General features: G+C 44.3%; 40 protein-coding genes and 1 tRNA gene (1 of these 41 running past the window's edge). 17 read left to right on the top strand and 24 right to left on the bottom strand.

From position 1 onward, the window contains the following. Both I3255_RS10110 and I3255_RS10105 read right to left on the bottom strand, forming a co-directional pair. On the bottom strand, positions 1-14 hold the 5' portion of the coding sequence (locus tag I3255_RS10110) for an ABC transporter ATP-binding protein (RefSeq protein ID WP_238038723.1). 949 nt of this gene lie to the left of the window's left edge; the window shows 14 of its 963 coding nt (coding positions 1-14); its start codon is at positions 12-14; its stop codon lies beyond the left edge, outside the window. Between the two features lie 299 nt (positions 15-313). Then, positions 314-970, bottom strand: coding sequence for a c-type cytochrome (locus tag I3255_RS10105; protein ID WP_238038722.1), 657 nt, complete (start codon positions 968-970; stop codon positions 314-316). Between the two features lie 352 nt (positions 971-1,322). Between I3255_RS10105 and I3255_RS10100 the strand changes: the two genes are divergently transcribed. Next, a tRNA-Arg gene (locus tag I3255_RS10100) sits at positions 1,323-1,399 on the top strand. A gap of 136 nt (positions 1,400-1,535) precedes the next feature. Here I3255_RS10100 and I3255_RS10095 read toward each other — a convergent pair. Further along, positions 1,536-1,898 carry a hypothetical protein gene (locus I3255_RS10095; RefSeq protein WP_238038721.1) on the bottom strand — a complete coding sequence of 121 codons (363 nt, stop codon included), beginning with the start codon at positions 1,896-1,898 and terminating at the stop codon, positions 1,536-1,538. A gap of 35 nt (positions 1,899-1,933) precedes the next feature. Between I3255_RS10095 and I3255_RS10090 the strand changes: the two genes are divergently transcribed. Beyond that, complete coding sequence (locus I3255_RS10090) at positions 1,934-2,734, top strand: NAD-dependent deacylase (RefSeq protein WP_238038720.1); 801 nt, start codon at positions 1,934-1,936, stop codon at positions 2,732-2,734. Between the two features lie 102 nt (positions 2,735-2,836). Here I3255_RS10090 and I3255_RS10085 read toward each other — a convergent pair whose 3' ends face one another. The 4 genes from I3255_RS10085 to I3255_RS10070 all read right to left on the bottom strand — a co-directional run bounded on the left by I3255_RS10085 (position 2,837) and on the right by I3255_RS10070 (position 6,633). Beyond that, positions 2,837-3,835 (bottom strand): adenosine deaminase, encoded by a 999-nt coding sequence (locus I3255_RS10085; RefSeq protein ID WP_238038719.1) that lies wholly within the window; start codon positions 3,833-3,835, stop codon positions 2,837-2,839. A gap of 200 nt (positions 3,836-4,035) precedes the next feature. Next, a complete protein-coding gene (locus tag I3255_RS10080; RefSeq protein WP_238038718.1) occupies positions 4,036-4,560 on the bottom strand; it encodes a TPM domain-containing protein in 525 nt (174 codons plus the stop codon). A gap of 138 nt (positions 4,561-4,698) precedes the next feature. Continuing rightward, positions 4,699-5,889, bottom strand: a complete 1,191-nt coding sequence (locus tag I3255_RS10075; RefSeq protein ID WP_238038717.1) for a TPM domain-containing protein — start codon at positions 5,887-5,889, stop codon at positions 4,699-4,701. 117 nt (positions 5,890-6,006) lie between these two features. Continuing rightward, positions 6,007-6,633, bottom strand: a complete 627-nt coding sequence (locus I3255_RS10070) for a LemA family protein (protein WP_186475055.1) — start codon at positions 6,631-6,633, stop codon at positions 6,007-6,009. A 1,019-nt stretch (positions 6,634-7,652) separates the two neighbouring features. Here I3255_RS10070 and I3255_RS10065 point away from each other — a divergent pair. Continuing rightward, positions 7,653-9,191, top strand: a complete 1,539-nt coding sequence (locus tag I3255_RS10065) for an alanine/glycine:cation symporter family protein (RefSeq protein WP_238038716.1) — start codon at positions 7,653-7,655, stop codon at positions 9,189-9,191. A gap of 228 nt (positions 9,192-9,419) precedes the next feature. Here the strand turns inward: I3255_RS10065 and I3255_RS10060 are convergent, their stop codons facing one another. Continuing rightward, a complete protein-coding gene (locus tag I3255_RS10060; RefSeq protein ID WP_238038715.1) occupies positions 9,420-10,040 on the bottom strand; it encodes a fasciclin domain-containing protein in 621 nt (206 codons plus the stop codon). 416 nt (positions 10,041-10,456) lie between these two features. Then, on the bottom strand, positions 10,457-11,011 hold the full coding sequence (locus tag I3255_RS10055) for a fasciclin domain-containing protein (RefSeq protein WP_201599130.1): 555 nt from the start codon (positions 11,009-11,011) through the stop codon (positions 10,457-10,459). A gap of 570 nt (positions 11,012-11,581) precedes the next feature. Here I3255_RS10055 and metH point away from each other — a divergent pair. Then, the gene (metH, locus tag I3255_RS10050) at positions 11,582-15,385 is read left to right on the top strand and encodes a methionine synthase (protein WP_238038714.1); all 3,804 of its coding nucleotides are present in this window, start codon (positions 11,582-11,584) and stop codon (positions 15,383-15,385) included. 99 nt (positions 15,386-15,484) lie between these two features. Here metH and avs4 read toward each other — a convergent pair whose 3' ends face one another. The 11 genes from avs4 to I3255_RS10000 form a co-directional block, all read right to left on the bottom strand. Continuing rightward, positions 15,485-20,173, bottom strand: a complete 4,689-nt coding sequence (gene avs4 / locus I3255_RS10045) for an AVAST type 4 anti-phage nuclease Avs4 (RefSeq protein WP_238038713.1) — start codon at positions 20,171-20,173, stop codon at positions 15,485-15,487. 152 nt (positions 20,174-20,325) lie between these two features. Further along, entirely contained in the window at positions 20,326-20,466 is a 141-nt protein-coding gene (locus tag I3255_RS10040; RefSeq protein WP_238038712.1) for a DUF2256 domain-containing protein, read from the bottom strand. A 45-nt stretch (positions 20,467-20,511) separates the two neighbouring features. Further along, on the bottom strand, positions 20,512-20,673 hold the full coding sequence (locus I3255_RS10035) for a DUF2256 domain-containing protein (protein ID WP_075106903.1): 162 nt from the start codon (positions 20,671-20,673) through the stop codon (positions 20,512-20,514). An 80-nt stretch (positions 20,674-20,753) separates the two neighbouring features. Next, positions 20,754-26,957 carry a DNA repair ATPase gene (locus I3255_RS10030; protein WP_238038711.1) on the bottom strand — a complete coding sequence of 2,068 codons (6,204 nt, stop codon included), beginning with the start codon at positions 26,955-26,957 and terminating at the stop codon, positions 20,754-20,756. A gap of 230 nt (positions 26,958-27,187) precedes the next feature. After that, positions 27,188-29,197, bottom strand: coding sequence for a hypothetical protein (locus I3255_RS10025; protein ID WP_238038710.1), 2,010 nt, complete (start codon positions 29,195-29,197; stop codon positions 27,188-27,190). Between the two features lie 116 nt (positions 29,198-29,313). Beyond that, the gene (locus tag I3255_RS10020) at positions 29,314-29,970 is read right to left on the bottom strand and encodes an OB-fold-containig protein (RefSeq protein WP_238038709.1); all 657 of its coding nucleotides are present in this window, start codon (positions 29,968-29,970) and stop codon (positions 29,314-29,316) included. A gap of 182 nt (positions 29,971-30,152) precedes the next feature. Next, the gene (locus I3255_RS10015; protein WP_238038708.1) at positions 30,153-31,172 is read right to left on the bottom strand and encodes a Xaa-Pro aminopeptidase; all 1,020 of its coding nucleotides are present in this window, start codon (positions 31,170-31,172) and stop codon (positions 30,153-30,155) included. A 156-nt stretch (positions 31,173-31,328) separates the two neighbouring features. Next, positions 31,329-31,817, bottom strand: coding sequence for an META domain-containing protein (locus I3255_RS10010; protein WP_238038707.1), 489 nt, complete (start codon positions 31,815-31,817; stop codon positions 31,329-31,331). Between the two features lie 458 nt (positions 31,818-32,275). Then, a complete protein-coding gene (locus I3255_RS14885) occupies positions 32,276-32,407 on the bottom strand; it encodes a hypothetical protein (RefSeq protein WP_257785223.1) in 132 nt (43 codons plus the stop codon). Between the two features lie 173 nt (positions 32,408-32,580). Beyond that, positions 32,581-33,684 (bottom strand): lipase secretion chaperone, encoded by a 1,104-nt coding sequence (locus I3255_RS10005; protein ID WP_238038706.1) that lies wholly within the window; start codon positions 33,682-33,684, stop codon positions 32,581-32,583. Between the two features lie 27 nt (positions 33,685-33,711). After that, positions 33,712-34,788 carry a triacylglycerol lipase gene (locus I3255_RS10000; RefSeq protein ID WP_238038705.1) on the bottom strand — a complete coding sequence of 359 codons (1,077 nt, stop codon included), beginning with the start codon at positions 34,786-34,788 and terminating at the stop codon, positions 33,712-33,714. A 296-nt stretch (positions 34,789-35,084) separates the two neighbouring features. On the opposite strand from I3255_RS10000, the gene map reads away from it, so the two are divergent. After that, the gene (map, locus tag I3255_RS09995) at positions 35,085-35,879 is read left to right on the top strand and encodes a type I methionyl aminopeptidase (protein ID WP_201599095.1); all 795 of its coding nucleotides are present in this window, start codon (positions 35,085-35,087) and stop codon (positions 35,877-35,879) included. A 242-nt stretch (positions 35,880-36,121) separates the two neighbouring features. Then, complete coding sequence (gene glnD / locus I3255_RS09990; protein ID WP_238038704.1) at positions 36,122-38,878, top strand: [protein-PII] uridylyltransferase; 2,757 nt, start codon at positions 36,122-36,124, stop codon at positions 38,876-38,878. A gap of 22 nt (positions 38,879-38,900) precedes the next feature. Here the strand turns inward: glnD and I3255_RS09985 are convergent, their stop codons facing one another. Further along, a complete protein-coding gene (locus I3255_RS09985; RefSeq protein ID WP_238038703.1) occupies positions 38,901-39,572 on the bottom strand; it encodes a hypothetical protein in 672 nt (223 codons plus the stop codon). Between the two features lie 253 nt (positions 39,573-39,825). Here I3255_RS09985 and dapC point away from each other — a divergent pair, with 253 nt between their 5' ends. The 8 genes from dapC (at position 39,826) to I3255_RS09945 (ending at position 48,908) form a co-directional block, all read left to right on the top strand. After that, positions 39,826-41,058 carry a succinyldiaminopimelate transaminase gene (gene dapC / locus I3255_RS09980; RefSeq protein WP_238038702.1) on the top strand — a complete coding sequence of 411 codons (1,233 nt, stop codon included), beginning with the start codon at positions 39,826-39,828 and terminating at the stop codon, positions 41,056-41,058. A 196-nt stretch (positions 41,059-41,254) separates the two neighbouring features. Beyond that, positions 41,255-43,201, top strand: coding sequence for a DUF294 nucleotidyltransferase-like domain-containing protein (locus I3255_RS09975; protein ID WP_238038701.1), 1,947 nt, complete (start codon positions 41,255-41,257; stop codon positions 43,199-43,201). Between the two features lie 17 nt (positions 43,202-43,218). Then, positions 43,219-43,824: a 3'-5' exonuclease gene (locus tag I3255_RS09970; RefSeq protein ID WP_238038700.1), complete on the top strand. Its 606-nt coding sequence runs from the start codon at positions 43,219-43,221 to the stop codon at positions 43,822-43,824. Between the two features lie 180 nt (positions 43,825-44,004). Beyond that, positions 44,005-46,014 carry a D-alanyl-D-alanine carboxypeptidase gene (locus I3255_RS09965; protein WP_238038699.1) on the top strand — a complete coding sequence of 670 codons (2,010 nt, stop codon included), beginning with the start codon at positions 44,005-44,007 and terminating at the stop codon, positions 46,012-46,014. Between the two features lie 153 nt (positions 46,015-46,167). Beyond that, a complete protein-coding gene (locus I3255_RS09960; protein ID WP_238038698.1) occupies positions 46,168-46,653 on the top strand; it encodes an ABZJ_00895 family protein in 486 nt (161 codons plus the stop codon). A gap of 149 nt (positions 46,654-46,802) precedes the next feature. After that, the gene (locus I3255_RS09955) at positions 46,803-47,351 is read left to right on the top strand and encodes a YetF domain-containing protein (RefSeq protein ID WP_238038697.1); all 549 of its coding nucleotides are present in this window, start codon (positions 46,803-46,805) and stop codon (positions 47,349-47,351) included. A gap of 89 nt (positions 47,352-47,440) precedes the next feature. Then, the gene (gene rlmH, locus I3255_RS09950) at positions 47,441-47,929 is read left to right on the top strand and encodes a 23S rRNA (pseudouridine(1915)-N(3))-methyltransferase RlmH (protein WP_238038696.1); all 489 of its coding nucleotides are present in this window, start codon (positions 47,441-47,443) and stop codon (positions 47,927-47,929) included. Between the two features lie 208 nt (positions 47,930-48,137). Beyond that, on the top strand, positions 48,138-48,908 hold the full coding sequence (locus I3255_RS09945; RefSeq protein WP_238038786.1) for a class III extradiol ring-cleavage dioxygenase: 771 nt from the start codon (positions 48,138-48,140) through the stop codon (positions 48,906-48,908). Between the two features lie 49 nt (positions 48,909-48,957). On the opposite strand, the gene I3255_RS09940 is transcribed toward I3255_RS09945, so the two are convergent. After that, positions 48,958-50,451, bottom strand: coding sequence for an amidase (locus I3255_RS09940; RefSeq protein ID WP_238038695.1), 1,494 nt, complete (start codon positions 50,449-50,451; stop codon positions 48,958-48,960). Positions 50,452-50,685: 234 nt separating this feature from the next. Beyond that, entirely contained in the window at positions 50,686-54,006 is a 3,321-nt protein-coding gene (locus I3255_RS14910) for a DNA translocase FtsK (RefSeq protein ID WP_238038694.1), read from the bottom strand. 546 nt (positions 54,007-54,552) lie between these two features. Between I3255_RS14910 and trxB the strand changes: the two genes are divergently transcribed. From trxB to I3255_RS09920, 3 genes are read left to right on the top strand one after another with little or no spacing between them, the layout of a single operon-like run. Then, the gene (gene trxB / locus I3255_RS09930; RefSeq protein ID WP_087040698.1) at positions 54,553-55,575 is read left to right on the top strand and encodes a thioredoxin-disulfide reductase; all 1,023 of its coding nucleotides are present in this window, start codon (positions 54,553-54,555) and stop codon (positions 55,573-55,575) included. Next, positions 55,576-56,388, top strand: a complete 813-nt coding sequence (gene aat / locus I3255_RS09925) for a leucyl/phenylalanyl-tRNA--protein transferase (protein WP_238038693.1) — start codon at positions 55,576-55,578, stop codon at positions 56,386-56,388. 33 nt (positions 56,389-56,421) lie between these two features. After that, positions 56,422-56,856 (top strand): MerR family transcriptional regulator, encoded by a 435-nt coding sequence (locus I3255_RS09920; RefSeq protein ID WP_058023725.1) that lies wholly within the window; start codon positions 56,422-56,424, stop codon positions 56,854-56,856. Between the two features lie 80 nt (positions 56,857-56,936). On the opposite strand, the gene rimI is transcribed toward I3255_RS09920, so the two are convergent. Next, positions 56,937-57,425 (bottom strand): ribosomal protein S18-alanine N-acetyltransferase, encoded by a 489-nt coding sequence (gene rimI, locus I3255_RS09915; protein ID WP_238038692.1) that lies wholly within the window; start codon positions 57,423-57,425, stop codon positions 56,937-56,939. Between the last annotated feature and the right edge of the window lie 246 nt (positions 57,426-57,671).

Raw genomic sequence — 57,671 nt, 5'->3', positions numbered from 1 at the left:
GGTACATCAGACATGAAGACCTCTTATTTTTTATCAATTTGTATAAAACACGATTTTAGAATAATAGGCCGTGTTGAACATTCAACTATCATTATCATACTGACCGAGGCCATATAAAAATGTTCAACACGCTCTACTATCTAGAAGATACGGTGTGATCTCATAAAATGAGGCTACTAATCGCAAATTTCAACTGCTTTATATTTGAAGTACCGTATTAATAATACTCATCATAAAAAAGCGCCTATCTCATTACTGAAATAGGCGCTTTATCGATAACTGTTGTAAAAGCCAGCAAAGCCGTTAGCAAAAATTAGCTTGCTTCTGCAACCATATAGTCTACAGCGTTTTGGACTTCTTCATCAGGGATGTCCGCGCCGCCTTTAGCAGGCATCGCATTGAAACCGTTGATAGCATGGGTATATAGCGTATCTTTACCTTTCGCGATACGTGGTCCCCAAGCGCCAGCATCACCAAAGATAGGTGAACCTAACAAACCAGCGGCGTGACAAGTATGGCATACCGCATTGTATACTGCTTTACCATCACGAGGACCGTCACCAGCAGATGGGCCAGATGAGCGTGCTGTTACGTCACATACTTCATCGTCTTCAAAACATACCGTTGCAACAGGTTGAATACGGGCAATCAGATTAGGATACAAAGCAATCAGCTTTTGTACTTGCGGCGTATCTTGCGGAATCGGCTCTTCGTCAGCGGCAGGCGCTGCAGTGGCGGTCTCTTCGCCTTCTGCTGGAGCGGCACCATCAGCAGGTGCAGCGCCATCTGTTGTGTCTGCAGCAGCTTGGGGCTCACCACCTAGCGTTTGCGGTGCCTCTTCTACGACTTCTTGGCCTTCTGCAACATCAGTCACAGTTACAGGCGTATCGACAATATCTTCAGCTTGGCTCACCGCGATACTAGCGATTCCTAGAATGGCAGCTGCCGATAACATAACTACTTTTCTCATTCGTCACGTTCTCTTATTACGTATACAAGGACTAGCACAGCTCGGACATTCTGTCTGTCCTCCTTTGACGACCTCTAAGTCCTCAATAGCAGACAGCCATCCCGCGTGCCAGCGCACTTGCAATCGGTGATTATAAATATGAATTCTCCCCAACATTATAAGGGAAAAGGCAGGTAAATTGCCATGCTTGTTTAATGACTTGGCTGTTTTTTCTTAAAAAACCTCAATCACGACTGTCATTTATTGGCTTTATGCATTTTATTTGTTAGACTAAGCGGTCTTTATTTCTAGGCATCATATGCTGGTTATCATGCGCATCTAAGCGTGACAGTCAGACATATCGTTATCATATGCGCTCGTAGCTCAGTTGGATAGAGTATCGGTCTCCGAAGCCGAGGGTCGTGGGTTCGATTCCCGCCGAGCGCACCAATTACGATGTTTACAACCTCGCTCCATCAATTCCTTAGTACTATTCTAAACTGCTCATACTCATCAAACCTACATGTCAAAATGTTGGCAGTCTTTCTGTGTGCGCATACCTCTAGTGCTCTCATCTATATAAAACTCACTCCGCGTCTTGTAAATTTGCAATCAATTGAGCACGGCTAGGCACACGGTGATAATTAATCACTGGTACCTCACCCAGACGACGCTGACCTTCAGTAATCTTTTTATCAATGGTAATCATCGCGACTTTTTTGCCTTGTTGGCTGATGAGCAAATGCTTTGCCTTACGAGTGACTCGATAACCAGGAAAGTACTGCTTTAGTAATGCGGATGTTTTTTGCAGGGCATCATTCGGTATTGTATTTTTTGACTTGGCACTACCGTGCTTTTCGCCTGCTTTTGCCCCGCGCGATTTCGCCACCAACCATAAGGCCACGATGATGGCGAACAATATGACAAGCCACCAAATTCCGTCTATCATAAGAAAAAATATCCATTACTAACAAGGGTTGGCTCATGTTAGCAGAATTATCACCAGCGGTAATAGCAGAAGTAAAACTTGCGGCAACATTGTTGGCATCGAAACAGCAAGTTTGTATTTTGACAGGGGCAGGTATTTCAGCCGAAAGTGGTATTCCGACGTTTCGAGATAAGCAAACGGGCTTGTGGGAGAATTATCGCGCGGAAGACTTGGCAACCCCTGAAGCATTCACTCGTGATCCAAAGCTAGTATGGTCATGGTATCAATGGCGCAGGCAGATGGTCGCAGATAAAGCACCAAATCCAGCCCATTATGCATTGGCTCAGTGGCAGTATCATGCGCAAACTTCCGATCAGCAAGTCACACTTATCACTCAGAATGTCGATGACCTACATGAGCAAGCTGGTAGTTCGGTAACTCATTTGCACGGTCATCTGTGGCGTAATCGCTGTGGTCAGTGTGATATACCTTATCCAGAACAATCAAGAGCCGCCTATAGCAAGCAAGATACTATACGTTTTGATGATAAGCTGATTACTTGTCCGCACTGTGACGGTTACATCAGACCAGATATTGTGTGGTTTGGTGAAGCACTACCTGTACAAGCATGGCAGACTGCCGAAGAGGCTGCGGCTAACTGTAATGTATTTATCAGTATCGGTACATCAAGCTTGGTCTATCCTGCGGCCAGACTCTCACAGTTAGCCAAGCAGAACGGTGCGCAAGTTATCGAGATAAATCCTGACCCAACACCGAATACTATCGTCGATATCACGCTAATAGAAAAAGCTGGAGTGATTTTGCCGTTACTTATAGAAGAGATTACTGCTTTATAATTGCGACTGCTTATAAATGTCATTATCTGATAAACAATAAAAAGGCTTAACGATTGCTATCAACCGTTAAGCCTTTACTACTAAAAATAAGCTCGCTAAAGCTTATTGCAATGCCGCGTCCACTCTCGCCAAGTAATCTTCTTTTAACTCGTCGCTGATAAATGCCGATTTAAAAGAGTTTTTTACTAACGTAATAACATCTTCTTCTGTTATCGGCAGATTCTCATGCAGATTAATAAAGTTTTGATTCACGTAGCCTTTGAAATAGGCAGGATCATCTGAGTTAACGCTGATATTTAGACCGTAATCCAAAAGCTCTTTGATATTATGCCCTTTGTAATTATCAAAAACTCGCAGTTCGATATTTGAGTTAGGGCACACAGTCAATGGCATCTGCTCATCTTTGAGTCTCTGCATCAGCTCTGGGCTTTTTATCGATTGCACACCATGATCGATTCGATTGATATTCAATAAGTCCAATGCTTCGTAAATATACGAAAAATCAGCCTCTTCACCCGCATGGGCGACCAGTTTAAACCCTTCTTCTTTGGCTTTTTTGAATACGTCTTTGAATTTCGATGGTGGGTTGCCAAGCTCCGATGAATCAAGACCGATACCGATGATGTCCTCTTTATAGTCCAGCGCTTGCTCTAGTGTCTCAAATGCTTCTTCTTGCGACAAATGGCGCAAGAAACACATGATGATACATGAGGTGATGCCGTACTTTTCTTTGCCATCCGCAAGTGCTTCTTTGATACCTGTGATGACCGCTTCAAAAGGCACACCTCGTTCGGTATGTGTCTGCGGGTCGAAGAATATTTCAGTGTGAATGACATTGTCTTCAACACACTTAAGAATATATTCCCACGTCAAATCATAAAAATCATCTTTGGTCAGTAAGACATTCGCGCCGGCATAGTAAATATCTAAAAAACTTTGCAGATTATTAAAGTTGTAGGCGGCGCGCACGTCTTCTACGCTGTCATATGGAATCTCTACATTGTTCTTTTTTGCTAGTCTAAACATCAGCTCAGGCTCTAATGACCCTTCGATGTGTAGATGAAGTTCTGCTTTTGGTAGTTTCTGTATTAAATCAATCATAGTATTCCAATAATGGTGTTATCGAGACGATCTATAGTAAATGTTGCACATTAGGATAATCAAACTGTATATAAGGCATTATCTGTCCCAGAAGAGTTATTTTAACACTAAAAGCATATTGCCTAAAACAAAACCCTTTGACCGTATAGATAGGCTACTTATAAAAGTAGCCTTCTTAATACAACCGTATAAGGCGCGAACTACTTTAAAAATACCACTGTATCAGACAGCTCATTACCTTCTGGATCGTGCTCTAAATGATAATACTGACGTAATACCTGCCCCACTTCATCCAATAAATCAGCCAAGCTCTCTTCTGTCTTTTGGGTAGCAATACCAGATACTGCCTTTTCACACATTGCATTCCATACCGTTGGACTCACATGAGCGCTGATACCTCGGTCTGCGACAATCTCTAGTTGACGCTCGCATATATTGACATAGATCAAAACGCCCGTGTTTTCTTCAGTATCCCAGACGCGATATTCGCTAAACAAATCAATCGCACGCTCACGGCAGTTCATGCGATAGGCCTCTTGGATAGGCAGATGATTTTCTACAATCAAGAACACCTCACCACGATGCCCTCGCTCAGCTCGTGTCACAGCATCTGTTAAACGCGCCTTGGCTTCTGCTGTCAGCCACTTGCTGTGCAGCAAAGGTACAAACAAGACCTGACGCCACCATCGAGCAATGCTAGAAGTTGAAGCGTGGTTTTCTGCCATTATATTTTTCCTCAATTACGTCATTTTTGATGGTTATTTGGGTCTATTTACTGGGACTCTATTTTTGGCTTTTATTAATTTGAGTCTTTACTAATCTGAGCTTCTAATAACTAAGCTGAGCTTTTAATAAATAGACACTTACCATGAGCCACCTGCACCGCCGCCGCCGAAACCACCGCCGCCACCGCCAAAGCCGCCTCCTCCGAAACCACCACCGCCAAAGCCGCCTCCACTGCCGCCGCCCATACCGGGTAAGAAAATCATGCCGCCGCCTCTGCGTCCACCCTTACCGCCGCCGCCTTTGCCACCACCGCCGCCACGTGAGATCAAAAACAGCCATATAAATATCGCCATAATTAATGTCATAAAGAAGCCGCCGCCCAGCGCCAATGAACCCGCAAAAAAGCCGCCTGCCGTGATAATAGAACCAAATACTCGGCCCAATATATTCGTAATAAAGCTACCAAAAATCATCGCCATGATAAATAAGAAAATAGGTGATGGCAGCTCGTCTGAGCTTTGCTGGGCAGTACGTTCTGCAGCTTGTGCATCAGCACGGGCTAAGACTTCAGGATCAGCCGTTAGACGTGCCTTGAGTGCATCTACGCCAGCCAGTATCCCAGCGCCATAGTTGTTTTGCTTAAACAATGGTGTGATATCTTCACGGATGATACGGTTGACTGCCGCATCTGGCAACACGCCCTCTAGACCATAGCCGGTTAGGATATACATGTCACGGTCATTGACCGCGACCACGATTAATAAACCATCATCAATGTCTTTATCGCCCAATTGCCATTTTTCAGCCACTTGTAAGGCATAATCAAATATCGGCAGGCCATTGGTGGTCGGTACGATAACAACCGCCGCCTGTGCTAAACCTTGCTGATAGATATTTCTCAGCTGCGCCTCTAAGCGCTGCTTTTCTTGCGGATTTAAGATATTAGCCTGATCAACGACCGGCTCGTTGAGTATCAATTTATCAGCATCAACGCTTTGGGCGCTTGAGGTTACTGGTGGCTGAGCTGGCGCTTGCGCACTAGCGGTTGCCTCATCATTTGCCGCGCTTTGATTAATAGCGTCATTACCAAGCACCGCACCATTGATGGCGTCATTATTCAGTACTGCATCGTTGATCGCTTCATTGGATTCCCCAGCTTTGGCAATGGCTACTAAGTCTTCGACACTACGGTTTTGTAGATTCGAGGTGCTATCTGTCGCCGCAGCATTATTGCCAGCATCGGTATTGGGCGCAGCATGCAGCACTGATGCACCGCTGACGCTCAGTGTAAACAGTAATGCTGATAAGATTGCTTTTGAATGATTCATCTAATCTCTACCACCTCAAATGACATTTTTATAAATTAATAGACATTAACTAATAGTCATCAGCTAAATAAATAGAGCGGCATACACCGCTCTATTTTTGTATATTTCTAATACTTCCTACTCTGCTTTTGCAGAATCGCCAAAATCAACACTTGGCGCTGTCGAAATGGCATCTTCATTAGCAACGGTAAAGTTTGGCTTGGTATCCATACCAAATACTTTTGCGGTGATATTGGTTGGGAACTGGCGCACAGTGGTATTGTAGCCCTGCACTTCTTGGATATAGCGATTACGCGCGACTGCGATACGGTTTTCGGTGCCTTCTAGCTGAGCCTGTAAGTCTTGGAACAGCGCATCTGATTTTAGTTCAGGGTAACGCTCAGACACTGCCATCAGACGTGACAATGCGCCTGTCATTTGTTCTTGCGCAGCAGCATAACGCTCCATTGCTTCTGGGTCATTGAGCACTTCAGGTGTCACAGTGATGCCGCCCGCACGTGAACGTGCTTCCGCCACTTGGGTGAACACTTCTTGCTCTTGTTCAGCATACTGCTGTACGACTTTGACCAAGTTTGGCACCAAATCGCTGCGGCGCTGATATTGGTTGACCACTTCTGACCATGAAGCCGTTACTTGCTCGTCTTGCGCCTGAAGATTGTTATAACCACAGCCACTCAGACCGACAGTAGACGTCGTTAATAGTGCTGCTAGCAACATCGGCTTCATAATAGATTTACGCGTCATCGTTGTTTCTCCTAATAATGATAAATAACAAATATCTGGTAACACGTTTTTTAATAATTTTTTTGCGCTTATGCCTTCATAATCATCTAACGGTCATATGCGTTCTATATTTTGTATAAAGGCACGCGCTTGTAGCTTTCATATCTACAGACACAACATGAAAAACTACTCATGCATATTGCTCAATCTTATAAGCTACAAGATATACTGCTCATAATGGCGCTATCATGGCGCTTTTACAATTGACCGTTACCAAAACACAACCGCAACTTTCGACTGCTATTTTGTTTTAAAAGCATTCATTTGAGCCAAATATTAATATATAAAACAAAAGTCTACTAAATAACTTACAGTGAATAGATCTAGGTCATTATTGCAGTCAGTTATGAGTGAAATGATGGCATCAAAACAAAACTTATCCGTCCATACACAAAGAAATTTCTAGTAATTGGTACAAAAATATGGCAAATTGCAGTTACGTAGCCGTACGGTTTGAATACATTTGGTAGTGGACTTATAGTTTGATACGTATTAGAGAGTTGGCAGTTATGATGAAAAACAGTTACTCACTCTTAGATACTCCACTAATACATTCAATCCGCCATACCAGCAGTGTAGCCAATCGGGACGGCTCATAGCAAATTGAATACCCTCGTCATGAGGAGTATTCAATTATATAACCGCCTGTTTTATCCGCGGGTTAACTTATAACTCATCTCATTCGTAACGTGATGATAGGACACCGCAGTAGTTGAGGCTGTAGAACAATCAAACACACAGCTGATATTAATGCTATCAATGATAATCGCTATAAAAATAGTCTGTGTCACTGATGAAGCCAAGCGGATAAATACAGACAACTACAGTCCATTCTTGGTGGCTAAGCACGTATGAGACTTAACTAATATAAATATGAGTCGATGCAGATAATTTAACTGCTTAACTTAAATAAGTAAGTTAACCAGTTAATTTACTCCTAGCATACAGAGCCACCTTGAGACAGTACTAGGAATATACATATGGAAGGTTTAGTTAACTTAGTAAACGGAATTATCTGGAGCCCAGCACTGATCTATCTGTGCTTGGGCGCTGGTCTGTTCTATTCCATCTTGACGCGCTTCGTACAGGTGCGTTTGTTCGGTGAAATGATCAAATTGCTATTCAGTGGTAAGTCTAGTACTGATGGTATTTCATCCTTTCAGGCACTAGCCGTTTCCCTCGCAGGACGTGTAGGCATGGGTAACATCGCTGGGGTAGCTGCTGCTATCGGCTTCGGTGGTCCAGGTGCTGTATTTTGGATGTGGATCGTGGCCTTCCTAGGCGCATCTACTGCCTATGTCGAGTCTACCCTTGCACAGATTTACAAAGAAAAAGATGTGGTAACTGGCGAATATCGCGGTGGCCCTGCGTATTACTTTGAGCGTGCCCTTGGTCAAAAGTGGTACGGCATCCTCTTCGCCATTGCTTCTATTTTATCATGTGGTATGTTCTTACCTGGCGTACAGGCCAACGGTGTTATCAGTGCATTCGCACAGTTAATGGGTGAAGGTACGATCATGAACGTGGCAGGCCTAGAAGTCGGATCTATGCGTTTGGTCGGCTTAGCCATCATCTTAGTCGTACTAGGTGTCATCATCTTTGGTGGTATTAAGCGTATTGCAACCTTTACTGAGTTTGCCGTTCCGTTTATGGCAATTGGTTATATTGCCTTAGCCTTAATCATTATGTTCAGTAACTTCAGCTTGATCCCAGATGTATTTGGCATGATCGTTGGCGATGCATTCACTGCACAAGCAGGCTTTGGTGCAGCAATCGGTTGGGGTGTAAAACGCGGTATTTACTCTAACGAAGCGGGTCAGGGTACAGGTCCTCACGCTGCTGCGGCTGCTGAAGTTGAGCATCCATCACAGCAGGGTCTAGTTCAGGCATTCTCAGTATATGTTGATACGCTACTGGTTTGTTCTGCGACTGCCTTTATGATTTTATCTACTGGCATGTACAACATCCAAGGTACCTTACCAGATGGTCAGTTCATCGTACAAAACGTCGCTGCTACTACTGAAATCAACGCCCCTGCCTTTACGCAGATGGCAATGGAATCGGTATACGGTACGTTTGGTAATGCCTTTATCGCAATCGCTGTATTCTTCTTTGCCTTTACAACCATCCTAGCTTATTACTACATCGCTGAAGTAAACGTGGCTTACTTGACACGCTTCCTTGGTCGCGGTGCCAATAAAACAGGTCTATTCTTAGTAAAAGTATTGATCATGGCGATGGTTGCTTACGGTGGCCTTAACTCAGCTGGTTATATCTGGGCAATTGGTGACATTGGTGTTGGCCTTATGGCTTGGCTTAACATTGTTGGTATCCTTGTTATCTTTATCGTGGCTCGTCCAACCCTTACCATGCTTAAAGACTACGAAGCACAACGTAAAGCTGGTGTGGCACGCTACAGTTTTGACCCTGCAAAATTCGGTATCAAAAACGCACCTTATTGGGAAGAGCGTCATCTAGCAGAACAAAAAAGAACGAATGTAGATCCACTACGTAAGTAACATAGATAATATGCACTAACGTAGCTACTGCTCAATTTTATCCAGTATTATTAAAAGCCCGAGGCAATGGTCTCGGGCTTTTTTATTGCAAATAAATAACGCAGATTTTAAGATACCGCTGCTACGCCACCATCTTATAGACACAAAAAAGCCCAGCTTTATCGCTGGGCCTCTTTAATATCATTATTAGCTTATGACAGCTTTATAACAACTGAATTAAAGAAAAACTTACTCAGGCATCAATACTGCATCGATAGTGTGAACCACACCATTGGTTGCCATGATATCAGTACCTGTGATGTTAGCTGTGTTACCAGTCGCATCAGTAATTACGTTGGCATCGCTGATAGAAATAGTCTTGCCGTTAGCCGTTTCGATATCAGTACCATAAGGGATATCAGCAGCTTTCACTTCCATTGGTACTACGTGATAAGGCAATACTTTTTTCAGCAAGTCCGTGTTAGCCAATAACTCTTCTTTCGTTACGCCTAGCTTTTCTAGTACTGGAGCAAATGCATCATCAGTTGGTGCAAATACAGTGTACTTCGTATCTTCCATCAACATTGTGTCAAGACCAGCAGCTTTTAATGCGGCTGTCAAAATGGTTAGGTTTTCGTTGCCAGCTGCTATTTCGGCGATGGTTTGTGTCGCTTCCATGTTCATGTCGTCTGCCATTGGCGCTGCTTCAGTCTCGACCATTGGATCAGTCTCGGCCATTGGCTCTGCTACGACTTCTTCAGTAGTAGCCTCAGGCTCAACCGGGTCTGCGACAGTTTCGGTGTCGTTACATGCTGCTAATGACATGGCTGCTGTGACGACTGCGATAGATAATAGATTCTTCTTTAACATGGGTATTTCCTTTTAAATGATTGGTTGCGTCATGTGTTTAACAGACAGTTACTTTTAATAAATTTAACAGTGACTGATAAATCGTGGATATGACTAAATAACCAGCCATAGTTTTAAGTCCGCTATATCAATAACTATAATTCTAAAGGTTTAATTTTTAATTGATACTTACTTAAGTAGTAGCACTGTATCAATCACGTATACAGCATTATCAACTTGTATACTCGTTATTGCGTTCTTCAAAACACAATTTCGTCTATCTGATGTCTGTAATCATCAAAATTGCTGTAATTTTTATTTCATGCTACATGATTGATTATTAAATACTAAAACAGCCATTATCAAATGATAAACTCATCAAATAATAGCTGTTTACTTAAGCTTCATCACAAATGTAGATGTTATTTCGCTAAAGCTTATTTAGGTAGTAGCACTCTATCGATAACATGGACAACACCATTAGTAGCGGCGATGTCTGTTTTTACGATGTTTGCAGTACGGCCGTTTTCGTCCATTAATTTACCTTGGTTGGTTACCATTAGCGTGTCTTTGCTAGCGGTCATGACGTTACCAGGCTTCACGTCTTTGGCATACATGGCCATGTCACCGCTGATGACATGATAACCTAGTACTTTTCTTAGCATCGCTTTATCAGCAAACAACTGGGCTTTGGTCATGCCTGTTTCTTGTAGCGCTTGCATGAATGCAGCGTTGGTTGGTGCAAATACCGTATAGTGTGCATTCGGATCAGACAGCATACCTGCTAGACCTGCTGCTTGTACCGCTTCTACTAAGACTGAAAAATCAGAATTACTTTGAGCAACTTGTACCACATTCATTTTTGCCATAGTTTGGCTGTGCATTGGCGGTTTCATATCTGCGCTTTTTGCTGGCATCATATTATTACACGCGCTTAGGCCAGCGATAGAGATAGCTAGCGTACCGATAGTTGCAATTTTAGTCAGTTTCATAACATTATCCTTAATGATTGAGTATGTATTTGCTTATTGTCTTACAGGTTAGATTGTCTTCTGATATCAGTTGCTCGTGCTGTCCAATTCTTATCTTTTTGATAAGCAACATCTAGATAGACCAACAGAACAATAATAACTTTTTGCCCATAAGTGACTTATAAGCAAAACTTACAAAGACCTAATTCTTCTGAAATCAAATTAACATGTATGAAACCTTTATCAACCTGCCTTTACGCAACTTTTTGTAGTACAGGTGTAAACTGTGTCGGACTTTTAAGCATAAGCGTTGGCTTTCATTTGCAGAAGCAAAGCTTTGTGTAATCCGTAAGCGAAATGATATTCATTTGTGCACATATTCTTCGTGAAATACAATGTAACGCTATGCTCAGAAGCTCAGTGAATAGGTATCTGCTTGTCTATGGTAAAAGTAGAATGGGCAGTATCCATGTGTGCTATATTTTTCATGCTAGAATAATTCAAATTTGACGATTTCCTTTATAAGACTTTGTACTCTATTGGTTTGTTATTCCTTCCTTTTATAATATTGACGATATAAGCAGCGCACCTATGACTCAAACGATGACCTCACCGACCTCTTCTCACTCTGATACTACTTCTGGCTCATCATCTGCTGATGACTTTATCTTGACGCCACCTGCTGTCTTTCCTTATAAGGAGCAGCAGCTGACCGCGCGCGCCCGTATCACTGAGCAGATGGCATCACGCATTTTGATGTTAGACGGTGCAATGGGTACGCAAATTCAGACCTATAAACTAGAAGAAGCAGATTATCGTGGTGAGCGTTTTGCCGACATCGACCAAGATGTGCGCGGCAATAATGATTTGCTGGTGCTAACCCAACCGCACATGATCAAAGATATTCATCACGATCATCTGTTAGCTGGTGCGGATATCATCGAGACCAATACCTTTAATGGTACGCGTCTGTCGATGGCTGACTATGACATGCAGTACTTGGTGCCTGAGCTGAATAAGACAGCAGCCAAAATTGCGCGCGAGGCGGCTGATGAATTTACCGCCAAGACGCCTGAAAAACCGCGCTTTGTCGCTGGTGTCGTTGGGCCAACCTCACGCACGTGCTCGATATCACCTGATGTCAATGATCCTGCCTTTCGTAACATTACATTTGATGAGCTGGTCCTAAACTACCGTGAAGCAACCTTATGCCTAATAGAAGGCGGCGTCGATCTTATTTTGATTGAGACGATCTTTGATACGCTCAATGCCAAGGCAGCAATATTTGCTATCACGGGTGTGTTTGAAGATATCGGCTTTGAGCTGCCTATTATGATTTCAGGAACGATCACTGATGCCTCAGGCCGTACGCTATCTGGTCAAACAGCGGAAGCATTCTACAACTCGATCCGCCATGCCAAACCACTATCTGTTGGCTTTAACTGTGCACTAGGTGCTGATGCGCTGCGTCCGCATATTCAAACGCTATCGAACATCGCTGATACTTACGTCTCTGCGCATCCAAACGCGGGTCTGCCCAATGAGTTTGGTGAATATGACGAAACCGCTGAAGAAACTGCTGCGCTGCTAGAAGGCTTTGCCAAAGCGGGAATCTTAAACATCGTTGGTGGTTGCTGTGGTACAACGCCTGAGCATATTCGTCAAATCGCTAAAATGGTGGCAAACTATGCGCCACGCGTGATTCCTGAGATTGCACCTGCCTGCCGCTTGTCTGGACTTGAGCCGTTTACTATCAATGCTGACAGTTTGTTTGTCAATGTTGGTGAGCGTACCAACGTCACAGGCTCCAAAAAATTCCTCCGTTTGATCAAGACCGAAGCCTATACCGAGGCACTCGATGTCGCGCGTGATCAGGTTGAGGGCGGCGCACAAATCGTCGATATCAATATGGACGAAGGCATGCTCGACTCCAAGCAGGCGATGATTCACTTCGTCAACCTCGTCTCAGGCGAGCCTGATATCAGCCGTGTGCCATTGATGATTGACTCGTCCAAATGGGACATCATCGAAGAAGGCCTTAAACGTACGCAAGGCAAATCTGTCGTTAACTCCATCTCGCTAAAAGAAGGGCATGCTGAGTTCGTCGAGCGCGCCAAACTGTGTATGCGCTATGGGGCCGCCGTTATCGTTATGGCGTTCGATGAAGACGGACAGGCTGACACTTACGAGCGCAAAATTGAGATATCTAAACGCAGCTATGATGTACTGGTCAATGAAGTGGGCTTCCCATCAGAAGACATTATCTTTGACCCTAATATCTTTGCGGTCGCCACGGGTATCACTGAGCATAACAACTACGGCGCGGACTTTATCAATGCCACGCGCTGGATTACGGAAAACCTACCGAATGCCATGGTCTCAGGCGGTGTGTCCAACGTCTCGTTTAGTTTCCGTGGTAACCCCATCCGTGAAGCGATCAACTCTGTGTTCCTATTTCACGCGATCAAAAATGGCCTAACCATGGGTATCGTCAATCCAGCCATGCTTGAGCTGTACGATGATATTCCAAAGGAAGCACGTGACGCCATCGAAGACGTCATGCTCAACCGCAATCAAGGCGAAACGGGTCAGGATGCTACCGAACGCCTAATGACGGTCGCTGAAAACTATCAAGACGGCGGCAAGAAGAAAGACAGCACGGTCGATATGAGTTGGCGTGAAGGCACAGTAGAAGAACGTATCGCCCATGCCCTCGTCAAGGGGGTGACCACCTTTATCGAAGAAGACACCAAAGAAGCGTGGGAGAAATATCCTAAACCGCTAGAAGTCATCGAAGGGCCACTCATGGACGGTATGAATATCGTCGGTGACCTATTCGGTGCCGGTAAGATGTTCTTACCACAGGTCGTCAAATCTGCTCGCGTCATGAAGCAATCCGTCGCATGGCTAAACCCGTATATCGAAGCGGAAAAAGTCGAAGGCGAAGTCAAAGGTAAAATTCTGATGGCAACCGTCAAAGGCGACGTGCATGATATCGGTAAAAACATCGTCGGCGTGGTACTTGGCTGTAACGGTTACGACATCGTCGATCTGGGCGTCATGGTACCGTGCGAAACCATCCTCGATACCGCTATCAAAGAAAAAGTCGATATCATCGGTCTGTCAGGGCTGATTACCCCCAGTCTCGATGAAATGGTCTATGTCGCCAAACAAATGCAAGAGCGCGGCATGACCCTACCATTGATGATTGGCGGCGCAACCACGTCAAAAGCGCATACCGCCGTCAAGGTCGAGCCGCAGTATCAAAACGATGCGGTCATCTATGTCTCGGATGCCTCGCGCTCAGTCGGTGTGGTGACCAAGCTGCTATCCAAAGAGCACCGTACTGCTCTCATCGATGAGACCCGCGAAGAGTATGTCAAAGTACGTGAGCGTCTGGCTAAGCGTCAACCAAAAGCCGCCAAGGTTACTTATGCTGAATCGGTCAAAATTGGCTTTCAGTATGATTGGGAAAACTACGTACCACCAGTGCCAAACAAGTTAGGACAAGTGATATTGGATGACTATCCAATCAACAACTTGTTGCCGTATATCGACTGGACGCCGTTCTTTATCTCTTGGGGTTTGACGGGCAAATACCCAAAAATCTTGCAAGATGACGTCGTTGGTGAAGCGGCGCGTGATCTGTTTGAAAATGCAGAAGAGCTACTACACAAAATGATTGAGGAGAAATCAATCGTAGCAAAAGGCGTGTTTAAACTCATGCCGGCTCGCCGTACTGGCGCAGACACCGTCACCGTGTATGACGATGCGCCTGCTGATGGTGGCAAACCGACCTATCAGTTCGAACACTTACGCCAACAAAGCGATAAAGCAAGCGGTAAGCCAAACCTGAGCTTGGCGGACTTTATCTCGCCATCAGACACGCATACCGATCACTTGGGCGGCTTTACCGTCTCTATCGTCGGTACAGAAGCGCTCGCTGAGCACTACAAAGCGGCAGGTGATGACTACAATGCCATTATGGTACAGGCACTGTCTGACCGCCTAGCCGAAGCCTTTGCCGAGCATCTGCATGAGCTGATCCGTAAAGACTATTGGGGCTATCAACCAACTGAGTCACTCACCAATGAGGAAATGATTAAAGAAAAATACGTCGGCATCCGCCCTGCCCCTGGCTACCCTGCCTGTCCTGAGCATACCGAAAAAGGCAAATTGTTTGACTGGCTCGGTACAGTAGAGGCAATCGGCACAACCTTGACCGAAAGCTATGCGATGTGGCCTGCGTCATCGGTCAGCGGATTCTATTACTCGCATCCTGATAGTGAGTATTTCAACGTCGGTAAAATCAGTCGTGACCAGTTAGAGAGTTATGCTGAGCGTAAAGGCTGGGATATAAAAATGGCTGAGAAGTGGTTAAATCCGAATTTGTAGGGTGGGTTTTGGCTAAAATTTTCTAGAAACTACTTGAGGCGGGATTGGTTTTGTATAGCTGATCCCGCTTTTTATCTTATAAGATTGATTAGCTCATTTTTACAAAATACTTTCTCTCAATAAATAGCCATGAACTGAGCCTCTTTCAACCATAAAATCCAAAATTGCAATTATTTTAGTTTTTAATCTAACATCTTGCTTAATTCTTTGACGATTCAAGAATATGTATTGTCGCAGATAATTCTCTAGATTGAACAAAGTATCAGATTCAACGTTTCCAAGTTTTAAATCATGATTCTTTGAAGTAATAGTATTAATCCAATCAATACCTAGATCATGGAATCTGCTAGCTACTGAATTTAAAACCTTAGCAATCGAGTACAATACTGATGGATGGTTACCTAAATCTTTAGATATATCGTCATACAGCCATAAGTTTTCTTCTGTGAAACTTTGCCATTCTTTTTGTTTTTCTCCCCACCACCTCCAAGCGAGCAGGTAGTTGATAATCAAATTTTCGAAGTCCTTGTAATATACACCTTGGTTGTATAGCTCGATAATTTTCGGGTAAAGCAACTTCCAAATATACCAAAAAACTTTGGGTTGATAGAATTCATTTTCTGACCAAATGAATCGAGCAATAAACTGCTCTGTCTCATCATTCCGTTTTAAATTGTTTATAAATGGCTCTAATAGCCTTTTAACTTTATCCTCGCTATTTCGATGTAGTGATATCGCACTGATTTTCTCAAATATACTTAATCTCAAACTATAGAGATTATTAATACCTTCAGTGTCTCTTCTATCTTTAAGCAAAATGTTTGCAACATTTCCTAGTGTTAAATTGAGTATAGCTAGATGGTTTTTTTGGATCGTATTATTCGGTAGCAATTGATAAGTTGTTTCTAAATCATCAATATTCAATTTATTTAGTTCGTTGCTGTTAAATTTCAGACTATCAAGTTGATTACCTAATCCTTTCTCTTTGCACAACTCTAAAAATTTTTCAAATATTTTTGACTTCGAAAGACCACGGTCATAAGGATAGTCTTCACTACTTTGTAATGCTTCAACAGCATCATTGTATAACGGCTTAAATATTATAAAGCCATTAACAATTTGCTCAGCAACTTGTGGACTACTATCCCATAATCCTTTTTTATGAATAGCTTCAATGGCATAGTCGCATACTCTTTTATATGCACCTATAGAACGTTTATCAAATAGTATAAATATCAGTAGTAGAGCAAACTTCTCAATGTCATCTGGATATTCCTCAATCAGTTTGGGTAAAGCGTGTGTACAAGCTTCTAAACCATCACTAATTTGATAGTCATAATTATCTAGAAATAGTCTTTGAATACCAGCGTCAATATATTCTTTACAAAAATCCTTGTCAGCTTGTGACAGTCGCTGGCTATATTCAATAATTAATTTTGAACAACTATTAAAAATGATGTTTCGATTAAGTTGTACAAAACCTTCATCTGATGACTTTCTAAGATCATCTAGCAAAGTTTTTGTTTCATCTAAGGCAAGTAAAGGGTTACTATTATACTTCTCGCAACTCTCATACTCTTTTTTAGCAAAAACATTTGACCATAAATTTAACGAAGTATATTTAAATTTTTCATTAAGTTCAGCATGAGCTTGATCACTTACCTTCTTTTGTTCTTCCGTAAGGCTAGTCTTAAAAATGATTGTGGTTTTATCTCCATATTCCTGAATTTCAGGTTTCAAATTGCGTCTATCCATTCTTGCTAATAGAATGTCTAATTTTTTGCCATCATTTTTTACTGTAGTCTTATGCTTGTCAATGATTTGAAGAACTTCTTCAATAAAATCTGAATTTTGACTCTCTGAGAAATATTCAACTCCATACAGTTGATACCTCAAACATAACTGTTCTAAATTTGTGTTTCTGTGATCTTCTTCACAGGTTTTGAGTCTCTCATCACTATAAAGCTCATCAGAAAAACTTCTTAGTCCATAGCCCATTCCATAAAGTGATTTTGCTTGGTATTCATTTACACTTCTAGTGAAGTCGCTCATAAATAAATCTATAGATCTAAATAAAATCTTTGCAACCTCGTAGAACTCATTGGGATAAGCTAATACGATACTACAAACTACAGAAGTGAGCGACGTTGAAATAGAATTTTTTATAATATGCAATAGCAATGGCTGTACAAGACTACTATCATGTTGCTTAGCTAGTAATAGCAGGAATTTCTCTAGTGACATATGTGTAGATTGAAGCAATTCTGGTACTACAGGGCTACCGAAGCCTCTATACATAGTCCATAACCCATAACTATGATATTGAATAACCTCACTACCTTTAGCATAGATTTTAACTTTTTCTACAACAGTTTTACCTGAGTCTGAATAAGCATAAGTCGTAATAGACCGATTAGTGAATCGTATAATAAAATTAATAGCGTCTAAGAAGCTGTTTGAGCATAATAACCAGTGTAAAGGTGTCTGATAGGCACTTGCAGGTGAATAACTGAAGTCATATTCCTTTAGACCATAATCAGTTTCAGAGTGCATGTTAAAACTTAATGAATGATAAACGTCTTTATCTTTCTCTGCAGTCCAATATATTTCACAAAGTTTAATAATAGAATTGGGTAGTAGCTGAATTAAGGGGGCTGCTAGATAGGACTTGTTTAGAATCGTTACGCAAAAGTCTTGATAAGGGTCACTATGCTCAACCCAAGCGTATTTAATAACTTTATCAAAAATCTCTTTTATTTCTTTTTCTATCTCACGGCATGATGCAAAAATAACTTTATAAATATTATTATCTTCATCTCGAGAATATATACGTTCTTCTTGCTCTGTCTTCTTTAAAATACTCACTGCAAGTAAACCAGCAAGCCTTGTCGTTACTCCTTTGGCGTTACTTTGACACCAATCCAATAAGATCGGTAAAACTCTATTTCTATGACTTTCAAGAACATCAAGCTGATGCTTATAGATAAAATCAATAGTCGCTTGCCAACCTCTACCTTTGGGTCTAGTATTCTGTAGCACAGACACAACGTCTTTACAGGCAACCTGTAGTAAAAATATAATACGTTTTAAAATAAAAAAGTCATTTGCTATTAGCTCATTTTTGTATATTTTAAAAAATTCAAATGAGTACTCTGACAGTAACACTGAAACCAATAGCTCATCCTTCCAAAACTGGCTAATATCACTGATAAAGACATTATTAATGAACCTTTTGATATTAGTATCTTCTTCTATCAATTTCTGAGATAGCCAAAGTCTAAAAGCTCTTCTAATTGCTAGCGAATTACCTAGCTCTCTAAAAAAATCCTCAATATTTACGTGGTTCTGATAAGCCTTGTTTGTGATATGGTTTAATGCCCACTCTTCGTATATATCATGAGTAATGAAATATCCGTCGTGTTGCTCATCATAGGCTATGATGTCATCTATTTTTAGTTGGTATAGTGCATCCTGAGGAAGGCTATCACCAGTTATATAGAAACGATTAGTGTCAGCGCGCTGCTTTGCAATTTTTTCTAAACATCGACCTCTCTTAATATGAATATTGTCCTTTTTAATAGGGCTATTTTGAATTTTCTTTTTCCAAAGTAAGTCTATAAAACTAGCAAAATCGCTGATAGCTTCTGTACTCTGGTAATGATTAATATACTCATTAAGGTAAAATAAATTTCTCAGCCTATCCTTAAAGCTGTCATTATTAGGTAGAACGACTTCAAACTCATCAGATATTTCAATCAGCTTCTTGTCTGACAATAACTCAACTTCTAAAATATTACATTGTAGCTGGTAGCTTTCATTTATATGGAAATGTAAGTCATCTAAATAAGAGCTTCGTGTAGTGAAAACTATTGTCCAACCATGTGTTATGAGACTGTTAACTAAATCATGTAATATGTTTTGATTGCTTAAGTCTGCTAACTTTTCTGCGGAATCAATTATAAATAATTTAGTAGTTTCATTTTCGTAGGTACTGAAGAAGTCAGCAGATGAAAAGTTGTGTTCAAAGCGAAATAAATCACTAACATGGTTAACGTTTAATTCTGTAGCTTTGAATATGCATATAGGGATATCGAATAAATACTGCTGATAGAACTCTTTAAGAATAGCCGTTTTACCACTACCACCTTCACCAGACAAGATAATATGCTCATCTCTCAGTGCAAGCTCCTTAATTTCCGAAATATAGCCTTGTCGCTCAATCTTTATCTGTTGCTGATTTACGTTGATTTCGGTACGAATGGCATTTAAGATTCTAGTGTTATGAGCAAAAACACTGTCACGCAACTTATCTAAAGTTGGATCTAGGTTGAAAAACAGGTCATGAATATACTTATGCTTTGGTAAAGCTAGTTGAAGTTCAAAATGACTAGGTACACGCCACTCAAGTGAAATACCGAGCTTTACACATGCTTCATCTATCTCAACTTCATAACTGGCTTTTTTGGTTTCCTTCAAAGAACTTTCTGAAAGCTCCTTATTCACATAGAAATGAATAACACCTAATTTAGGGTTCTTACTTTTCGCTTTTGTGATAGCTTCGATAATTTCTTTTTTTCTATCACTAATAGATACTTCATAATATTTGGCTGAGAAGCCATAAACCACATCATCTTTTCTGAGTGGCTCAGTTTCAATTCCTGTTTGATTTCTATATCTGAATAATCCAATGTTATTGTTAAACTCGGAACAAAATAGAAGGTATGACATCTGTTCAAATGCCCATTGCTCTTTGTTTTCATTTTTGATGGCAAATTTATTCCAGTTCATATCAACCCTTATAAGATGTAGCCTTCTCAAAATAAATTAATGAATGATATCTCTGCCATAACAAACTATCTAACCCTCAATTTCAATTAATAACAACCTAAATAATTCCAACTATAGCTCTTGAGCTGTACCAGACTACGTTTAATGTGAGCTTATTTACCCTTCCCACGCCGACGCCGCTCAGAACAATACACCACCTGCTCCCAGTCTTTCTCCCACTTCTTGCGCCACGTAAATGGGCGCTGGCAGACGGGGCAGGTTTTTTGCGGTAAGTTTACTTTTTTATGTGCCATTATTTGCTCCCCTCTACTTTTGACTATTTGCGTTGTGGTCAAATCTTACTTTTGGTGCTCTACGCCCTCATACTTCTTAATTCGTCGGCATTGGTCTGAGCAATACACCATACTCTCCCAGTTTTTATCCAGCTTTTTAGTCCAACTAAACTCACGCTCGCAGACGGGACAGAGTTTTTTTCGGACGTTCTTCTTTTTGTGCGCCATACATTTCTCATTGGTTTGTTTACGACATCAGTCACGTGTCACTATAGCCTACTACGTATCATTGCTATTAGTCATAGTTACTAGTCATAATCGTCAAATATTTTATTTAGGCGATTGAGACTGTTGACGATCAGCTTACCAGATTGATCAGTACTGCTATCAATCGCGAGCTTCTCATCCATGCGCATTGTCAGTGGTGCCAGCGCCTGCTTGAGGGCGTTCGCCATCAGTGTGGTCTGCTCATGGATATCAAGCGTATCGCTATCTACGGCCTTACTCTCATCATTTTTAATTAGGCTTTCAGCTAAGCTACGAGATAAGCTATCTGCCATATTGTGTGCCAGTTGCTCCACGGCATCGACCAGCTGCACCATCAGGGCTTTTTGCACATCTTGGTTTTGCTTGAGGTACTCGCCTTCTGCTTTGTGATCGTGCTTATATATTTGCAGCAATTGGCTCACGCTTTTCTCAAAGCCATTATCGATGCTATCGCTGACGACTTTGGCATTATTGATCACGCTATCGGCGAGGATTTTTTGTGAGGCTAGCTGCGCTTCCATCTGAGTCTCTAACTGAGCCTTACGCTCTGCTTCTCGCAAGCGGGCGATTTGCTCTGGATCATTTTTGGTTAAGTACGTCTCAAACTGACGACTGATGGCATTGAAGCCACTCGCTAAGTCGACCAACTGCGCGACGATACGCGCGCCCGTATCGCCATCCTCGCCGCCCATGGCTTTGTTACGTAAGAAGTCGGCTTTGATCTGCGCCCAACGTTCTTTTTCTGCATCGGTTAAAGTACCGCGCATCTCGCCAAGCTTGAGCAAGTTGCTCTCTGCGCCTTGGGTCAATAACTGCGACTCGCCCAGATAGTGATCGTCTATCAGCTGGTTTAGCTCATTCTCATTCATGACCGCTGACAGCTTTTCGGTCATCTTATTCATATTACGATAACTGCCTTGTAGCTTAAATATCGGCTCGACACGATATTTATCATCTTGCGAGGCGGAGGCGATATAGGCTTGGTTGACGTCCAAAATGACTGCTTGCACGGCAAACATATGACGCAAGATAGCAACAATTTCATTAATCTCTGAGGTGCTATATGGATAGGTTAGATCGCTGCTTTGCGCTTGGGCAAGGTTGGCGTTGTCTGTTTTAGCCATTTTAATCAAACGATGCACATCGCTTAAATCGCGGTTGGCCAGTGGCGCGAGGACACTATTAGAAGTCAGGGAGTTTTCGATATAGCTAAGGGCAAAGATGTCCTCCATACCGCTCATGATATCGCCTAAGTTGTAGATATCAGCACGGTTGGCGAGCATATCAGGCACTTTGAAGGCTTCGCCGCTCTCGGTATAGGGGTTACCCGCCATGACCACACAGAACTTTTTGCCGCGCATGTCATAGGTTTTGGTCTTGCCTTGCCAGACACCATCGATACGGCGCGTGCCGTCGCCCAATGAGATAAATTTCTGCAGAAACTCCGCGTGGGTATGCTGAATATCATCGAGATACAGCATGACGTTATTGCCCATCTCAAAGGCTAAGTTGATTTTATTCAGCTCTTCCCTTGCCGTGGCATTGGGGGCTTTTTCGGGATCTAATGAGGTGACATCATGACCGAGTGATGGACAGTTAATCTTCATAAAGATTAGGCCGAGACGATTGGCCACGTACTCCATCAAGGTGGTCTTACCATACCCTGGTGGCGATATCATCATGAGTATACCCATCAAGTCCGTCCGCTTATCCTCACCGACCGTGCCCATCTGTTTGGCGAGGTTGTCGCCGATAAGCGGCAGGTAGCTCTCGTTAATCAGGCGGTTACGCACAAATGAGGACAAGGGACGCGGCATAAACTCTTCCAGTCGCAAGGTTTCTTTTGACGCGTGTAATATCTCTGAGCGCATGGCGAGATAGCGCCTATACGCTGGAATCACTTGGGTATCATGATGATGCAAACGATTTAAAAAGTCATCAACGGCAAAGGTTAGGCTCTGCTGATGAATACGTGAATGCTCACCCAATAAACCGTTAACCTGTATTTCAAGCGATACCTTACCCGTGTGACGCGCAAAGCTTTGCACTTGATTGAGCGGATTGTTGATGCTGGTCAGTGACGTCGATGATGACGCTTGAGTTGAAGAGAACGATAAGGTGGAAGCGACATTAGCTGTGCCTTTACTTGCGCCGCTTTTATCAAAACTCGCGCCCGAATCAATCAGACGCTGCACCAAAGCTTCACGCTGCGCGTCATTTAGTTGAGTGAGTAATACAGCAATCGCTTCAGGCACATAATGACGACCGCTCTCTAGTTGCTGCTGGCGTAGTGCGTCTTTTTCTTGACGTTCAGCCAGCTGCGTTTCACTGAGCCCTTCACCTGCCTCATTCAGGCCATCATCTGCTGCGTTAGCCGACTCACTATTACCGTAAGTCTTATCAAGCAGTGCATGAAACCATGTTGCTAACAGCTCATAGGCTGATTTTGGTTGGAAGCCAAGCTTACCGATTGAGGACTGTAGCTGCGCAAAACTGGCATTACTTTGCGTACTGACGGGTGAGCTACTCAGCGTTTGGCTCAACTGCTCACACAGCTGCTCGGCCTGCCTACTGGTTTGCCAGTTCACTACGTTATATGCGGCGGCATTTGGTTCTGCTGACTGACCCATGACGCTGACTAAGTATTCGCAAGCCAGCTGCACGTAGCTAGGTTTAAAGATATTGGTATTATGAACATCGCTGGTCGTTGAATCTGGTTCTGAATCCAATGCGGCATCTGATGGCTGCTTAGCATCATTACTACTGCCAATACGCTCGTCACGATAGGCCGCGACAAAACGGTGCATCACTTGGCTCATGTCCTCGACCAGTAAGGATTTGGCAGTGTCACTGCCGAGGGCACGGCGTAGCTGCTCGGCGGTAGCGGCTCTATCTGTCCAGTTATTTGCGCGGGTCAGTACTGATTCATTCAACCAATTGTCATAGCCAAATTGACGTAAGCTGTCTAGCCCCAATGCTTTCACAATGCTTAGTTGCCAATAAAATAATTGCGCCAATGCACGGACTTGCGGGGTATAAATCAGTAGCCCGGCCTCACGTAATGTTGGCAGTATTTTCATCAACAGCAACGTGGCATCATGATCATGAATACCCTTGTCATAACCGAGCTGATAACGCGGGGTCGCGTAGGCTTTGACCAGCTTTGCCAGCGGACTGTTATTATCGATGTCACCATTGATATCTAACGTAATGACGGTTTCGTCGTAGGCTTGGTATAGACGGGTCTCTGTCAGACCATCTTGACTGTTTTTGGCGCTCTCGATAATACTATAGGCCAAGTACTCGGCGCGGTATACCTTGTCAGATTCGGAGGCGATATTCATCTCCCAATACGGACGCAAAGCATTTAATTCAGCGTTATTGAGCACTTCGTAATAGTCGGTACCTGTCAGATGCAAATTGAGCACGCGCGTGCCATCGGACTGCTGACGACTGAGTAAGGTTAAGTCTAGCGGTTGGGTGTTGACTGAAAAACGATGCTTGCCCAGCTTGATGATCTGACCGCCATCTTCAAACAAGTCGGATTTGTCTTTTAAGCTTTTATAACTTTCGATTTGAATGGCTTTTAGGCGCGCATCAATGTCATCGGCTTTGACGCTAAAGCCCATCGCTTGTAGCTCTTTTGCGATGTTTCGGACTTTTTGTACCAGACCATCGGAGGCAAAGTACGTATTGAGCGCTTCTTCTTCGGTAAAGCCCGTGACACCTGTGCTTTGCGTGCGCTTCTTGATACTCTCAAGCATTCGCAGCGCGCCATCGCCTAGGTTTTGCGCTTTGCGATTGCGGGCATCGAGCAGTTGCTGCTTATGATTTTCAAAGGTCTCGTAAATCTCTTCACGTTTGCTGATGATATCGGCTAAAAACTGATCGCCGCTATTGGTCTCAGGATCCGCGAACTGGCTTTCAAGCTCCTCTAACTGTACTAGCAGCTTTGCCATTTGCTCATCTGATTTCTCAGGCGTATTGGCAATGGATAACGCGTTGGCAATGGACTGACCAAACAGCTTAAACTGCGCACCAAATTGCGCCACGGCCTCCGCTAACCCTAGATTTTTGCGTTTATGATTGAGCTTGGCTTTGCTTTGGTTCAGGCTGGCATAAATGGTCGATATGTCATCGATAATTTGCGTACGCACGGTGGCGTCAGCAACATCCAACGTACCGAGCAGCTCGGTCAACAAGTCTAACCCTTGCGCCGTATCGTCAATTTTATCGAGCACTGGCTTTAATTCAGCATTGGTTTCCGCCGTGTTTAAGCGCTCACTGACATCGACTAATATTCCTTCGTAACTTGATAGTGCTTTATCACCGCTTAAAAACAGTACGGTTTTTTCGGCAAGATCGCTTTCCGCTTCTTCTAGCTGCGCCTGCAATGCTTCTAATTTATTACTGTCTAAATAACGCAAATCCTCCAAGCTGACCAAGCGACCCTTTTGTCGTCTTAATGCAGACAGCTGATCGACATAGTCGCTTGCAGACTCAAACGTCGTGACCCGTATCTGCCGCAAAATCTCATTTTGCTGAGATTCGGCATCGGCAAGCGCGGTTTGGGTTTGCTTTTGGATACTTTGAACTTTAGCAAACTCATCAATGACCAGCTCAGCCGTCGCTGTCACTTCTTTAATACTACTGGCGACGTCGCCCAGCTCTGGCTCAGACAGCCAATAGTAGCTATCAAAGAGGCGACTGGTATTGTCTGACAGCTCTTCATAGAGTTTTTGCGACACGCTTTGGTTATCAATCAAGCGGGTAATGCTATAAAGATCAGAGATGCCGCGTACCAGCTCTTTGTTGCCGATTTTTCCATAGAAGCTGGTGCTCTCAGGCAATTCGCTCACATATTCAGGGGAGGCATAAGGGGTGTGCCATATCTGCATCGGGTGAATGCGCGACGGCTCACTTTGGTCACTAAACAGCACCAAGCGACCGTTGTCTGCCAGCGCCATACCATTACAATAAATCGGATTTGCCAGTTGTTTTTTGATCAGGTTATAAGGAAACAGCCCCGTGATACCCAGCTCTCTGTCATAAAATAAGAAGAGAACGTCTTCGCCATTGGTCGAGATGATCTTGCGCTTAAACTTTAGGTTTTTGGCACCGACACTATTGGCATCGAACAGCTTATATTCGCCCGTTTGCAGATAATAGCCACCCGGAAATATAATGCCGTGATCTTCGGGCAACTGTACACAGGACTGACCAATCGCATCCAAACGCAGCACCGCTTCGGTCAAAGTGTTATAAACGAAGTAACGATAACTGTCCTCACGATAAGGCAATATTTTAAGGAGGATTAAGCTACCGACCTTGGCATAGGCAATCTCAGCATCGGTCAGCGACTGAGTGCGGTCGTTGACAGGTTCGCTATAGATACCCTGCCCTGACTGCGTATTGTCTTCAATCTTAATGGTCAAATCGCCGCCGACCGTTTCCACAAATATCGTGTCCAAGATATTCATGTGCGGATACTTACCATTGACCATCTGATCGCGCGTGGTCTCGATCCAATCAAAATCATAGGCAGGCGGCAACTCGATGTCACGCTCGCCGCGATTGTCCACGTAGGCGACTTGGGCCGACTCTGGTGTGCCTTGACTAAAGTCTAACGCAAAACGAAACACCCGAATATCGGTGATACGCTCACCGATCTGAAAGGCTAATAGCAGCTTGCTGTCTTTCACGGTTAGCTGAATCAGGCGTGTTTGCTTGTAATAACGATAGAGCTCATTGAAGTCTTGTACAAAGGCATCTTGATCTAAAAACGTCCCTTTTAAATCGACCTCTTCGAGCTGATACTCTTGCTCCGCACTATCACCACTACTACTCTGCGGACTCTCATCGCTTTCATTTTTATCAGTAGGATCTATCAAGCGATATAGCGACAGTACATCCTTAACATTGCTGGCACGCTTTAGCCCCATAAACACATTGTAGCCAAACAGCAGATAGTCGCCAACTTGCACCATATCCTGCGCCACACAGTTATGCTCGGTACGGATGCGCGTGCGGGCAATGACCTGCATCTGGGTGCTACCAAATTCCGTCAGGCGTGCAGCATTTAGTTTGGCGGTCAGTTGCTCTAGACGACTGCCCTGCTCTGTTAGGCGTTTTTTGATGAGCTCATAAGCATTACCGGAGGCCACTGCCTGATCGGTTTGAGTTGCTTGGTTCGCGTTAGGATCACTTTTGCTATCTGAATTGGTTGGGTTTTGCGTGTCCGCCATCGTTGCTCGTCCATTTTTATATTTTGGCAATAAGAAATCATTGAAGGTAAAGAAGCACTTGGCTAATCTAAAAAAACGCGTCATCAGGGCAGATTTTTTAGATTAGCCAACTCATCATAAATAATAAGTTGGCTATCGCACTTTAAGACAGCGCGCGTGGGTCATAGCACGCTGCGTCCTAGATGGCAGCGCGCTTATAAATACTGATATGTATACCAGTCGCACATCATTTAAGCGGTTCTGTCATCATTTGACTGGTTCGCTTTCATGGCTTGATTGGCCATGACGCCGTTGATGATACCGCTTAACGTGTCTGACTTACCCGCTAGGCCATCAATGGCTTTACCGATCGACAATGATTTGGCAAAGTTATCAAAGAAGTGCGCTTCACCGCCGACAATATCGATTTTGGCTTTTTGGAGCGCCACTGCCAAGACTTCGGCGTTTTCTTTGGCAATCTCTTTACCCGCATCAATAGACGCCAAGGCTTCTTGTAGCGCGGTCTCAAGTCCCATGCGGAATTCTTCGTGCTCACGTGCCTCTTTGCTCATGCTACCCATGGCATTGAACTTCTCGACCAGACCATCTGCTTCGGCTTGGAAGTGCGCGCGAGTGACTTCGGCTTTTGCTAGTCCGACAACACGCTCTGCCTTGGCATTTGACTCACCGCGAGCAGCGATAACTTCAGCATTGGCCATACCGACATCACGTTCGGCTTTGGCGTTAGATTCACCGCGAGCGGCGATAACTTCGGCTTCAGCCATGCCTTTTTCACGGTCTGTTTGAGCCTGAGCCTGTCCCGTCGCCTTGATGACATTGGCTCTCGCAATGCCTTCTTTTTCAAGCGACACTGACTTGGCTTCTTGGATTGCCGCTTCAGCAAAGCCATGCGCTGACTCTTCTGCTTTGATACCTTCTGCCATTTTGATTTTTGCTTCTGCATCTTTCGCAGAGGCTTCCAGCTTGGCGTTAGCCAACGTGGTAATCTCGACAGCTTTGTGCTTGGCGGATAGCTCTTCTGCTTCTGCTTTTTTCACCTGACGTACTTTAAGCTCTTCAGCATCCGCTTCGGCAGCCAGTACGCGCGTTTGCTTAGAGCGCTCCGCTTCACTGACTTCGCGAACCTCTTTGATGCGCTCTTCTTCTTGCGCCACGGTTTTGTCGACCGCGATACGCTCACGAATGACGTTGGCGATTTCCTTTTTCTCAAGCTCAATGGCGCGCTCAGCTTCGATACGCTGCAAGTCAACTTCACGCTCACGCGAGACGATTTCTAGATCACGAGCACGCGTGACTTTTTCTTCTTCGATGACTACGGCACGTAAGCGGTTCTGACCCGCCACTTCGATTTCGCGTTGCTGGTTCTCACGCTGAATCGCCAAATCTTGCTCTACCATGATGATGGCGGTTTCTGACTTTTTGCGCTCTTCTTCTTCAATTTTGCGTGTCTCAGCCGTTTCACGAGCAATCACTGATGCGATTTCACGCTTTTGCTTGGCTTCGGCATCGGCTTGTTGACGCTCAAGCTCCAGCATCGCCTCTCGGGTTTCGACGTTCTTTTTCTTAACCGCCAGCTCTTCGTCACGCTCAAGCTCATTGGTAATGACGTTTTGAAACGCTGTTAGCTGAGTGATCTTTTTGATACCTTCAGCATCTAGGATGTTGCTTGAGTCTAGCGATACTTTTGGCGTTTGCTCTAGATAGTCAATCGCCACATCTTCTAGGACATAACCGTTCAGATCGTTACCGATTTCTTGGACGATACTGTCACGGAACTGACTGCGGTTTTCGAACAGTTTGACGAAATCAATCTGCTTACCGACCGTTTTTAGCGCTTCTGAAAACTTGGCATTGAATAGCTCATTGACCGCCGCTTTATCAGACGCTCTCTCTACGCCAACCGATTTGGCGACTTTGAGTACATCTTCTTCAGTCTCATTTACTCGTAGATAGAATGCGACTGTGATATCCGCACGCATATTGTCCGCGCAAATCAGACCTTCTTTGCCGCGTCTGTCCACCTCTAAGGTGATCAGCGAGATTTTCATCAGCTCTTTTTTGTTAATAACTGGCCAAACAAAACCACCATCAAAGCGTACGGCGATTTTACTCACGCCGTTGATAATAAGTGCTTTGCCCTGCTCAACCTTGACGTAAAAGGCTTTGAGCATCAAAAGCGCAACCATCATAAAAACAAACGCCAGCACCACAACCACGCCGACGATAATGAGTATATCCATATCCATTCCTTTAATTAAAACATTCCAAGCGAATTTAAAATCCTTACTATATTTACTAAATACTTATTTTTTATATTATTGAGCCATCGTTCACTGACTAATATCATTGATGAGCATTATTTGTCTTTAACAGGTGTTACGCGGTAAGTGTTGGTGTCCTCTAAATACTCTACCAACATCACTTTATCGCCTTGTTTTAGCTGATTGTCACTCATATCTGATCGAATCTTGAGTATCAAGCCTGCGCCGCCATCATTGAGCGCAGCTTCGCCATGCTTGTCGGTCACACTGAGCGTGCGTACCACAGCGATTTTGCCCACATTACTAGATGAGTTGCGCTTGGGAATTTTGGCGATATTTTTGCGGATGGGAGAGATAATAAGACCAGTCAACCACATGGACACAACCAAGACAAAAATGAGTGCCCCTGTACCGAATAAATAATACAGAATGCCTGAGTCAACGTTTTGGTGTAAAAAGCTGGTGTACAGATAGCTTAGCAGCCAACCGATCAAACTAATTAAGCTGAGTATGATAATGAGAGGAACGCCATAAAGGCCAAACTTGAGCATCAATCCTGTGAAAAATCCGGTTGACGATAAGTTGGAGACATCCACATCACCGCCTGCGTCACCAAGATCGACGCTGTCCATATCTGTCATACCAAGCAGTGATACGACCCAATATAAGGTGACAAACATCACAAGCCCCGTAAAAATAATCGTGGGATACAAACTGATTTTAGTGATAAATACTAAAAAAGCTTCTTGCATGACACCTCTTCTCCTTTTACTCACTTAATCTAGTATCTTAATGACTCAGTTACATAGCTTGGTATGACATGAATGAGGATTGCTCGACTTGATGCCGTTATATTTCTATTTTCAGAATCAACTTATGTTTCTTTATTAATGATTATATATACATTTCATTACATAATATATAGCTATGGCTGTTAACGACCCCATATCGGTGAGCGCACGACGCCACCATTTTGGCTATTGATGGCATAACTTGTGTTCCCCAAGAGCGAATGAATAACCAAATCGCCACCTCTTTGACTTCCTAAACTTTGACCGCCTACTTGCCCGCTGATTTTTGAAAAACGCATTGGGTAGATCGCATAATTTCCAGAAGGAGATAGACGTGCCGGTTCATCGAGTCCAGTTTCGGCCAGATTGAGCACTTGTCCAGTCGCCAGTGTCATGACAGCTGCCTTGCGGCCATTTAGGTAAGCCATGCGCTGACCATCTACACTGAGCTGAGGACTAGCGACATAGCCATTTGTCGGCACCGGTACGGCATTACCAGTTGCAAATTGATAGCGATAGATACGTGGACGGCCTGCACGGACTTTGTCACTGGTATAGACAAAGCTTTTTCCGTCAGCTGCATAGCTGGGCTGTACCTCAGTACTTAGTAGTGTCGTTAATTGCTCAGTCTTTCCATCACTTAAGCGCATCTCATAGATGTCAGCATTACCGCCGACGGTCGAGCTATAGAGCAGATATTGACCGTCAGGTGAAAATGACGCTGACATATTGCTGCCTTCAGTATTGACGACTAGATTGCGCGTTTTGCTGCTGCGGTCGTAAATATATATTTTAGGATGCTCGCGCGGGGCTTGTTTACTATAAGCAAGCAGTTGCCCATCAGCTGACCAAGCTGGCGCATAGATATAGCCTGTGATCTGATCGATGAGCTGACGATCACTGCCATCAGGACGGATGCTATAGAGTGTCGATACTTTTGCGCTCCCTGACCCTTGCTCTTCCACATAAGCAATGTGTCCTTGACGATCAACGGCAGGCATAGCGGCGGTCAGTGGATTGCTATCCACTGTACTGGTCGGCTTTTTCATTTCAGCACTCGGCAGTGTCTTACAGCCAGTGAGAGCCACCAATATAGCGATCGTCGTCGCCCCTTTTATCGTGATGTTATTCGTGGTTGGTTTTGACATAATGGTTTTAAACATAAAGTGGTATCCAATAAAATCGCTAAGGTATGACAGCAGCATCACTCTAGTGTAGCGCAAAATCCGACAAACTTTAGACGAAAAAAAGCCCCACATATTAGTGAGGCCTTATCAAATCTAACCAGCGTATTTATATCGTTCTAATACATCGCTAGCTTATTTAGAGACAGCTTTAAAGTAAGCCACTTGATTGTCATTTTTGATGGTCAATACAGGAACATTTTTGGCATTTTTACTGAGGCTATATTTGCCTTGTACCGTTGCTAGGGTCGCTGTGTCAAAGCTGGCTTGCTGCTCAGGACAGGCCATCATTGTGCTGATGCCGTTTTTGATCTGCACATCACCATTGACGACACTATAGCCCGCACTCATATTGTTGCACGTGTTCATAAATGCCACGTAGTTTCTACCATTGTCGTTCATGAAGCTTAACGTCAAAGGCTTGGCTGGATCAAAGAACAGCTGAGATACCTGTTCCCCGTTGCTACGTTTGGCATCAACCAACTGCCAATTGTGCGCTTGTAACGCCTCTACAGTGACGGGCTGACTGGCTGGTGCAGGCAAAGTAGCCGTTGTCTGGCAACCAGCGGCAAGAGCACTAACTGAAAGAGTAGCTGCCATCATCACTTTCGTCATATTTTTCATATACATTCCTTTTTTATTGAATCCAAAAATCTTGCCGAGCATAAGGTTGTACTTGACGCAAGACCCACAAAGCGCATTCAGAATTTTGATTCATTATGGTTAATAGTCTTACTCACTGTTTCAGACAGTAGCGATATTTTGTCTGACTCACCAGTGACTGTCATTATCAATTGAGTAATCACTTGGCGGATATTTTTTGCCTTATACATCCTACTAACTACTAACTACTAACTACTAACTACTGATATTTACTATCGATGCTATTTTTCAACGATGGTGTTACTTTTCTTGATGAGGTTTTATTTAAACCTTCTCTTGGCAGATGTCAGCTGATACGAAAACACCCCACTAAATAGTGAGGTGTTTTTATCATGCGACTATCGCATCTGATGACTGATATCGTTTATCGAAACCTTGAGTAATACATATAGGTCTCAGTACACGTATTAGCGGCTAGCTTAGATCACATCTGTACCAGTAATGTTTGGCTCTTCAGTGGCGGGCGCTGTCATACTTGACATCGATTGGCACCCGACGAGTACCGTTACCATGACAATACCTGTCATCAATGCTTTGGTTAAGTTTTTCATATTAGCTCCTAGAATCGTTTTAATAGACTGTTGGTTCAATTGAAAGATTACTACCATTGTACTAAAGCTACAGATAGCGGGCTATACTTCTCCCAATGACCATAGCTTATTCACACTTTTAGCATACCTATCTCTTACATTGCTGTAAGTTAATTAATGTTAATGAAATACGCTTACTGAGTCTTGGTTTCCTGCAACGCTGCATAACCAGACAAACGCTTACGCTCAGCGTCATCAAATAGTTGCTGCTCAAGTTGGTCTATCTGAATTTGCACCTCTGCTGAATTGGTATTTTGGCTCAATAGCTGCTCCTTTTGCTTCTGATACTGAATGAAACGCTGATCAAAATTGGCATCTTCTTGATCGACTTGTGCCAGTCTCTCTGCCGCTGGTGCACCTACTAGCTCTCGGCGCATATTGTATAGCGCTTCAGGGCTGGCACCTGCCGCTTTCATCTGTTCAGTACGAACCATAAGCTCACCAAGATTGGCCTGCTGCATGATATTGGTTTTGATAGCACTGTCTGGCAAGCGACTAATATAGTCTTGTCTGGCGGCTTGTTTTTGTGCCTCGCTCATTTGCTCGTTTTGGTTGATTCTGACCATCTCCATACTATAGTCATCATAACTATCGCTAGCACCAAAGAATGCCTCTATGGTGGCTTTATCAAAATACTGTTGACGTAAGTTAGCCACATCCTGCTTTTGCTGAGCAACTGCATTCAAATCTAGCTCACCATTTTTGGTCGCTTGCAATTGCAGATTACCATAACGCTTTTCTATCTCAGGCAGTGCTTTGAGATACGCCACATACTTGCCAAAGATAGCGACCGCTTGACTGGCAGCAGGCTCTGGCGTGTGGTGGCGAATATAACTCTCGACACGCGCAAAAATAACGGCTTCGTCCTCTTCTCCTATTGCTGATAAAAAATAATCGAATAAACGCCGTAGACCTTCAGTGACGACCAACTGCTTGTTTTCATCAATGATGATTTCGCCGTCCACTTGCGTGCCTTTTAATGAGCGCGGCAAACGCTCCAACCCAGTGACAAATGCAGACTGGTTTTGGGCTGAAGCAGTTTGTTCTATTTGCTCACTATTTAGCGCAGTGGATAGCGTACTCTCAGAGGTATCCGTAGATGCACTGGATGCTGATTGTGCTGTCTCCATACGTTGACTATCTGGCTTAAACCACATAATCACCGCCGCAGCGATGGCAATGATGACCACGGCGATGATAGCGATTGGTAAATAGGCTGGGCGGCGATTATTCGACATAGATAAGAGTTCTTTTTACAAGTCAGCTTAAAGGTTAGCGTTTTTCAGACGATTAACCTGAGTACGATAGATAGATTTTGGCTCAGACTCGCCCCATGCCGTCAGACCTAATACTTGGTCTGCTGAATCCAAATGGTTCATGATGTAATTATCACGAATCACATAACCAAGTCGACTCGAGCAGGCAGAAACCAGACCATCATTTGACTCGAATAAAAACGGTACGCTTGTTGCTGCGAGTAGATAATCACTAGGGTCAAGGGCGCTCGTGACTTGTCCAACGCCACTAAATGAATAGTATTTGATACCATTGGCGGCAGTACTGGTCGGCTGACCACAGTAGCTCTTTGGCATTGCTGCTGGGAATTTGGCATTGAACTTGGCAGCACCACTGGTCGATAGCGCCATGAGCGCCTGCCAGCCATCTTGCTCTTGTATCTGCTTAAAACTGATACCTGACCCAACATCGGTAAAACCGCCAATCAGGTTAAATACGCCTGACACTAGCTCTGTGGTGACGTTTGACGGCGTACCTGTATTGTTATTTGGCTCAAGGACGTTTTTGACAAAATCGGCGGTTTTGGAACCCTGCTCTGGGCTTGATACTGCTGTAACTGATGCGACGTATTTTGGCGCGACACCAGCGACATAACGAATATCGATACCGCCTTGGCTGTGCCCAAATAAATTGACTTTAGGATCGCCTGAGATAGCAGTGATGGTTTTTACCTGTTGTAACAGCTGCTCACCGCGCACTTCGCTATTATTAACCGCTGATGTTTTGGTGGTGTATACCTCTGAGCCACCTTTCATTAATTCCTGAGGAATTCCGTTGAAATAATCTAAAACCCCAAACAGCTTGGTGAAGCCGCCAAGTCCATGCGCCATGACCACTGGATACTGAGTTTTGGTATAATTAGAGGTAAAATATTTGCTGTCGACTAGCGTACAGCCATTGGCATTGGCACAATTATAGTATTGGCCTGCTGCTTGAGCAGAGGTGGTTTGCATTGTCATTAACAGGACACCAGTACTGATAGAACCCAGTATTGGTAAAAATGCTTTTGGCGTGAGCGCGGCGCGAATAGATGAGGAAAGCGTCATAACAACATCCTTGTTATCATTAATTGTGATTATCTTTACCTCATAATATCGGCAAAGATGGCAGCTAATCCCTTTAGCATGCAAAATTACATTACTTATATATTCTGCAAGATTCAACTAAATTGTCAAAATATGAATATATTATCGTGACTAAAGAGTCACAACTGTCTTTACCACGCGGTAAAGCAATTATTATCAATAATAATGATAGGTTCACTATCACTTAACATGAAACTGCCATTCATCCATTTATGGTATAATCTATCCACATTAAACCCATAATTATAAGACAGATGATGATGACTAAAAAATCTCTTATCCAGTCCGCCGACGCCATAGAAAAAATGCGCGTGGCCGGTAAACTCGCTAGTGATGTTCTGGTAATGCTCGACGAGCACGTCAAAGTTGGCGTCAGTACCGAAGCGCTTAACCAAATCGCTCATGACTACATCGTTAATGTGCAGCAGGCCATTCCTGCGCCGCTTAACTACAATGGTTTCCCAAAATCTATTTGTACCTCAGTCAACCACGTGGTCTGCCATGGTATCCCAACAGAAAGCAAGCTACTCAAAGATGGTGACATCATCAATATCGATGTGACTGTCATCAAAGATGGCTACTATGGCGACACCTCAAAAATGTGGATCGTTGGCAATGGTTCGATCATGGCGCAGCGTATTTGCAAAGTCGCACAAGATGCCTTATATGCCGGCATGAGTGTGGTCAAAAACGGCGCGCGTCTAGGCGACGTTGGTGCTGCCATTCAAGCAGTGGTCGAGCCTGAGCGCTTTAGTATCGTTCGTGAGTTCTGCGGTCATGGCATTAGTAATGAATTCCACCACGAGCCACAAGTCATGCATTACGGCAAAAAAGGCACTGGTTTTGAGCTAAAAACAGGCATGACCTTTACCATCGAGCCGATGATTAACCAAGGTACATGGCAGACTAAGATCTTACCTGATGAATGGACAGCGATTACCAAAGACCGCAAACTGTCCGCTCAGTGGGAGCATACGATGGTCGTAACAGACAATGGCTGTGAAGTATTTACCACGCGCCCTGAAGAAGATTTGAGTTTTTTGACACAGTAAAACAATAAAAGATCGCCTAGGCGGTCTTTTTTTTGGCCAATCATTAGCGCATATCGAGTTAGGACAGATTGAGTATTGTGCTTACTGGCTTTTTGTCTTTATACTCTGATGAGTTAATAACTTATATTGATACATTTATTAGTACATTCTATTGGTAACTTTTATCAGCTATCAGCAAGCGAATTGCCTGATGCTTTGCAGCTCAAACGCTCTATTTTTAAACTCTTAATTGGATAACACTCATGTTTACTTGTGATGTCGCTTCTATTGATCTAACGCCCCTACCGCTACTATCAAATGATACGGCGACAGATAACTCGCTGTTGTCAGAGCAAAATACGACAGATAAAGCGCTACTCGGCATTCCTGAATGGCTGGCACAAATCAATGAAGATATCAGCCGATTACTAGAGCGTGGTACCAATATTCGTCAATTGGTTGAAGTACGTGCCTGCGCTCTTGATAGCTTACTCATTGCGTTATTCAAATGGTTTGAATTAGATAAGACGGATTTGGCATTGTTCGCAACGGGTGGCTATGGACGCGGTGAGCTGTCGCTTTATTCAGATATTGATATTTTGCTGTTATCTCCTGACGAAATCGGCGCTGATGCCAGCAGTAAGATTGATAAATTGGTCGCATTGCTGTGGGATATCGGGCTGGAACCTGCGCTATCTGTACGTAGCGTCAACGATGCGTTAGAAGCTGCACTTGACCATACCATTGCCAGTGCCCAGCTCGAAGCTCGATTGTTAATCGGCAACGAAGCACTGCGAGATATGCCCATCCAAATCGTGAACAAGCAGTGGTCTCCTCGCGCCTTTTTTGATGTAAAAATGGAAGAGTCCAAAACTCGCTACTTACAGCACAATGCCACCGAGTATAACCTTGAGCCAAATATCAAAACGGCTCCAGGTGGTCTGCGTGACATTCATATCATCGGCTGGGTCACCAAACGCTACTTTAGAGTGGGCAAGCTCTATGACTTGGTACAACAGAACTTTTTGACTGAAAAAGAGTTTGATGAGTTAAGCTTTGCAGAAGGCTATTTATGGCAGATACGTCATTATTTACATGTATTGACAGGTCGTAATGAAAACAAGCTGTTGTTTGATTATCAGCGTGAGATTGCTCAACTAATGGGGTACGAGACCCAGCCAGATGACCAGCCCAATGCGGCCGTTGAACGCTTTATGCGCGATTACTATCGCTGCGCCATGCAGATATCAACGCTGTCTGAGATGCTGACCAACCACTACTATGAGACCATCATAGAACCCAACTTGCCTGATGATGAGCGCCCCAAAAAGCAGCCGATCAATGCAAGATTCAACCGTGTTGGTGATCATATTGCTATAGCGCACCATCGGGTTTTTGCTCAGCATCCTGAATCTATTTTAGAGATGTTCTTATTAATGGGTCAGCATGGTATCGACAAGGTTCGTACCCATACGCTACGTGCGCTAAAAATTGCAGCACGCGGCATCGATCAAATTTATAGAGACAATCCCGTCCATAAAGCTTTATTTTTATCTAATCTAAAAGAGCAAAACTATCTGTTCCATCGCCTGCGCACCATGAATCGCTATGGGGTATTGGGCAACTATATCCCTGCTTTTGCGCAAGTCACGGGTCTGATGCAATATGATTTGTTCCATCGCTATACGGTAGACGCGCATACGTTGTTTTTGATTCGAATTTTGCACCGCTTTACCGATCCTATGTTTTCTGAAGAGTTTCCGCTGGTCAGCGCTATCTTTCAGCGTATCGAACGTAAAGAAATTTTGGTACTGGCCGCGATGTTTCATGATATCGCCAAAGGTCGTGGCGGCGATCATAGTGAGCTTGGTCAGACTGAATCGACGGAGTTTTGCTTATCGCACGGCATGAGCTTGGCAGATGCCAATTTGGTTGGCTGGTTGACCCGCTATCATCTATTGATGTCGATTACCGCACAGAAAAAAGACATCTCAGACCCTGAAGTGGTGACTATCTTTGCAGATCTTATCGGTAATGTGACGCACCTAAATCACCTGTATGTGTTGACGGTTGCTGATATGAATGCGACCAACCCACAGCTATGGAATAGCTGGCGGGCGACGCTCATGAAACAACTCTACTCGCAGACACGGCGCATTTTGCGCGCCGATATTGATGCGCCTACCAATCGCCAAGACATGATCAGTGCCACACGCGCGCAAGCGCTCGCGATGCTAGACAATGTCAATAATCAGCACATGAATCGCGATGAAGTATTGCGTTTATGGGACGATTTGGGCGATGAGTACTTTTTGCGAGAGATTGCAGAGGATATCTTGTGGCACACCGAAGCCATTTTGAACCATCCACCGATTGGCCTTGCTTCTAATGCGGATAGTCCACCACTGGTGGTCTTGCGTGAGCATCGTGAGCTGGCACTTGATGCGGTACAGGTTTTTGTCTATACCCAAGATCAGATAAATCTGTTTGCTGTTACGATGGCGGTGTTCGATCAGATGAATCTTGATGTATTAGATGCGCGTATTATCACTGCTACCCGCGACTTTGCCTTGGATTCTTATGTGCTGCTAGATCCTAGCGGTACGCTGTTGGTCGATGAAGACAGTCAGCAAGAACTTAAACAGCGCCTGATTAATGCCTTTAAAGACCCGACAGTACTAAAGCTCACCAACAAACGTATGCCACGTCAGCTCAGGCATTTTGAAGTGACTACGGTGATCAACTTTGAGTTTAATGAAGCATCTGACCAGCACATCATGAGCTTAGAGACACTGGATCAGCCAGGACTCTTGGCTCGGGTTGGACAGATATTTTTGCAGGAGCAAATTGAGGTTCATGCAGCTCGTATTACGACCTTAGGCGAGCGCGCAGAAGATATGTTCTATATCAGTGACCAAAACGATAAGCCATTATCTACTGAACGACTTGATGCGTTAAAATCAGCATTGCTCGCCAGCCTAGCGACAAAAAGAGAAAACAACGTGGTTTATAGCTATTAATTGACGCTATCAGGAGCACGTTTTATAGCGTGCTCTTGTATATTATATTATCAGCATGTTCTATCAGCTCTACATCAGCAAGCTCTGGCGGCAAAACACCTACTTCAAGTAGCTGCTGTTCCATGATTAATCGTCCAGCATCGATTTCTTTTTGTAGCAAACATTGCAAGCTTACTAGGTGAAACTGTCCATCTAGATAGTCACCCAGCTGCCTCAAAGAAATAGGCGACTTGGCATGCACGTCAGGATACAGACTATCCTCTGCCAAAATAATCATTTCATTGAACGCCTCTTCACGCATCAGCTCATCGTTGTCTATCTCATCCTGTAACTTATTCGCTAGACGGCCTTTCGCTGCAAGAATACCGACAAAAAATATAGTTTGTAAGATAAATAAGGCAATGTATTGCCATAAAGATAACGATATATTCAACATATTATTTAGCAGCATCAGTGCCATGGCGACAACCACGTACCCGACCAACTGCCATAACAACCACATGATTAAGCTATTTTCGCCATACCAAAAGATTTTCTTCTCTTGATGCTCAATCAATTGCCGCCTCGCCTGCCACCAGCACGCTTCACGTTCTTTTAGCAGCGCATATAGGTTAATAGGATGCACACCTGCATCAGGAATGTCATTATTGATATTTTTAGCGATGAAGTTATTATGATTTAGTGCACTAGGCATATCAAACTGTCCTTAAAATGATCTGTCTCTTGCACTGACAATCATCTTTTATATTGTTATAAGTTATCAGACGCGAAGCGTTCAATGCGCTTTGTAAGTACGACTGAATGGGCTATGATAAGGTCAGCCTTTCAAGCACAATAAATTCGCATTCACGTTATGAGAAGAAAAAGACGAAAGAGGTATTACACTGCTCTAATGTAAATTTTCTTTATAACTTTATTATTAATTGTCTATTATAGTTATCACACTTATGAATCACAACTTAAAGCATCTACATCCTTATCCCTTTGCCAAGATGGCAACCTTACTTGCTGACAGCATACCTGCCGACGGTTACAGTGAGATAAAACTCGGTATTGGTGAGCCAAAACATGAGCCACCAGCATTTGTACTGGACGTCCTACGCGAAAACTTGGACAAAATAAGTCGTTATCCGACCACCAATGGTATGTTTGAGCTACGTCAGACGATTGCACACTGGTTAGAGAAGCGTTTTTTTCTTAGCCACGTCGATGCCAACACCCAAGTTTTGCCAGTAATGGGTACTCGCGAGGCTATTTTTAGCTTTGTACAAGCCGTCATAAATCATGATACCGCTGATAACGAGACCACGTCCTCTTCAGCATCTAATGGGTCACCTCTGGTTGTTATGCCCAATCCGTTCTATCAGATCTATGAAGGTGCGGCAATATTGGCACAAGCGACGCCCCATTTTGTTCCCTGTACGTTAGCTAATGACTTTAAGGGGGATTATCGCGCGGTGCCAAAAGAGGTTTGGGCACGCACACAGCTTGTATTTGTCTGTAGTCCGAATAATCCAACGGGTTCGGTTATGACCATGGAGGATTGGGAATACCTCATTCGTTTATCAGACCAATACGGTTTTGTCATTGCCAGCGACGAGTGCTATAGCGAGCTGTATTTTGATACTGCTCCGATCGGCTTATTGCAAGCTTGCGCGAATCTGGGTCGCCGTAATTTCAAAAACTGCATCGTATTCCATTCATTATCCAAACGCTCGAACCTACCTGGTTTACGCTCTGGGTTTGTAGCGGGCGATGCCAAGATTTTGCAGTCTTATTTGCAATATCGTACTTACCAAGGCTGTGCGATGCCGATACCGCATCAACTTGCCTCTATCGCTGCATGGCAAGATGAAAAGCATGTCGCACACAATCGCGCCCTTTATCAAGAAAAGTTCGCGCTATGGATGTCCGAGCTTGGCGAGTTGCTAGATTTGCGCATGCCAGAAGCTGGATTTTATTTTTGGATAAAAGTACCTGAACCGTTCGATGGCGATGATGAGGTGTTTGTCAAAGCGCTATACGAACAGGCCAATATCCATGCATTGGCAGGACGCTACTTGTCACGCGAGGTTGATGGCAATAACCCTGGAACAGGATATGTTCGTGTTGCTTTGGTCGCGAGTGTCGAGGAGAGCCGCGAAGCAATCAGTCGTATTCGCAAGTTGCTGGCGGCATAAATAGTCACTCAAAAGCTTTTATCCTGCGCTAATAAAGTAGCCTCTAGGGCGTGTCCCTATTTTAAAATGGTGATAGACGTTTGAATTAGCGGCATGCCCTAATAACCACAATATAAATAGGGTTATTGGAGGATTTTTGCACGAATAGTGCTATAGTAAAGTCTCTATTGCAAAATATGCCATCAAGGATGATGCCATGCCCCATCTTGACTTTACCCAGCCGCCCTTTGACGTACTAAGTCTAGCTGAACGTCAAAGCATCAGAAAAAACACGAAAATTCGCTATCTTGCTAGAGATGAGATCCTACCCGCAGCAGACTTGCAATATCTATATGTGGTCATTAAAGGACAAATTGAGCAATCACTGGGTGGTGAATTTGTCGCCTCTTATTTGGGCAGCAACCATTCTGATGATCCAAATAATAATGACTGGTTTGATAGTCGCCGCTTACCTGAGTCGCTCATAAAAAATGGTGTGCCAGAAAGTAAAAACACACCTATACAACCGTACCAATTTCGGGCCAGTGAAGAGACATTGCTGCTACAAGTCGACGGTACCACTGTCGATAAAATCAGCGCGCAAAATCATCTGGTACGCCAAATGCTATCAGACAAGCTACCTGAAAGACTAAAGGCATTACGACAGCGCCGTAATAATAAAGCACTCAACCCTGCTAGCTATACCCATCAACAAGAAGTGCAGCAAATTATGCTGCAACCTGTCATCGACGTTCATTTATTGCCAGTACATATTGTCGATGCCAATAATAGCTTGTACGAAGCTGCGCGTATCATGACCAAAGCTGGACTAAAACACGTACTGGTACGACCGCTGAACTGTGTAGAAAATATACAAGAAACTGAGCAGCCAAAACTGCTGCTAGGCATTCTCACCGATACGGATATTTGCCGCGCTGTGAGTGATAGACAAGATCCCGCTATTACACTTTGCCAACGCTATGCTAATTTTAACCTACGTACGATCAAGGCCACTGACGAGATTGGCGATGCGTTGCTCACCATGACTCGCTATCGCATTCACAGACTGCCAGTCATTGACAGCAGTGGTAATGTCGTCGGGGTGCTTGGACAAAGCGATATGCTCGCCCACATTGGTCATCACTCACAGCTCCTTAGTATTCAAATCGAGCAAGCAACCGATCTATCAAGCCTAGATATCGCAGTCGAGCTCATCGGTCGCTATATTCGTGCGCAGCATCAAAACGGTGTCAAAATCGGTAATATCAGCCGTATGGTGCAGACCCTAAATGCACATGTATTTACCAAGTTGTGGCAACTTATCGTGCCTGATGAGGTGATAAGCAATACTTGTCTCATCGTCATGGGTTCAGAAGGTCGCGGCGAGCAAATTATGCGTACCGATCAAGATAACGCGCTAATCATTCGTGACGGTTATACGCATCCGGATTTGGCACAGTTTGCCGATACTTTTAATAAACACTTGGCAACGCTTGGCTATCCACTGTGCGATGGCAATATCATGATGACCAACCCCATGTGGCGACAACCGCTCAAGCAGTTTACCGCGCAGATCGGATTATGGTTTAGAAACACTGACCCCATGCATGGCATCTACTTGTCCGCCATAATGGATGGCGAATATGTCTGCGGTGACGAAACCCTACTTACACAGGTACGTCAGCATTTAAGAATGGCGCACAGACAAGCCGATCCAATGTTTGTACGTCAGTTTGCCCGTTCAGCGCTACAGTTTGGCGATGTCAATCAGTGGTGGCAAAGGTTTGTACCTTTAATGGGTGGTCAATCTATATCAGCAGATATTGATCTAAAAAAAGCAGGGATCTTTCCATTGGTCCATGGTATTCGTACGTTGGCATTAGAAAATGATGTGCTCGATGTGCCTAGCAGTAAAGATCGCCTAAAGGCATTGGTGCAGTCTCATGCCCTGACCCAAGAGCGCGCTGATACGTTATTGGAAGCTTTAGAGTTTTTTATGGCGCAGCGCTTATCAGTCGCACTGTCAACCGATGACAAACAAGCAAGGCAAGTCGATCCAACGACACTAACCGCACTAGAACGTGACCTGCTTAAAGAATGTCTGGCCGTGGTAAAAAGTTTTAAAAATCAGCTGCGTCAACACTATCAGTTAGAAATAGCATAAATGAATGGATGACCAACATGAGCTGGCTACAGCAGTTATCTTGCGCTTGGCAAAAGACGCAGCTACAGCGTCTGGAGCTAGCATCAATGTTCACCACACCGTCGGCTGAGCAATGGGTAGCGATTGACTGTGAAATGACTGGACTGAACCCCAAAAAGCACCATTTATTATCCGTGGCAGCGATACATATCAATGGTAATACGATCGATACAGGTAACGGTATGCATCTGGTATGCAGACCGCCTGTAATGCCAGATCGCGATACAATTGTCATTCATGGTCTGCGTACTGCTGATGTCGAGCACGGCATGAGTTATGATGACATGCTAGCGTTATTGCTGCCATTTATAGACAATCGGCCGATTGTTGGGTTCTGCACACAGCTCGACATAGCATTTTTAAACCCTTTGGTCAAACGCTATATGGGAACGACCCTGCCCAACACAGTCGTCGATGTGCGTCAATTATACAGTCGACGTATGGGCGACCGTACGCAAGGTATTCCCAATCAAACGCAGCATTTGACTAATATTTTGGCGCATTATGATATTCCTCAGCTTGGTGCCCATGATGCTTATAACGATGCAATAATGACCGCGATGGCGTTTTTGCATGTACGCTAGCCTTTATCATTGACGAGAAAATTGAGCTTTTGAGAGCATGTGCGAAAACAGCAACTCATGTTACCATAGGCAGTTTTTGCCACCTGATGAAAGATGCTCATGCGATACCCTCTTCAACGCGATCTCTGTCAATACGACCCATCTCAACGCGACTTTTCTCAACGCAATAGCCGCATGCCCATGACAGCGAAGCTCACCACGCTCTGTAGCCGTGTGCCACTATTGAATCCATCTAAAAAACGTTTGCCGATACTTGCGCTACTGTCAGCGGTTATGCTGGTGCCTACTTACGCACAAGCCGCGCTGCCAACAGCCATTCAGGCTGCGTTATCGCGTGCAGATCTAACAGAATCTGATATCAGCATCATCGTCACGCCAATAGGGGACAAGAATGCCAGTCGTCTGCCTGCTCCTATTCAGGTGATCGATAGCAGTGATGTTGATAATCAATTGATGCCGACGACACCATCTAACAATACGACTACTAATATATCTGCTGATAAAAATAGTAGCTGTCAGAAAGCGACTCAAAATAATAACAACCATGCCGCCAGTAATCCTGACCAACAAAGCGCATTGATTACTATTGAAAAGCGCACCATTGAACAGCACGAGCAGAAGATAAACGATTATACTGATGATCCTTATACTTATCAGAGTGTGGAAAGCATCCCAACGGTAGTGCCTGACGAGCAACCAACTCTTACCAACAATGAAAGTAGCACGGTGAGCACTGATAAAACTTCTATCAAAATCTCCTTTTCACCATTATTGAATCATCAACCTGATGTCCCTCGCACCCCTGCCAGCACCATGAAACTCGTTCCCAGTTTTATCGCTTTGGACACACTAGGGGCAAACTTTGTATGGTATACACGCGTCTATCATACTGGTATTGTCATCGGCGACCGTCTACATGGCGATTTAATCATTCAAGGTAGTGGCGATCCAAAAATGACCCACGAGCGTTTGAAGGAGCTACTGTATAAAGTACAAGCCTCAGGTATTCGCCATATCGACGGTGACATCATCGTTGACAGTGCAATCTTCAAAAACGTGAGCGAAGATCCTGCTGCCTTTGACAATTCACCTTTGCGCCCTTATAACGCCAGTCCTGATGGCTTTTTGGTAAACTTTAGCACCATTGGTATCAAAACCTATCCCTCAGATAATGGCCAAGCGAGCTTGACCTATAAGCCACGACTGACCAACTATCAGCTGCCTGATAAGATAAATACCCGTGCCGCTTACTGTGGACAGGCAAGCTACAGCCTATCGCCGCAGTGGCAAGCGGAGCGGCTAGCACTCAATGCCAGTCTGCCAGAGAGCTGCGGCGAGCATGTGTTTTATGTGGCGTATCCTAATGCCAAAGAGTTTGCGGCACACGTCATTGCTGCCAAATGGCAAGCACTAGGCAATACCCTGAGCGGCAAAGTGATCTCACAAGAAACCCCTTACGATGCCAAAAAAACCTCAAAATCAGTACATGGTCTCACGGCTATTACCATGTCACCTTTACCTATGGTCAGCTATCCTTCGTTGAACCTAACGCAGCAGATTCATGATATTAACCATTTCTCAAACAATGTTATGGCTGAACAAGTGGCCCTATCTATAGGTGCCTATGACAAAGCAGGACTGACTCAATCAAAAGCTATTAATAACGATACTAGCGAGTCAACAAATAACACAGTAGTCAGTCATCAAAATACCCATAAAAAAGCTGATAGCCTATATCAATTTGGCACACCTGCTAGTACTGATTATTCTTCAGCCTTACAGACCATCAATCAATGGTGGCAAACCAATCTAAGCACACCGCCACCTTACCTGACCAATGGCTCAGGACTCTGCCGCGACTGTACCATCACCGCCGCCAATCTAAGCGAGCTGTTGACTTACGCTTATAATCACCCAAGCTTTGATGCATATGTAGATTCGTTAGGTATCGCTGGAGTCAGTGGCACCATTGCCGCTCATAGTGAGCGACTACCTGACTCAGCAGCGATTGGCCGAGCATGGATAAAAACAGGCACATTAAATAACGTCACCTCAATGGCAGGCTATGTCAAAGGGTTGTCAGGTCAAGACTATGTCGTTGTGGGTATGATTAATACAGATCAAGCGCTCAATCCTTATACAGCAAGACCTGTATTAGATGCAGTACTCGACTGGACCGCGCAGCGCTGATGGTTTTGCTAAAGCGATGCTTAGTGAGCAGTAGTAAAACCATCAGCAAATATTTTGACGCGAGTGGTATGATTAATTGCACAGCAATCATGACTGCTATGTTTATGAATATATTTTTAAAACTTTTATTTTTACCTTTACAAAGGCCAGCTTATGTCACGCCAGACAACCAATCTCAGTAAGCCTAAAACGCTTGCGTCAAGTCAGCCTAAACTGGCGCAATATATCGGGTTTTTTGCCATTGGATACATCCTTGCCAGCGCCATCTTTATGATGACTCAGACCAAGATTGCGCTTAACTCGCAACTGGTCATGGTCGTCTCTATCATCGTCGGCGCCTATATTGCTGTCAGCAAATTCATCAAGCATCAGCAGCGCGCCTTGGCTAAAAATGAAATCAACCGGCTCATGTTTGGTGGTGTTGCGGTAGTTTGGTTATTGACGGTCCTTTATTTTTTAGCCATATGGTTTTGGTTATTTGATGCGGTTAGCCGTGAGGTACTACTTGAGATGGCAATGGCGCGGCCTTTGCCCTTGCTCTCTTCACTGGTGTTGATGCTGGTATTCACCTTGGTCAGTACGCGTATCAGCCTATGGGCCATCAACCATTTCTTGAACCCTGCTCTCAAAACAGTATGAACACACCAGGCCATTTACTACGAGCATAACCAACCACCTACAAGGTAATACAAAGTTTTCTCCTACTCATACGTAAAATCCGTTAGGCTAACTTTGAGCAGTCAAATTTTAGCGGTTATTTGTTTTACTTTATAATAGGAGCAGACATCATGGAAACGGTTTTTTTTGACAACATAGATAAGCTCGGGCGCATTGTTTTAACGACTGTTATGGTCTACGTGTTGATTGTATTGGTGACCAAAGCCTCGGGTAAGCGCTCAACGTCACAGCTCAATAATTTTGATTGGATCGTGACGGTAATGATTGGCTCATTAGGCGCCAGTACCATTTTGCTCAAAAACATCCCTTTTATCGAAGGGGTGTCATCGATATTGGTACTCTATCTCTTACAGTTTTTGGTGACCAAATACGCCTCTATCTCACCGCAATTTAGCAGTGTTATTTTGTCTGATCCACGTATTGTTTTTTATCAAGGGCAGTTTTTGCCAGAGGCGATGCGTGCCGAGCGCTTGACTCGTCAAGAAATCGAATGTGCGATGCGTGCTGAAGGCATCAATAATTTTGATGATATCGAAGCTATTGTCTTTGAATCTGACGCCAAACTCAGCGTGATTCCAAAACAACGTCAAGCCGATTCGAGTGATGATGAGCAGGATGTAGATCACAGCGTATCAGAGACCATTACCCCTTTGATGTAGTGATTAGATAATTGAGCACTGATGGCTATCAATACTCAGATTCAGTGCTCGAATGTAAAAATTTTTCAATTTAAAAAATGGTACGTACTATGAAGGTAAGAATTTTGACCGTTGGCAATAAGATGCCTAGCTGGGTGCAAACAGGTTTTGATGAGTATTTTAAGCGTATTCAGCCTATGCTGAGCACAGAGATTGTGGAAATCGCCGCCGCAAAACGGGCAAAAAATCCTTCAGATGCTAATCTAGCACAGTACCGTGAGCAAGAAGGTCAATCGATATTGGCCGCTCACAATGCCGCGAGCCGTGAGCAGTTATGGGTACTAGACGTCAAAGGTAAGATGATTTCGACAGAAGGACTAGCTGATAAACTCGCTGATGGCATGCAGCAAGGCGATGATATTGCGTTGGTCATCGGCGGTGCAGATGGCGTATCACCAGCAGTGTTGGCAAAAGCCGACGCAAAATTATCATTATCAGCCCTGACATTGCCGCATCCGCTGGTACGCGTCGTCCTGATGGAACAGCTATACCGCGCGATGAGTATCAATAATAACCACCCTTATCATCGCGGTAATTAAACCAGAACCAAAAATGAAGACTGAATCGAAAAATATCCGTCACGCAACGGATTGAAAAACTAGCGTACGCCCTAATAAATGGAACATGAAATATCTAAAACGCGCGACATCCAAAGCCTCTCAGACTACGCATCAGCGTGACCATCATCACGACACTGTACAGACGCCTATTACCTCTGCTGCGGCATGGGAAAGTGCGTCTGCTATAATGTCCAATGCATCTAAACTACCTGCGTTATTTATCTCGCATGGGGCACCCACGCTTGCGATTGAGCAATCTGCCACGACCAGCGCATTGGCACGTATTGGGCAAAATTTACCTAAACCACGTGCTATCGTTATTATGTCGGCGCATTGGCAATCAGCAAAACTTGAGATCAGCAGTAACCCGCAGCCAAAGACGTGGCATGATTTTTCGGGTTTTGCGCCTGAGCTGTACGAGCTTCAGTATCCTGCATCAGGTCAACCAGCGCTGGCTGAGACACTTGCTCAGCAGCTCACCGCGCGCGGTATTACTTGTAGCGTCAATCCAGTGCGTGCCTGTGACCATGGGGTTTGGGCACCGCTCAGACACCTGTACCCAGAGGCAGATGTGCCTATCGTTCAAGTGTCACTACCGCAGCGTTACGATAGCATTGCTTGCTATCAATTGGGCGCGCAGCTCGCGCAGCTGCGTGATGAGCGAATTCTTGTCATTGGTTCAGGTAATATCACCCACAACTTACAAGCGCTACGCTGGGAAGCCGACAGCATCGATCAGGCTGCTAAAGGATTTAAGCAGTGGTTGCTCCAGCAGCTCAAGATAGACATACCCACTGCCCTCGACTGGCAGCAATATCCACAGTACAAAGACATTCATCCAAGTGACGAGCATTTGCTGCCATTGTTTTTTGCGTTAGGTGCCGGTCAGCGCGTCTCGGTTGTTCATCAGAGTATGGCCCATCATAGTTTGGGTATGGATATCTATCGCTTTGATTAGCTCATATTTATTAGCGCCTACTTATATAATCAAAGCACACAAACCAAACCTACTTTTCAAAGGCAGGTTTGGTAAATAAACCTGCACGCTCCATCTCACCTGCCAGACTAAATAAAGTCGCCTCATCATTCATACGTCCGATAAGTTGCATACCAATTGGCAAGCCTTTTTTACTCATGCCGACTGGCAACGACATGGCTGGCAATCCTGTGACGTTGCCCAATAACGTGAAGCCCATTTTTCCTAGCACAGGCGCGCTTAGCTTTTCGATCATACCCGAACTAAAGGCGTATCTACCCATATCAAAACCTTTATTAAGTACCCCAGCGCTACGCATCATCATCTCATCCATGCGGCTAGGTGGTAGCACGCCGTGTTTGACCGCAGGCGTCGGTACGGTCGGGGACAAAATCATATCGTAGGTCTCTAATAACAGTCCCGTTTGATACTGACTGTGATGCCAACCGTGTTTGGCATGAACCAAGTCCACTGCTGATAACGAACGTCCGAGTAGCGCCATGTTGTAGGTTTGCGGTTCTAGGTTTTTGATATGGGCAGTGCCAAACTCGCGCTCGATATTATCAATCGTAAAGGCGGTATGCGCGCAGACCACCACGATAAAGTCATGCCAAAACTGCTCGATATTGATATTTGGCTCAGCGGGTATTACTTGATGACCCATAGACTCTAATTGCTTAGCGGTTTGCTCCAGTACAGCAAGGACTTCTTTGTCCACTACTGTATTAGCAATCAGTGGCTGCTGCTGCAAAGCAATTTTCAATGGTCGCGGTGCACGCATCGCCGCTTGCAAAAATGTGCCATCTGGCGGCGCAATGACATAAGGCGCACCAATCTCCGCACCACTGGTGGCATCGAGCATCGCGGCACTGTCACGTACCGAGCGTGTAATCACATGATCGGCCACTGCACCATCCCACCCTTCACCAAGATTAGGACCTAATGGATTACGGCCACGGCTTGGTTTTAAGCCAAACGCACCGCACCAAGCCGCCGGAAACCGTATCGAACCGCCACCATCACCAGCACCTGCCATTGGTACAATACCGCTCGCAACTGCCGCGGCACTACCGCCTGACGAGCCGCCAGAGCTGTGGCCTTTTTTAAAGGGATTGTGAGTAGCACCATGTGCTTTTGGCTCAGTCGTGATAATTAAACCAAACTCAGGAGTGTTAGTCTTACCAAAGGTGTTAACGCCCGTGGCTTTCATGCGTTTGACGATTTCGCTGTCTTTTTCTGAGATGATATTGACGCTGCGGCTACCCATCGTGATAGGTTCATCCGCGAAACTAAATGACAAGTCTTTTAGTAGATAAGGCACGCCATTGAACACACCAGATGGCAACCCTGTCTGCGCAGCATCATAAGCGCGCTCATCGAAACGGTGAATAATGGCATTTAGCTTGGGATTGAGTTTATTGGCCTGATAAACGGCTGCGTCCAATAACTCCTTTGCACTGACCTCACCTGAATTAACCAGTGCCGCTAAGGCAAGTGCATCGTACTGGGTATATTCTTTAAACATAACCGACCTTCCTTGGAGAGTAATTGTCGTAAGATTTTTTGAATATATATTTCTTCAATAACTGTCAGTTTATTATAAAAAATCACGACTTATGATTGATAAACGAACTCACTGGTCATTTGAAAGTTTTGGTAGCTAGTTCGTTTATGAATGAAATTAATCTTAAATCTCTTTCACAAAAAAAACGAGCCACTTTTATGACTCGTTTTTTCATTATTAATTCAATACTAAGCGCTACATTAACAATTCGCGCTTACCACTTTTGCCCATGGAGCTGACCAGTCCAGCGTCTTCCATCGAGTCGACAATACGGGCGGCACGATTATAGCCGATGCTGAATTTACGCTGGATACTAGAAGCCGATACTTTACGCGTTTCCATAATAAAGGCGACGGCATCATTATATAGATCATCATCCTCGCCAGAGGCATTAGCCGTGCTACCACCGCCCGGACTAGATAATTCAAAGTTGCCTGCCATATTGTCAATATAATCGGGCGCACCGCGCTCGCGCCATGCGTCACAGACACGGTTGACCTCTTCATCACTGACATAAGCACCATGCACGCGATCTGGTTCAATCTGACCTGGGCCCAAGAACAACATATCACCGTTACCCAGCATGTCTTCAGCACCACCACTATCTAGGATCGTTCGTGAATCGACTTTTGAGTTCACGCGTAGTGCTGCACGCACAGGAATGTTTGCTTTGATCAAACCCGTAATGACATCGACTGATGGACGCTGAGTAGCTAACATTAAGTGAATACCCGCCGCACGTGATTTTTGCGCCAAGCGCGTGATTAACTCTTCGGCTTGTTTACCAACCTGCATGATCATATCGGCAAACTCATCCGCGACAATGACAATCATCGGTAGTGTTTTGAGCTTTGGCGCTTGGCTAATACTTACGCTGTCATTCGGTCGCCATAAAGGATCCAGCATCGGATTGCCCGATTTCTCTGCCGCGATGACTTTTTTATTAAACTCATTAAGCTTACGCACTTTGAGCAAGCTCATTAGCTGATAACGACGCTCCATCTCAGCCACACACCATGACAAGCTACTGGCCGCCTCGGTCATGTCAGTAACAACGGGGGTAAGTAGATGCGGAATGTCGTTATAGTTGGCAAGCTCCAGCTGCTTTGGATCAATCAAGATCAGGCGCAGCTCATTGGGCGTGTACTTGAGTAATATTGATAATAGCATCGAGTTGACCAGTACGGATTTACCAGAGCCTGTGGTACCAGCGACCAGCATGTGCGGTGCGCGGGCAAGGTCGGTAATGATGGGGTTGCCACCGATGTCTTTACCCATCGCCATACTGATTTGTGCTTTAGGATCTTTGAATTTTTCGGTATTTAATAGTTCAATCAAACGCACCATTTCACGTTTCTTATTGGGCACTTCGATACCGATATACGGCTTACCAGGAATAACCTCAACCACACGTAAAGAGGCCATCGATAGTGAGCGCGCCAAGTCACGCGAAATGCCAGTGACTTTACTGGCCTTTACACCAGCCGCAAGCTCCACTTCGAAGCGAGTCACGACAGGCCCTGGGATAGCATTGACGACGTTGGCTTTTACATTGAACTCTTGGAGCTTGATTTCTAACAACTCAGATAATTGCTCAAGCTCAGCAATGGTATAACTAGGCTTACGGTCAGGGTCAGGCTTGTCCAATATAGACACTTCTGGAATAGGGGTTAGGCTACTGCGATAGGCCGCCGTCTGCATCGAGCGTGATTTTTGACTGAACGCCGCATCGTCACTGATATGCGGCATAACAGGCGCACTGGTGTCGTCAGTACTATCCTCCTCCGGCATCATGTCAGTGATATGGTTACTACTATCACCTTCTGGCACCGCAAAGCTGACAGAAGGTTTAGCTGGAGCCACAGGCTGCGTATTTGAGGCCGAACTGACCGCTTCCACAGTCGGCGCCGCTTTTGGATTGGCAGGCGGCGTATTGGTCGGTGTCATATCCGAAATTTCTGATACCGATGCAGCCATTTCTACCGATGACTGAGCCATTGTGGCCTCAGGTACAGGTGACGACTCATTACGTTGTAATAGTTCGGCCTGTGCATCAGAGAACCCATAAGAATCATCACTTAGGATGCTATTAGTGGCGTCTGACGTAGGGCTTGATAGCTCTTCTTGCGGAGTTTGCTTATTGACGTTAGTTTCATTAGCAGGGGCAACTGGCGCTTTTGCAATAGGTTCTGATATATTGCCATGCTCCGCCAGCCACGCTTCTGCTAACTTATCGACATTCCCCGTTGTATCATCTGGGTGAGAATCCTTCGGCTCATTGATAGCTTGATTGACAGCTTGAGCATTCGTTGATTCATCCATTGATGGTTGAGTAGCTGTTTCTAGATTAGATAGATCTGCTGCCTCTAACATCGGTGCTGCCACAGAGGTTTGCACTGCTTCTTCTAGTGACACGTCAGTGACGACTTCACTCTGTGCATAGTTAGGCACAGTAGAATTATCTATACTGTTAGTGCTATAAGCCATCTGTTCACGCGCGAGCAAATCATCAACCGTATTTGCATCGTTCCACGCAAAGCTTGGCTCGACTTTGCGAGCAGGCGCTACGATAGGGTTTGATATCGCCGATGTGTTTGTGTCACTGACTGTACTGCCAACCGTAGCATTAGCAGTCGCTGCGGCCGCGTATGGTGACTCACTTTTTGCATCGCTAGACGTAGCTGCTGCTTTTGCTGTCGCTATAGAGGCTTTCACACTATCAGCCAATCCTGATGTCGATAAAAAATCCGCCAATACGTTGCTGAATCTGCCACTATTATCTACTGCGTGAGCACTATTCGCATCGTTAGCTGATTGCAACTCAAGTGGCAGCTGCTCGTACTCGGCTGTTTGATTGGGATTGTTTTCTGTGACGTTATCAGCGTTTTGTGAGACATTACTTTGTTGATCCGCTGGAGCGGTGTCTTTATTTTTTAACCCTGAGCCGAGCCAAGATAATGCTGTAATCTTCTGATATATAGCAAGCCAATGGATGTTAAAGGCAAAGGTCGCCGTAATCACGACAAACACCGCCAAGAAAATCACACTCCCCCACTGCGAGAGCAACTGTGCCAAACGTTCCTGCAACTCAAGACCGATAATACCACCAGCCACACCCTCAAGCCCCGTTGATGCAGGATTGGCTACCTGCTGAACCAATGCAACCAGTTGTGCAAATAATGCACTGGCACTCAACAGCAAAAACACATAAGCGACCAGTCGCATGAGCCAAAACGTCGGCTTATTGTCCCACCAAATAAGGATAGACTCATAAACCACAAACGCTAAAAACCACCATGCACCATAGCCAAAAAAGCTATAGAGCAAGTCGGATAACCAAGCGCCCGTCTGCCCACCCATATTGTTAATGGTCGTCATATCACTACTGATGTGCGACCAGCTAGGATCATTGCCTGTGTAAGTCATCAAAATAACAAACAAATAAACAGCCAGTATTAACCCAAGGAGGGTAAATATTCCCTTTTTTAAATACTCAATAAGCGGTGCTGATATCACGTAAAATCTGCCTTGTTGTTAATACTAAATGGTCGCCAGTGCATGACTAAGTCTAATCATGCTGACATAAAGTGCTGACATATAAAGGTACCTAGCAAAGTGTTTGGTTGAGATTCGCCTCTCAAGAGGCCTGAGCATAGCAGTCATCGCTTAAGCTCTACCACACTTGGCATAACTTCTTATAATAACAAATACATAGGTACAGTGGCGACACTCTTATAAAGAAAGCGTGCAAGAAAGTAAATCAGTGTACGATTTGCGCAAAAAATTTGCGAATAAGCCAAAGGATACTAACAGAATACTGCTAACAATTTTATATAGACCCTATAAAATACCAGCTGTTTCTAGCACGAGTATTTCAAGGTTATTATGCTTTGATTCTAATGATAGCTGTGTTTGTTTTAGCAAACTTGCACTTTTTGCTATCTACCCTTATGTTATTATCACACAGCAATTAGAAAAACCATATTAGTAGCAACGCTTGACGTTTTTTTATTATATTTATAACTCATATTTTTCATTCGTATATTTAGAAAGGAACAACTCATGGCAACTGACACTACTGCTCCACGTCACGAAAAGCTCATCATTTTAGGCTCAGGCCCTGCCGGTTATTCGGCTGCGGTCTATGCAGCGCGCGCCAACCTTAAGCCTGTTATGGTAACGGGTATGGAAGTGGGTGGCCAATTAACCACCACCACTGAAGTCGATAACTGGCCAGGCGATGCGCATGATTTGACAGGTCCTGCATTAATGGAGCGTATGAAGGCACATGCTGAGCGTTTCGGTACAGAATTGGTTTATGACCATATCAATGATGTTAACTTGAATGTACGACCTTTTGAGCTGTCAGGTAACAATGGCACCTATACTTGTGATGCCCTGATTATCTCAACAGGTGCCTCTGCTCAGTACCTAGGTCTAGAATCAGAAACCAAATTTAAAGGGCTTGGCGTATCCGCTTGTGCCACTTGTGACGGTTTCTTTTATAAAGATCAAAAAGTCGCCGTGATTGGCGGTGGTAATACAGCCGTTGAAGAAGCCTTATACCTCTCTAACATTGCGTCTGAAGTCACTTTAGTGCATCGCCGTGATAGCTTACGCTCTGAAAAAATCCTACAAGACAAGCTGTTTGAAAAAGCCAAAAACGGTAACGTCAAAATCGAATGGAACCATCAAGTCAAAGAAGTCGTCGGTGATGACATGGGCGTCAATGGTGTCGTTATCGAATCAATGATTGATGGCAGCACCAAACAGCTAGATACAATGGGCATGTTCGTCGCCATTGGTCATAAGCCTAATACCGACCTATTCAAAGGTCAATTGGATATGAAAGATGGCTATCTGGTCGTCAATAGTGGCTTGAATGGTAATGCAACGCAAACCAGTATCGAAGGTGTGTTTGCCGCAGGTGACGTGGCTGATCATGTCTATCGTCAAGCCATTACCTCTGCTGGTACTGGCTGTATGGCAGCGCTGGATGCGGAGAAGTACTTAGACGCTATCGGTGAGGCAACGGCGAAAGACCATACGTATGCGTCAACGCTGACTGCTGATCAAGAAGACTAAATGAATAACTTCACACAGCACGGCGATAATGGTCAATACATCACGCCTGAGACTTTAAAAAGTCTTGGGCGTTATGACTTTCCTGATCCTATCTCTATCGATCCTGATGGCATTGGCATTGTCGCGATGGGTGGCGATCTTGCACCCGATACATTGATATCTGCGTATGCGCAGGGGCTGTTTCCATGGTTCAATGAAGATGAGCCTATCGCTTGGTGGTGTCCTGAGCCGCGTTGTGTGATCGTCCCATCTGATTACCAACCGAGCAAGTCACTGCGCAAGCAAGCAAGTCGCGCGCGTTGGCAAATAACACTCAATCAAGCATTTCATGACGTCATACATGCCTGTAGTTTGCCGCGTAGCGATGGTCTTAATAATGACTTGCCCGAGGGTGAGCATACTTGGATTCATGAAGAGATGATTGAGGCTTATACCAAACTGCATGCACAGGGCTTTGCGCATAGCATTGAGGTGTGGGACGAGGCAGGTCAGCTCGTTGGTGGACTGTATGGGCTAAAAATAAACGGCATCTACTTTGGCGAATCTATGTTTCATCGCGCCTCTAATGCGTCAAAACTCGCGTTTTGGGGATTGATGCGCTTGTGTGAGCAAAGTCATGTTGCACTTGTCGACTGCCAGCTACCGAATGATCATCTTATGAGCTTAGGTGCCACTACTCTACCGCGTCCTGACTTTCTTGCTCAATTAGACCGCTTAATAAACAGTCGCTCCATCAATTGGCACAATAATTCTCACAAACCATTAGCCGTATCCCTTCTCGATACGACTGATCCTTGGCAGCATCAATCATGAAATCTACAAAAGCTACAGAGTTAAGAGGATTTTATGGCGCTTGATACCTCATTTCTGCTAATCGGAGAGCTGGCAGCAAAAGCCAATACAACCAAAGACACTGTGCGTCACTATGAGCAGTTGGGCCTACTAAGGTCACGTAAGCGTCAAGCAGGCTCACGTTTATATACTGAGTTTCATCCCGAGTGTGTCGAGCGTATTGAGCTAATCAAAAGCGCACAGGCCATTGGTTTTACCCTTACTGAAATCAAAAACAGTTTAAACGATTATTACGATGGCCAATTGGATATTGATTTGCAGCTCATGCTGACTCAGCAAAAGCTAGAACAAGTCAGAAAACAGCAAGCCAATATAAGCGTGATGGTAGAGTTATTGAGCGAGCGTATAGATGTTCTCGCACGGATGAAAGCAGACAGCAACTATCAATTAGACACTAATATCTGTAAGAAAAAAATACCATCAAGTTAAACACGATAACGTTGGTTGAGATAAGTAATTTATCTTTAAAGAAACTACGCTTATAACTCCCTAATGAGAATTTACTCTCTTCACTCGCCATAGACATGTTGCATGATGAATGCATCGACTGCGGACTGATTCGGTGACTGGTAATAGCCTTTGCGTCTATGAATGACTGCAAATGCTTGCTTTTCATATAACGCTATCGCAGCATGATTGTCTGCTCGTACCTCTAACAACAAATTCCCCACCTGATTACTCTGCAATACTTTATGCAACTTATCAATAATTTGCGAAGCAATGCCTTGTCGTTGATAATCAGGATGCGTGCCAATACGTAAAATTTCTGCTTGCTCAAATATCATTTGATATAAGCAGTAACCAATTACGTTACTCTTTGCACTTTTATCTTGTGCGTACACTACCAGCATATTAATGCTGTCTTGCTCAAGCAGTTCGAGCAAAGTCTGGTAACTCCACGCGTCTTGCGGCTGGACGATGGCTTCGATATTCGCTACGGCTTGAACCTCTTGCTCAAGCTCTGCTGTATTGGTTGATAAAGCTTCTATCAGAAACATGACTGTCCTTTTATTATGCTGAAATTGTATACATAAATCTTATCGCACGTTTATCGATGAATGATCTAATAGTATGAAAATATAATTATATAAATAAGTAATTAACCCTTTTCTAATACCAAAAAAAAGCCACCCTAGATAGGATGGCTTTTTTATCACTAATTCAAGTTCTCATTACTGAGACTTAAGTCTTAGTTCAATACGTTAGCAACAACACCAGCGCCTACAGTACGGCCGCCTTCACGA

The organism is Psychrobacter sp. Ps6 (genome assembly GCF_022129235.1).
GTDB lineage: Bacteria > Pseudomonadota > Gammaproteobacteria > Pseudomonadales > Moraxellaceae > Psychrobacter.
Note: the sequence above shows the minus strand (reverse complement) of the source record. Positions and strands in the feature narration are given on the sequence as shown.

Excerpts from the sequence above, each read along its gene's own strand:
- I3255_RS10105 (WP_238038722.1), bottom strand. The coding sequence starts at position 970 with ATGAGAAAAGTAGTTATGTTATCGGCAGCTGCCATTCTAGGAATCGCT.
- I3255_RS10095 (WP_238038721.1), bottom strand. The coding sequence starts at position 1,898 with ATGATAGACGGAATTTGGTGGCTTGTCATATTGTTCGCCATCATCGTG.
- I3255_RS10090 (WP_238038720.1), top strand. The coding sequence starts at position 1,934 with ATGTTAGCAGAATTATCACCAGCGGTAATAGCAGAAGTAAAACTTGCG.
- I3255_RS10085 (WP_238038719.1), bottom strand. The coding sequence starts at position 3,835 with ATGATTGATTTAATACAGAAACTACCAAAAGCAGAACTTCATCTACAC.
- I3255_RS10080 (WP_238038718.1), bottom strand. The coding sequence starts at position 4,560 with ATGGCAGAAAACCACGCTTCAACTTCTAGCATTGCTCGATGGTGGCGT.
- I3255_RS10075 (WP_238038717.1), bottom strand. The coding sequence starts at position 5,889 with ATGAATCATTCAAAAGCAATCTTATCAGCATTACTGTTTACACTGAGC.
- I3255_RS10070 (WP_186475055.1), bottom strand. The coding sequence starts at position 6,633 with ATGACGCGTAAATCTATTATGAAGCCGATGTTGCTAGCAGCACTATTA.
- I3255_RS10065 (WP_238038716.1), top strand. The coding sequence starts at position 7,653 with ATGGAAGGTTTAGTTAACTTAGTAAACGGAATTATCTGGAGCCCAGCA.
- I3255_RS10060 (WP_238038715.1), bottom strand. The coding sequence starts at position 10,040 with ATGTTAAAGAAGAATCTATTATCTATCGCAGTCGTCACAGCAGCCATG.
- I3255_RS10055 (WP_201599130.1), bottom strand. The coding sequence starts at position 11,011 with ATGAAACTGACTAAAATTGCAACTATCGGTACGCTAGCTATCTCTATC.
- metH (WP_238038714.1), top strand. The coding sequence starts at position 11,582 with ATGACTCAAACGATGACCTCACCGACCTCTTCTCACTCTGATACTACT.
- avs4 (WP_238038713.1), bottom strand. The coding sequence starts at position 20,173 with ATGAACTGGAATAAATTTGCCATCAAAAATGAAAACAAAGAGCAATGG.
- I3255_RS10040 (WP_238038712.1), bottom strand. The coding sequence starts at position 20,466 with ATGGCACATAAAAAAGTAAACTTACCGCAAAAAACCTGCCCCGTCTGC.
- I3255_RS10035 (WP_075106903.1), bottom strand. The coding sequence starts at position 20,673 with ATGGCGCACAAAAAGAAGAACGTCCGAAAAAAACTCTGTCCCGTCTGC.
- I3255_RS10030 (WP_238038711.1), bottom strand. The coding sequence starts at position 26,957 with ATGGCGGACACGCAAAACCCAACCAATTCAGATAGCAAAAGTGATCCT.
- I3255_RS10025 (WP_238038710.1), bottom strand. The coding sequence starts at position 29,197 with ATGGATATACTCATTATCGTCGGCGTGGTTGTGGTGCTGGCGTTTGTT.
- I3255_RS10020 (WP_238038709.1), bottom strand. The coding sequence starts at position 29,970 with ATGCAAGAAGCTTTTTTAGTATTTATCACTAAAATCAGTTTGTATCCC.
- I3255_RS10015 (WP_238038708.1), bottom strand. The coding sequence starts at position 31,172 with ATGTTTAAAACCATTATGTCAAAACCAACCACGAATAACATCACGATA.
- I3255_RS10010 (WP_238038707.1), bottom strand. The coding sequence starts at position 31,817 with ATGAAAAATATGACGAAAGTGATGATGGCAGCTACTCTTTCAGTTAGT.
- I3255_RS14885 (WP_257785223.1), bottom strand. The coding sequence starts at position 32,407 with ATGAAAAACTTAACCAAAGCATTGATGACAGGTATTGTCATGGTAACG.
- I3255_RS10005 (WP_238038706.1), bottom strand. The coding sequence starts at position 33,684 with ATGTCGAATAATCGCCGCCCAGCCTATTTACCAATCGCTATCATCGCC.
- I3255_RS10000 (WP_238038705.1), bottom strand. The coding sequence starts at position 34,788 with ATGACGCTTTCCTCATCTATTCGCGCCGCGCTCACGCCAAAAGCATTT.
- map (WP_201599095.1), top strand. The coding sequence starts at position 35,085 with ATGATGACTAAAAAATCTCTTATCCAGTCCGCCGACGCCATAGAAAAA.
- glnD (WP_238038704.1), top strand. The coding sequence starts at position 36,122 with ATGTTTACTTGTGATGTCGCTTCTATTGATCTAACGCCCCTACCGCTA.
- I3255_RS09985 (WP_238038703.1), bottom strand. The coding sequence starts at position 39,572 with ATGCCTAGTGCACTAAATCATAATAACTTCATCGCTAAAAATATCAAT.
- dapC (WP_238038702.1), top strand. The coding sequence starts at position 39,826 with ATGAATCACAACTTAAAGCATCTACATCCTTATCCCTTTGCCAAGATG.
- I3255_RS09975 (WP_238038701.1), top strand. The coding sequence starts at position 41,255 with ATGCCCCATCTTGACTTTACCCAGCCGCCCTTTGACGTACTAAGTCTA.
- I3255_RS09970 (WP_238038700.1), top strand. The coding sequence starts at position 43,219 with ATGAGCTGGCTACAGCAGTTATCTTGCGCTTGGCAAAAGACGCAGCTA.
- I3255_RS09965 (WP_238038699.1), top strand. The coding sequence starts at position 44,005 with ATGACAGCGAAGCTCACCACGCTCTGTAGCCGTGTGCCACTATTGAAT.
- I3255_RS09960 (WP_238038698.1), top strand. The coding sequence starts at position 46,168 with ATGTCACGCCAGACAACCAATCTCAGTAAGCCTAAAACGCTTGCGTCA.
- I3255_RS09955 (WP_238038697.1), top strand. The coding sequence starts at position 46,803 with ATGGAAACGGTTTTTTTTGACAACATAGATAAGCTCGGGCGCATTGTT.
- rlmH (WP_238038696.1), top strand. The coding sequence starts at position 47,441 with ATGAAGGTAAGAATTTTGACCGTTGGCAATAAGATGCCTAGCTGGGTG.
- I3255_RS09945 (WP_238038786.1), top strand. The coding sequence starts at position 48,138 with ATGTCCAATGCATCTAAACTACCTGCGTTATTTATCTCGCATGGGGCA.
- I3255_RS09940 (WP_238038695.1), bottom strand. The coding sequence starts at position 50,451 with ATGTTTAAAGAATATACCCAGTACGATGCACTTGCCTTAGCGGCACTG.
- trxB (WP_087040698.1), top strand. The coding sequence starts at position 54,553 with ATGGCAACTGACACTACTGCTCCACGTCACGAAAAGCTCATCATTTTA.
- aat (WP_238038693.1), top strand. The coding sequence starts at position 55,576 with ATGAATAACTTCACACAGCACGGCGATAATGGTCAATACATCACGCCT.
- I3255_RS09920 (WP_058023725.1), top strand. The coding sequence starts at position 56,422 with ATGGCGCTTGATACCTCATTTCTGCTAATCGGAGAGCTGGCAGCAAAA.
- rimI (WP_238038692.1), bottom strand. The coding sequence starts at position 57,425 with ATGTTTCTGATAGAAGCTTTATCAACCAATACAGCAGAGCTTGAGCAA.